The sequence below is a fragment of the Micromonospora sp. DSM 43699 genome, assembly GCF_055517075.1.
Window position 1 is genome coordinate 1 of record NZ_JBTMMT010000051.1, and the last position, 51,442, is coordinate 51,442.

A 51,442-nucleotide genomic window follows, 5' to 3' on the forward strand; every position below is an offset into this window, starting at 1 on the left:
ACGCCAGCGGCGTCGCCACCGCCAACGGGACCAAGCTCATCCTCTGGTCCCGCAACGGTCAGCAGAACCAGCAGTGGAGCGCCCGTAGCCTGACCACCCCGCGACGACCGGTCGACCGGGCCGCCCCCCCAGGGGCCCGGGGGCGGGCCGGGGGGGGGGCCCGGGGGGGCGCGGCCCGGGTGGTGGCGGTCGCGTCAGGGGACGCGACCGCCACCCGGGTGCCGACGACGGTGGTGCGACCGCCGGTCGGTGCCCAGCTGCGGCCGGGGTACGGCCGTCGGGCGGGTCAGTCCTTGTTGTAGATGGTCAGGTCGGCCATGTTGGCGTAGCTGAGCCGGGCGAAGTCGAGCGACTGGGCCGGCGCGGCGGTGCCGCCGGGGGCGGTGTCCATCTCCCAGTTGGCGTGGTGGAAGTCGGACTCGCCGATGGTCTGGAAGAACTGCTGGAAGTTGATGTCACCCTCGCCGAGCGGGATCATCTCGTAGCCGTTGGGCAGCGCGGTGTTGCGGTTGCCGTCCTTGGCGTGGAACAGCGGGAACCGCTTGGTGCGCCGCGCCACGTTCAGGATCGGGTCGAACAGCGAGGTCTTCTCCTGGCCGGCCGAGTTGATGTACTTGGTGTGCTTGTGCCGCGCCACGTACGCCCAGTAGATGTCGCACTCGAAGAAGACGTACTTCGGGTCGGTCTTGGCGAAGAAGTACTCCAGCCGGCGCACGCCGGACGAGCGGGTCGGCTTGCCGTTGGCGTCCAGCGGGCCGCTGTCGAGCAGGAACGAGTACGCCACGTCGTGGTTGTGGGTGTAGAGGCGCATCTTGCGCTCCTTGGCCTGCCGACCCAGCTCGTTCCACAGGTCGGCGGCGGCGTCCCAGTCGGCCTGGTAGGCGCTGTTGGTCGGGTCGCTGCCGGTGCCGATGTTCTTCATGCCGAGTTCCTCGGCGATGTCGAGCTGCTGCTGGAAGGTCGCCGCGTTGATCGACGCGTGGGTGCCGTTGGCGACCAGGCCGTTGTCGTCCAGGATCTTGCGGATCTCGGTCGGGGTGATCTGCCGGCCCAGGATCGAGGTGTGCTGGTTGTAGCCGGCGAACTCGATCTCCTTGTAGCCCATCTCGGCCAGGCTGGCGAGCACCCGCTCGAAGCCGTACGGCACGCCGCTGTCGTCCGGGGCGGCGGAGATCCGGTCCCGGACGCTGTAGAGGATGATGCCACGGTTCTGCACCGGGATGAGCGGGTCGACCTGCCACTTGCCGTCGGCGCGGGCCGGGGCCTTGGTCTGGAGAACCGGCAGGCCGGCCGCGCCGAGCACGGCGGCGGCGCCGGCCGACGCGGCCAGCAGCCGACGACGGGTGACCTGGGCGCGGTACTGGGGGTCGGCGGCCATACGACGCTGTTCCTCGTTCACAATTTCCACCTTTCGAGTGCGGCCCTGGAGGGCCGCGGAGACGTGCGAGTCCTGCTTGGAGGGTCGGAAGGACCTGCGCCGCCGAATACGCGTGGCCCGGTGGATGACTGGTCGATCAAGGGGGGATGTCAGCCGTGTTACGTCCGTGAACCGGACACTAACGGTGGCTGACGGCTAAAGATAGACCTCGAACGGAGAAACTTTTGTTCGCACGAACAAAAGTTCCCGTCGGTCGGAGCCAATGCGCAGACGGTCGCCCGCACCCGGCTCCCCCGTCGATCCCCCGCCCCTCACCAGCACGAACACCGACGGCCACCGGAACCCGGGCACGCGGACGCGACGCGGGGCGCGGCGTCGACCCACGATCGAATCGACACCGCGCCCGACGCGTCGCCCGTGGACCGGCCCGCCAGCGGCGACCGGTCGGCCACGCGAGACCCGGGGCGGTGCTACCCGGAACCGGCCAGCACCAGCTCCCCGAGCCGCTGGTCGAGCGCCGTCGCGTCGAGGCCGCCCGGCCAGCCCCGCAGCAGCGCGCCACCCTTGGCCACCAGCACCACGGCCGGTGGTTCCCGCACCGCGTACGACCGCCAGACGGTCTGCTGCTCGTCGACGACGACGGGGTACTCCACCCGGTGCGTACGCAGGTAGTCCTGCAACTCGTCGGCCTGGTCGGCACCGGCCACCCCGACGAAGACCACCCGGTCGCGGTGCCGGCGGGCCAGCTCGCTCAGTGCGTCCTGCCGGGCCACGCAGGTGGTGCACCAGGAGCTGAAGAAGGTGAACACCACAGGCCGGTCCGCCCAGAGCCGGGCGGCGGTGAGCGGGGTGCCGTCGGTGAGCGCGCCGGTGAACGCCGGGGCGGCCGGCGCGGCGCCGGGTGCCGGGCGCAGCGCCAGGTCGGCGGGGACCGGTCCCGGCATCGTCGAGGCGCCCCCGGCGAGCGCCGGCCCGGGTGCTGCGGCCGGACTGGCGGTGCAGCCGACCAGCACCAGCACGGCCAGCAGCGGCACGAGCAGCAGCCGCCTCATGCCGGCACCACCGCCACCAGCGCCGGCCCCTCGCTGCTGTCCGGGGTCAGGTCGATCGGGGGACGACCGGCCACCTCCAGCCGGTACCCGGCACGCTGCGGCACCTGCACCGGCACCGCGAACTCACAGTAGGTCGGCACCCGCTCCACCGCCAGGTCCTCGGCGAAGGCGGCCACCGCCGTACCCGCCGGCAGCGTGCCGGTGACCAGGGCCGCGCCGTCCGGGTCGAGCAACCGGAAGGACGCCCGGTGGTGGAAGTACAGGTACGGCCCGGTACCGGCGCAGTCCACCCCCTCGGCCCGGATGTTGATGTCCCGGACCAGGACCCGGACCGTGGTCGGGGTGACCGCCTCCGCCCCGGCGTCGCCACCGCATCCGCCCGCCCCGGCCAGCAGCAGGGTCAGCAGCGCGCCGACGCCGCGTCGGGCGCTCGTGGACAACCGCACGTCGTCTCCTCCCACCCGTACGCCGGGTCGGTGGCGACACCTGCCGCCACCGACCCGGCGCGATGATCGATCCCGGTCAGGACTTCTCCACCCGGCACTGCTTCGTCACGGTCTTCGTCGGGTCGCTCTCCGAGGTCGCGGTGAGCTTGACGAAACCGGTGTCCGCCGCGGCGGCGGTGGCTCCCACCGACACCCGGACCGTGGTCGACTTGCCGAACTGGGCGGTGGCGAGCGGGTTGGGCAGCCAGGTCCGCCAGCCCCGACCGGCCACCTCCGCCGAGAGGCGGTAGACGTCCGACTTCAGGTACGCGGTGGCGTCCTCCGGGTGCTGCTGCCCACCGGCCGAGTAGGTGCCCGTGTTGGACAGCTCGAACGAGCAGGTCACGCCCCTGTTCGTCGGCTTGCCGGTGCTCGTCACCTCACCCTTGCCCAGGGCCACGCCGTGGCTGCTCGGCCCCCCGGTGCCGTCCAGCGACTTCACCGCCACCGTGTACGACAGCGAACCGGCGGCGTCCCGCTTGAGGTCGAGGACGTAGAAGTGCAGCCGGTTGGCCTCGTCGACGTACTCGTACTGGCTGCCGGTGTCCGCCCCGGCGTGGAACAGCGCGTCGGAGAGCTGCCGGTAGTCACCCATGGTGATCTTCTGCGGGGTGCCGTCCGGCCGGTAGAAGTCGATCATGTCGATGTCCTGCGGGTTGGCGTCCACCACCCACTGGAACGGCGCGCTGTCGGCGTTCTTGGTCTTGCTCAGCAGCACGCCCCGGTCCGGGGTGAACGAGTCCGCGCCCATCCGGTCGACGACCTCGACCGTGTAGTTGTTGAAGCTGCCGCCGTCGCACAGTGGATTCGTGGCGACCGTGCAGGCCGGCGAGAGGTCCTTGTTCAGGGCGATGTTCACGCCGGTCAGCCCCTTCGGGCCGGCGTCGACCGCGCGGGCGGTCACCTGGGCGACGACCAGCCCGGAGGAGGCCAGCGCCTCCCGGGACAACCGCAGCACGTGCTCCTCACCGAGCAGACCGATCTTGAGCTTGTCCCGCACGGTGTGCAGCGAACCCATCGAGCCGCCGTTGGTGGGCGGGATCTGCCAGCGGGTGTGCGGGCCGCCGGGTCCGTTGAACGAGCCGCGCGACATCATGCTCCAGATCCCGGTGTACGCCCTGCGTAACGGCTCGCCGTACGGGTTGTTGTAGTTGTCGCCGATGCCGAGCAGGTGGGTCAGCTCGTGGGCGTACACCCCCATGCCGGAGCTCTCCCCCTGGGTGGACGAGCCGGAGCCTGCGTTCGGCCAGAGCGTCGCCGCCGCCTTCCACGACGTCCACTCCACATAGCGGGTCTTGGCCCAGTTCGGCAGGTTGGGGTCCGGCGGTCCCCAAGCGTCCGGCACGTCCTCCTTGTTCTGGAAGATCATCTGCCCGAACTCCTGCCAGGTGGACGACTCGTCCTGCCCGGCGCTGAGGATGAAGACCAGCTCGTACTGGTTGGCGACCGCGTCACCGACCGCCGCCCGCCAGGCGCCCAGCCCGTCGGTGCGGATGTTCTTGTTGCAGGTGTCCCCGCTCGGGCAGGCCCCGGGGTTGAAGCTGTTGTCCAACCCGTACTGGTACGACTTCGCCGGCAGCTGGTACGGCCCGAACCCGGCCAGGTCCACGCCGTAGCGCCCGTTGGAGTCCTGCATCCAGTACTCGTGCAGGGTGTGCCCCTTGTTCAGGGTGTTCGGGGTGTTCAGGAAGTCCTGGTAGAACTTCGGCACGTCGGCGCGGGGGATGTTGGCCGCGACCGACTGGGGGTTGCCGAAGACCGTCGAGCGCGCCCGCTGGGAGACCGCGAACGTCTGGTCCGGATAGTCGAGCGCGACCAGGGCGATCTTGAAGTTGCGGATCGCGCCCCGCACGCTCGGGTCGGCCCAGTTCTTCCCGGGCACCGCCTGGTAGTCGTCCCAGGTCATGGTGTCCGGGTTCTGCCAGGCCTGCGGGTCGAGGACCTGGAACGGCGCGGTGCCGCCGGCCGGGTTGGCCGGGGCCGCGGCGGCCTGCGCCGCGCCGGTCACCACGAGCGTGCCGGCCAGGATCGAGGCCAGCAGGGCACGCCTCAGTCGGGGTCTGTCGGGGATAGCACGGTGCACGGGTTCGCCTCTCGTCGGGAGGGACGCGGCGTCCGGTGTCCGGTGTCCCGAGGGGTGGCTGCCGAGGCACCCGCCACCGGGCCGCGCAGCGAATCTAGGAGCACGGGCCAGGGCCGGTCACCGTGCAGATGTCGGCAGGTGGACCGGCGGCTTCCGACACCTGAAGGACCGGCGGCGGATCGACGCAGGCCGGCCACCCCGGCCCGGACAGCCCCGGCACGGACCTGGACAGGACCGGCGCGGACGATCGGTGGCCCGGATCGGGGTGGCTCAGCGGGGACGACCGCCGGTTACCGGGTCGACGGTGACCGCCAACGCCCGGAGCAGGTCCCGGCGCAGCCGGGCGGCGGCCGGCCCGGCCAGCGGCCCACGCGGCGGGCGGCACCGGCCGCCGAACCGCCCGGCGCAGTCCATCGCCAGCTTGATGGCCTGCACGGACTCCGGACGGGAACCCCAGCCGAAGGCCGGGTGCAGCTCGGCATAGAGCGGCAGCGCCCGGACCAGGTCCCCGGCGGCACAGCGGTCGTAGAGTCGCAGAGCCTGCCGGGGCAAGGCGTTGGCCAGCCCGGCGACCCAGCCCCGGGCCCCGCACAGCACCAGTTCGAGCAGCACGTCGTCCGCCCCGGCCAGCACGTCGACGTGCGGGCAGAGGTCCCGGATCCGGTGCACCCGCCGCACGTCACCGGAGAACTCCTCGACCGCGACGATCCCGTCGGTCTCGGCGACCCGGGCGAGCAGCTCCGGCGTGAGGTCCACCCTGGTGTCGTACGGATCGTTGTGGGCGACCACCGGCAGGCCGACGGCGGTCACCTCCCGGTAGTGGGCGACCACCTCGGCGTCGCCGGCCGGGTAGCCGTCCGGCGGCGGGGCGAGCACCGCGGCGGCACCGGCGGCGGCGGCCTGCTCCGCCCAGCGGCGGGACTGCCGGCTGCCGTAACCGCCGACCCCGGGCAGCACCGCGCAGCCAGGCGGCGCGGCCTGCACCGTCGCCCGCACCACGTCGGCCCGCTCGTCGTCGGACAGCGCCCGGTACTCCCCCACCGAGGCGCACGGGGTCACCCCGTGGCAGCCCGCATCGGCCAGCCAGCGCACGTGTTCCTGGAGCCGGTCGAAGTCGACGCCGAGGTCGTCGCGGAACGGCGTGGTGATCGCGACCAGCACCCCCCGCCAGGGCCTACCAGCAGTCACTCGGGCGTTCCCTCCTGCGCGCCGGCGGCCCGCTGCCCACCGCAGCAGGAACCCTACGATCGTCGATCGTCGCGGCTCTTCGGACAATTGCCGGAACAGTCGTCGTCGGGGCCGTCCTTTTGTCGGTAGATCTCCGGTGGACCTTGCGCGCAGGCCCACCGGCCGCCCAGGGTAGGGCACCGGCTGCCGTACCCCTGTCGCGCAGCCAACCAGGGGAGATCCATGCATGGTGAGCTTCAGCGCATAGTCGACGCCGTCGCCGCCCGGGTGGGGCGTCCTGCCCTCATCGAGGACCGGCGGCAACGGGTGGTCGTCTACAGCGAACACGACGGACCGATGGACGAGGTACGCCGGATGTCGATCCTGCGCCGGCAGACCACCCCGGAGGTGATCGCCTGGTTCCGCCGGATGGGCGTGCTGACCGCCCGCGAGCCGGTGCGTACCCCCGCCGACGTCGACCTCGACCTGCTCCCCCGGGTCTGCGTGCCGATCTGGCACGACGACCTGCTGCTCGGGTTCGTCTGGTTCATCGACGACGACGGGTCGATGACCGACGCCGACATCGCCACCGCGACCGGTGCCTTCACCGACCTGTCGCTGGCCCTCTACCGGGAGAACCTGCTCGGTGAGCTGGCCTCCCAGCGGGAGGCCGAGGCCACCCGGACCCTGCTGGTGGAGAGCCCGCAGGCCCGCGCGCACGCCGTCCGGGCGCTGCTGGAGGAGGGTACGGTCGCCGGTGACGGCACCACCACCGCGGTGGTGGCCCAGCTCGCCCCGGCCGCCGGGCGACACCCCGACGAGGTGGCCCGGATCGCCCTGGAGCAGGCGCTGGTGGCGACCCGCCGGTGGCTCGGTGTCCGGGAGTCGCTGCACATGGTCTGGCCCGACCACGGGGTGCTGCTGATCTGTGGTGACCGGATCGCCGGTCGCCCCAGCGCGCAGGCCGCCGCCGACCATCTGGACGAGGCGCTACGCAATGCGACCCGGGGGCTGTCCTCGGTGGACCGGACGGTGACCGGCATCGGTCAGCCGCGGCCGGGGCTGGCCGACGCGGTGCAGTCGTACCGGGAGGCGGTGCAGGCGGCCCGGGTGGGTGTCCAACTGCCGGCGCTCGGCCGGGTGGTCTCCTGGGCCGGGCTGGGCATCTACCGGGTGCTGTCCCAGTTGGACGGTCGGCACCTGGACGTCGCCGGGGTGCACCCCGGGTTGGAGCGGCTGCTGCGCGACGACGCCCACCAGGTGCTGCTGGAGACCCTGGAGGCCTACCTCGACCTGGCCGGCAACGCCCACGCCACCGCCGAGAAGCTGCGGCTGCACCGGACCACCCTCTACTACCGGCTGCAACGGGTCGAGCAGCTCGCCGACACCGATCTCAAGGACGGCAACGAGCGGTTGTGCCTGCACCTGGCGATGAAGCTGGGCCGGCTGACCGGCCACTACCGGACCCCGTCCTGACCGACCCGACCGTCCGCAGCGGACGACCGGACCGCACCGCTGTGACAGCCCGTGTCCGCCCGGACAGATCATTGACAGATCCGAGCGGGTACGGCCAGGATGGGCGCACCGATCGGCAATGCCCCCACGACCGACCGTAACCAGGTACGTCCCTCGCCCGTCACGCGGACCGGATCGGCGCCGGTCGGCCACCTCCGGCGCGTCCGGGAGACCCTCGGGTCCCCGTTCTCCGGCAGGTCGACGTCATGATCGGCCGCCGACCGTCGCCCGACTGTCGGCGTCCGTACTCCCCGTTTCGCACGCCGCCCGACGGCGGGCGCCGCCGCGCGCCGTCGGCCCGTCTCGCACCCCCAGGAAAGGTGGCCCGAGATGTCCCGTTCCGCACTCCCCCGCCGTTGGCGGCGGTTACCCGCCGCGACCGCCGCCGGTGTGGCACTGCTGTTGCTCGCCGGGCCGGCGACCGCCGGCACCGCCGCCCCGCCCGACCGGGAGCCCGACGCCCCGATCGTGCTCGAACGCTCCGCCGACGAGCAGGCCGACGTGGTGGAGGTGGTGGTCGACGGTGCCGCCCGGTTGGACGAGCTGGTCGCCACCGGGGTCGACCTCGACCACCACGTCACCCAGACCGCGCAGGGCATCGTGGTGCACGCAGTGGTCACCCCCACCGAGGTCGCCGCGCTCAAGCGGATGGGCTACCGGGTCGGTGCGGTGCTGCACGACTCCGCCGACTCCGCGCAGCGGGTCAGCGAGCGGGATGCGACGATCGCCGCCCACCGGGCCGAGAACCGGGCGTACACGGCGACCCTGGAGCGCAGCGCCGCCACCTCGGACGTGAAGATCATCCGGGCTGACTTCTACACCTCCGGCACCAACCAGGTGCTCTCGGTCGAGGCGAAGTGGGCCCAGGGGCAGACCTCCACCAGCGCGCTGACCGTGGCCCGGGACAGCGGGCCGGGCACCGAGATCGGCTCCGGCGGCACCCAGAGCATCACCCGGTTCGTCGACGCCGGGGTCTACCTCTACCACCGGGGCGCCGCCGCCGTCACCGCCCGACCGCAGCGCATCCAGATCACCAGCCCCACCGGGGACGTGGCGGTCGCCGAGGTGAAGGAATGGCTGCCGATCCCGGCCGACAGCCCGGAGGGGCCCGGCTACCAGAAGGACTTCGTCACCAGCTACCTCACCCCGACCGAACTGTACGACCGGATCAAGCGACTGGCCGACGCCTACCCGCAGCTGGCCGAGGTGGTGAAGCTGCCGTACCAGACCAACGGATACCGGCGTAAGGCGCAGGTGGTGCTCGGCGGCACCAACGCCACCCGGGTCGCGGTGGACTCGCTCGCCTGGGGTCACGAGGGCGGCAACGACATCAGCGTCGAGCTGGTGAACCCGGGCGCGGCCGACCGGCCGCTGGCGGTCACGGTGACCGGCAAGGCCATCCGGGTCAGCCTGGCCACCGACGCCGCCGGGGCGGTGACCAGCACCGCCGCCCAGGTCGCCGCGGCGCTGACCGCCGAGGCGGGCACGCTGGTCAAGGCGTACACCTATCGGGGTGACGCCGGGGCGGGGGTGGTCGCGCCGGTCGCGCCGACGCCGCTGTCGGACAACCTGAAGGCCCCGGCCGGGGTGTCCCGCGACCCGCATCCGGTGTACGCCATCCGGATCGGCAAGTACCGGGACGGCTCCCGCACCGGGGTGCTGGCGTACGCGCAGGAACACGCCCGGGAGTGGGTGCCGCCGTTGGTGACCATCGAGACCGCCGAGCGGCTGCTGCGCAACCACGCCACCGACGAGAACACCAAGCAGTTGCTGCGCACCCTGGACATCTGGATCGTCCCGTCGATCAACCCGGACGGCGGGCACTACTCGTTCTACGACTACGCCTCGCAGCGCCGCAACATGACCAACCACTGCGCGCCGGGCGGTGCCACCGACGCGCTGGCCCGCAACTCGTGGGGGGTGGACAACAACCGCAACTACACCGAGTACAGCCTCTTCGACGGTTACTCGGGGGCGTCGGCGAGCTGCACCGGTGACACCTATGCCGGGCCGAGCGAGCTGTCCGAGCCGGAGAACCGCAACGTCGACTGGCTGGCCCAGCGGCCCAACATGAAGTTCTCGATGAACCTGCACTCCTCCGGCAACTACTTCATGTGGTCGCCGGGCGCGTACGCCACCCCGGGGCGGGTCTCCGCGCCCCGGCCGTCGCTCGCCGACGAGTCGTTCTTCTGGGGCGCGTCGTCGCGGATCCTCACCGCGATCAAGCGGCACCGCAACATGGCCGTCACCCCGGCCCGGACCGGCCCGATCTCCGACGTGCTGTACTCGGCGGCCGGCAACTCCGGCGACATGCTCTGGTACAAGTACGGCATCTACGCCTGGAACTTCGAGGTCGGCACCAGCTTCCAGCCCACCTGGGACGAGGCGCACCAGGAGACCATGGAGTTCAGCAACGGCCTGGTCGAGCTGCTGCGGGTGGCCCGGGACTTCGACAAGGACAAGAAGCGCCCGACCAGCACCCTCGCGGTCGAGCCGAGCCCGACCGAGGGCATGGTCGGCGTCCGGTTCGACGTCAGCGAGCCGGCGGCAGTGTTCTACACCCTCGACGGCTCCCGACCGACCTTCGACTCCACCCTGTACGCCTCGGCGGGCATCCGGGAGGGGGCCGAGACGCTGACCGTCCCGGTCGGCACCAAGGTGCACTGGTTCTCGGTGGACGCGGCCGGCAACATCGAACGCAACTACCGGCCGGACGACGACAGCTTGACCTTCAACCGGGGCTGGGCGACCCTGCCCACCGGCTGAGGTCCGGTAGGGCACCAGCGGGGGTCCGCGCCGCCGGACCCCCGCTGGTCGACCAGCTCAGTCCTCGGCCCGCCACCTGTAGAACTCCGTCGCCACCGCGTCCACCGGGCTGCCCCAGGTCTCCGGGTCGAAGGGACTGATGTACGGGCTGAGGTCGTCCATGATCTGGGCGAAGGCCGGCTGGTCGTGGCGCTCCGCGACGGCGCCGTCGAACGATTCGCCGGTGCGCTCCAGCACGTGCAGGTAGACGTCGTCGATCGAGTAGAGCCACCGCCCGGTGACCCCCATCATGGTGGGCAGCGGGCCGGCGTCGGACTCGGCGAAGATCTGCCCGACGGTCGGTTCCGCGCCGGGCTTGATCCGGGCGACGATGACCGTCCGGGTCGGCTCGCCCGACGGCTCCCCCGCATCGGCCGGCGGCTCGGTCGGTGCCCACCTGTAGAACTCCTTCGCCACCGAGTCCGACGGGTTCCTCCAGTCCCTCGGGTAGGGCGTCACGTACGGGCCGATCTTCTCGGCGATCTGCTGGAAGGCGGGCAGACCCCGGGTCTGCCCGGTCACCTTCGGGTCCGCGTTCCGTTCGATCAGGTGGATGTAGAGGCCGTGGAAGGACAGCAGGGTCCGCGCGACCACGCCCAGGTCCTGCGGTCGGGTGGTGCGGTCGTAGTACCCGAACACGTCGGCGACGGTCTGCTCGCTGCCCGGCACCATGCGGCAGACGATCACGTTACGGAAGGTCATCGAAGCTCCTCGGAGATCAGACGGTACGGGTCGACTCGGTGGGACGGGGGCGACTGGCCGGCGGGTACGCCCCCGGCGGGGCGGAGGCGGTGAACCGGACGGGCAACTCCAGCAGACCCCGGAACGGTGACGCCGCCGGCAACCGACGCAGCTCGGCGGGCGGCACCGCGAGGCGCAACCCGGGCAACCGGCGCAGCAGCGCCGACAGACCGATCTGTGCCTCCATCCGGGCCAGCGAGACGCCGAGGCAGTAGTGCACGCCGTGACCGAAGCCCAGGTGCGGCCCGCGGACCCGGCGCAGGTCCAACCGGTCCGGGTCGACGAAGTGCGCCGGGTCGTGGTTCGCCGCGTTGAGCACCACGCCGACGATCGACCCGGCGGGGATGCGTACCCCCTGGTATTCGACGTCCTCGGTGGCGACCCGGGGGCTGGCCACCGGCAGCGGGCCGTCGAAGCGCAGCAGCTCCTCGATCGCCGAGGGCAGCAGCTCCGGGCTCTCACGCAGCAGGTCGAGCTGGTCGGGGTGGGTCAGCAGGGCCACCGTCGCGTTGCCCAGGAAGTCCGCGGTGGTCTGGTGCCCGGCGAACAGCAGCAGGAACGTGGTGGTCACCAACTCCGCCTCGGACAGTCCGCCGTCCTGGTCACAGGTGTCGATCAACGCGCTGATCATGTCGTCGGCCGGGATGGTCCGCTTGGCGGCCACCAGGTCCGCCAGGTATTGGTGCAGCCGTACCTGCGCCTCGCCGACGGCCGCCCGTTCCTCGGCCGGTGGTCGCCGCGTCGACCCGGAGGTCCGGATCACCTGGGTCCAGTCGAGCACCCGGTCCTGGTCGGCCCGGGGCACCCCGAGCAGTTCGCAGATCACCACCATCGGCAGCGGGATCGCGAAGTCGTTCATCAGTTCGGCCCGTCCCTGCGCGACGAAACCGTCGACCAGGTCGTCGACGATCTGCCGCACCCGGGGTCGCAGCGCCTCGATCCGACGCGGTGCGAACGCCTGCGACACCAACCGGCGCAGCCGGGTGTGCTCCGGCGGGTCGGAGTTGAGCATGTTCCGGTTCAGCGCCTCGGAGTTCGGGCCGAAGAGCTGGAGGTAGTGCTGGCCGGGGCCGTAGAGGTCCTTGGACAGCCGGGGGTCGGTCAGCGCCGCCCGCGCGTCGTCGAACCGGGTGAGCAGGTACGAGTCGAACCGCGGCGAGCTGACCGGGCAGACCGGCGCGTCCGCGCGCAACCGGGCGAAGGACGGGTAGGGATCGGCGGCGAACTGCTCGGTGTAGAGCTGCGCCGCGGGCACCGGCTCGGTCATCTCGCCCCCTCCCGCGCGCTGGGCATGCTGTGCAGCACCTGGTAGGTGTGCCGTTCGGCGGATTCCCGCAGCTCACGCACCACCCGCAGCAGCCGGTCCCGGTGTTCGCTGCGACCGAAGGCGTCCAACCGTTGCCGGTCCGCCCAGTCGCTGATGATCAGATAGCTGCGGGGGTCGTCGGCGTCGCGGACCAGGTCCTGCCGCAGGCACCCGTCGAGCAGCCGGATCTGCTCCGCCGCCGAGAGCCACTCCGCCTCGAACCGTTCGGCGCACCCCTCCCGGGTACGCATGGCGAGCACGGTGCGCACCGCCGTCATCGCGCGCCGCCGAAGACCAGGTGCAGGTTCTTGCGCAGCGCGTCGGCGTCGATCGGCTGGCTGCGGAAGCCGACGTGCCCGTCCGGACGGATCAGGTACAGGGCGGTGCCGGCCACCCCGTACCGGGACCGGAACTCACCCCCGGCGTCGCGTACCACAGGCGGCGCGAGCAGTCCCGGTTCCTCGGCGTCCGGACTGAGCAGCAGGTAGACGTCGACCTCACCCCGGGTCAGGGCGCGGACGTCGGCGCAGAGCCCCGCCACGGCGGCCACCGCCGCCGGCTCGGCCGACGCGTCGGCGTAGACAAGCAGGGTGTGCCGGGTGCCCCCGGTCAGGTCGCGCAGCCGCAGTGGATGCCCGACCCCCTGCCGCTCCAGCCCACCCAGGTCGGGGGCGCGGTCACCGGGGTGGGGGCCGGCGCGCAGCGCGTCGGGGTCGGTCACACACTCCCCGACCAGCGGGCTGTCGGCGTAGCTGAGCAGCAGGGACATCTCCTGGAGGAACTGCCGTTCCAGGTCGGCGCGGTCCAGTTCGTCGGTGAACGCCATCCGCACCGCCCGACCGACGATCTCCTCCCCCTCCGGGCGGCGTTCGGCCTCGTAGCTGTCCAGCAGCCCGGGGGCGGCGATCCCCCGTACCGCAAGCGCCACCTTCCAGGACAGGTTCCAGGCGTCCTGGATGCCGGTGTTCATCCCCTGCCCACCGGCGGGTGGGTGCAGGTGCGCCGCGTCACCGACCACGAAGACCCGGCCGTGGCCGTACCTGTCGACGATGCCGTGGCTGATCCGGAACACCGACGACCAGCGCAGGTTCGTCGCCCGGGTGCCCGGCGGGGCGAGCCGGTCCAGGGCGGCCTGCACGTCGTCGAGGGTCGGCTCGGCCAACTCCTCGCTGAACCCGGGCGGGGCGTCCCGGCCGCCGGTCTGGGCGAAGAACCGGGGCGGCGCGAGGGTCGCGATCCGGTACCGGCCCTGCCCGCGCAGAGGTACGCAGACCAGCATCCCGTCCATCCGACCGTCGGTCTCGTGCAGGAACCGCAGCAGGTGCCCGTCGGGCATGTCCCAGTTCACGTCGACATCGGCGAGCATGAACAGCTGCGGGAACCGGCCCAGCCCACCCGAGAACGTCAACCCGAGCAGGTCCCGGACCCGGCTGTGCGCGCCGTCGGCACCGATGAGGTACTTCGCCCGTACCGTCTGGGCGCCGCCGCCGGCGAGGGCGAGCGTGGCCAGCACGCCGTCCGCGCCCTGGGTGAACCCGGTCAGCTCCGTGCCACGCTGCGGCCGTACGCCGAGGGTGGCCAGCCGGTCGGTGAGGATCCGCTCGGTCTCGTACTGGGGCAGGCCGAGGTGCGCGTACGGCAGTCCGGGCAGCTCCCAGCTCATCCGGTGGGTCTGCGTGCCGTTGACGAAGACCACGTTGCCGGTGAGCCACACCCCGGCGTCCATCGCCTCCCGCACGATGCCCTGCTCCGCCCAGATCTCCATGGTGCGGCAGTGCACCCCGATCGCCTTGTCGGCCTGGCCGGGCGGCACGGCCAGCTTCTCGACCACCCGGCAGTCGATGCCGCGCCGGGCCAGCTCGACGGCGGCGGTCAGCCCGGTCGGCCCCGCCCCGACGATCAGTACGTCCGTTGTCGTGTGCACGTCGGTCTCCCTACCGGTACTGGCTGCCCGGTCGGTGCCGGGGTGAGCCGCGAGGTGGAACAGGCGGCGGCGGAAGTCGAGCAGGAACGGCGCGATCGGCCCGGCCTCCTCCCGCGCGTGGGCCGGGTTGGCGACCCAGCGGTGGAACTCCGCCTCGGTACGCCACTCGGCGAAGATGTGGTGCACGTCCGTGCAGGGCTCGCGCAGCAGGTCCTCGCGCAGGTAGCCGGGGACCCCGGCCATCCGGGCGGTCACCTCGGCGTGGCCCCGGTGAAACTCGGCGAGCCGGGCGGCCGGCACGGTGACCTGGACGTCCACCAGGATCGTCGGATGCCCACCCGGCTCGTCGCGCATCACCCGGTGGTCGTCGGCGGTGGTCGGTTCGCAGCCGGTGCGCAGGGCGTCGGCGAGGCGGGCGGCCACCGGGCCGTTCTCGTAGGCGAGCAGGGCGGCGTCATCGGCCCACTCGGTGGCGACGACGAAGGTGTGCGGGTCGTGCGCGTCCAGGAACAGGTCCCGCCGCAGGTTGCCGGGGAGCGCACCGATCTGCTCCGCGGTCGCCTGCCAGGCCGAGCGGACGGCCTGTCCGGCACCGGGGCGCGCGCGGATCCGGAGCATTGTCCTGATCATGGGGTCTCCCTTGACGGCCTGCCCGTGACGGGGGTCCCGACCGCCGGCACCTGCACCGGCACGTCGTCGTTCGACCCTGTCGCAGGTCCCGTCACCCCATCGTCACCGAGGGGCCGCCCCGGGTCGCCACCCGTTGACGCCGCCGCGACGGCGCACCCGGACCTGTCGGTTCCGCCGCCGGCTCGGCAGCGGCGGACGCCGACGGAACGCCCGGCTCAGGGGCGGCGGTTGCCGCTGCTCGCGCGGACGACGAGGACCGGTTCGACCTGGGGTCGGGGGGTGCTCGCGCCGGTGCCGTCGAGGAGTTCCAGCAGGGCGGCCACGCACCGGCGGCCGACCTCGTCGAAGTCCTGCCGCACGGTGGTCAGCGGCGGGGAGAGGTATTCGGCCTCGGGAATGTCGTCGAAGCCGACCACACTGACGTCCTCGGGAATCCGGGCACCCCGCTGGTGCAGGGCGCGCAGCAGGCCGAGCGCCTGGTGGTCGTTGGCGCAGAACACCGCCGTCACGTCGGGGCGTGCGGCAAGCGCCTGGCCCAGTTCGTAGCCGGCCCGGGGGCTCCAGTCGCCGACGATGACCGGGGGCACGCGGCGGCCCGCCTGCTCCAGGGTCTGCCGCCACCCGTCGACCCGGTCCCGGGCCTCCAGCCAGTCCCGGGGACCGGCGATGTGCCACACCGTCTCGTGCCCGAGGTCGAGCAGGTGCCGCACCGCCAGCCGGGCGCCGGCCACCTGGTCGACGGAGATGCTCGGCAGTTCACCGCGCTCGCCGCTGGCCTCGACCACCACCGCCGGCACGCCGGTCGGCAGGCCGTGCACGGCGACCGACGCCGTCATCATCGGGGTGATGACGACGACGCCGGCCACCGACTGCTCGGTCAGCGCGTCGATGGCGGACCGCGTCCCGCTGCGGTCCAGCCGTTCCAGGGTGACGATGCTGATGCCGTACCCGGCGGCGCGGGCGGCCCGCTCGATGCCCAGCAGGGTGGCCGCCGGCCCGAACAGGATGGTGTCGAAGCTGACCACACCGATCACCCGGGAGCGCCGGCCGGCCAACCCCCGGGCCAGGGCGTTGGGCCGGTAGTTGAGCTGGTGCACGGCACGCAGCACCCGCTCCCGGGTCTCCGGCCGCACGCTCGGGTGGTTGTTGAGCACCCGGGACACGGTCTGGTGCGACACCCCGGCGAGTTGCGCGACGTCGCTCATCACCGCGGCGCGTTCGCGCCGCTGCTGGCCCATGGCAGCTCAGAAACCCCGGGCCAGGCGGTAGTAGGCCTGGTTCCAACGGAGCTCGTCGGCAAGCCGCCGGGGGGTGGTGTCGGCGTCGATGACGACCAGCTCGGTGCTGACCATCTCGGCGAGGTCGTGCAGCTCCTCGACCCCGACGGCCTGGGACAGCACCGTGTGGTGCGGGGCGCCGGCGGTGAGCCAGGCCTCCGCCGAGGCGGCCAGGTCCGGCCGGGGCCGCCACACCGCCCGTGCCACCGGCAGCTTCGGCAGCGGGTACGGCGGGGCGACCACGTCGATCTCGTTGGCCACCAGCCGGAACCGCTCCCCCATGTCGGCCAGGCCGAGCACCACCGCCGGGCCGGGCTGGGCGTCGAAGACCATCCGGACCGGGTCCTCCCGGCCGCCGATGCCCAGCGGGTGGATCTCGACGTTCGGGGTGGCCGCCGCGATGGTCGGACAGACCTCCAGCATGTGCGCCCCGAGCACCAACTCCCGGCCGGGGGTGAGGTCGTAGGTGTAGTCCTCCATGAACGAGGTGCCGCCGGTGGTGCCGACGGACATCGACTTGAGCGTGCGCACCAGCACCGAGGTCTTCCAGTCGCCCTCGCCGCCGAAGCCGTACCCGTCGGCCATCAGCCGCTGCACCGCCAGGCCGGGCAGTTGCCGCAGCCCGCCCAGGTCCTCGAAGTTGGTGGTGAAGGCGCGGAACCCACCGGCGTCGAGGAAGTCGCGCAGGCCGGCCTCGATCCGGGCGGCGTAGCGCAGCGAGTCGTGCCGGTCGCCGCCGGAGCGCAGCTCGGCGACCAGGCGGTAGCTGTCGTCGTACTCCTTGACCAGCTCGTCGATGCGGGCGTCGGCGACGGCGTCCACGGCGTCGACCAGGTCGTTGACGCCGTAGGTGTTCACCGAGACGCCGAAGCGCAGCTCGGCCTCGACCTTGTCCCCCTCGGTCACCGCCACGTCGCGCATGTTGTCGCCGAACCGGGCCAGCCGCAGCGACCGCATCTCGGCGTGCCCGATCGCGGCCCGGGTCCAGGCGCCGATCCGGGCGGCGACCCGGGGGTCGCTGACGTGCCCGGCGACGGTCTTGCGGGCGACGCCGAGCCGGGTCTGGACGTACCCGAACTCCCGGTCGCCGTGGGCGGCCTGGTTGAGGTTCATGAAGTCCATGTCGATCTCGGACCAGGGCAGTTCCACGTTGGCCTGGGTGTGCAGGTGCAGCAGCGGGGTACGCAGCGCGTCCAGCCCGGAGATCCACATCTTGGCCGGGGAGAAGGTGTGCATCCAGGCGATCACCCCGACCGCACCCTGCACGGCGGCGTCGCGGCAGACGGCCAGGATCTCGGCGCTGGAGGTCAGCACCGGCTTCCAGACCACCCGGGCCGGGACGGCCGGGTCGGCGTCGAGCCGTTCGGCGATCCGCTGGGACTGCTCGGCCACCTGGCGCAGGGTCTCCGGGCCGTACAGGCCCTGACTGCCGGTGAGGAACCAGACCTCGGCGACCGGGGATGGGTTGGTCATGGGCGTTGCCTTCCGGTGGGACTGGCGAGGGTCACTTGGTACGGATGCCGACGAGGCGTTGGAGCAGGATGAACACGAACAGCAGGCCACCGATGACGATCTTGGTCCACCACGAGTTCAGCGTGCCGTCGAAGGTGATCAACGTCTGGATGATGCTGAGCACCAGCACCCCGAGCAGGGTGCCGAAGACGTAACCGGACCCCCCGGTGAGCAGGGTGCCGCCGATGACGACCGCCGCGATCACGTCCAGCTCCATGCCCACCGCGATCAGCGGGGCCCCGGACAGGGTGTAGAACGAGAGCAGGATCCCGCCGATCGCCGAGCAGAGCCCGCTGATGGTGTAGACCGCGATCTTCGTACGGCCCACCGGCAGGCCCATCAGCAGCGCGGACTGCTGGTTGCCGCCGATGGCGTACACGTTGCGACCCAGCCGGGTGTACGCCAGCACGGCCGCCCCGATCGCCAGCACCGCGAGGGCGATCAGCACGCTGATCGAGACGAAGTTCTCCCCGAGATGGATCCGGTGCTGGGCGGCGGTGGTCCAGAAGCCGTCGGTGATCGGGATCGAGGTGGTGCTGATCCAGGTGCACATGCCCCGGGCGAAGAACATCCCGGCCAGGGTGACGATGAACGGTTGGATGTCGAAGAAGTGGATCACGCAGCCCATGGCGAAGCCGAGGGCCGGGCCGAGCAGCAGCGCGATCAGCAGCACCAGGGCGGGGTGCAGCCCGTCACCCAACAGCGAGGCCGACACCATCGCGGTCATCGCCACCACCGACCCGACCGACAGGTCGATGCCGCCGGTGAGGATCACGAAGGTCATCCCGACCGCGACGACAAGCAGGAAGCCGTTGTCGATGAAGACGTTGAAGACGACCTGGATGTTGGAGAACGCGCGGTACTGGGAGACGCCGATGGAGTACATCACCAGCAGCAGGGCGAGGGTGGCCAGCACCGGCACGTGCCGGGGTGGCACCCGCCACCAGGCACGTCCCGCACGGGCGGCCAACGGGGTCGTGGTCATGCCGGAACCTGCTCCTTCTCTGTGCCGACCGGCTCCACCGGAGTCACCGGGACGCTGCGCCGACGGCGGAACCGCGCCCGGAAGGCCGGGGCCTGGATGAGACAGACCACGATCACCACGACCGCCTTGAACAGCAGTGACGTCTGCGGGTCGATGTTCATGGCGTACACCGAGGTGGTCAGGGTCTGGATGAGCAACGCGCCGATCACGCTGCCACCGAGGTAGAACCGGCCGCCGGCCAGCGCGGTGCCGCCGATGACCACGGCCAGGATGGCGTCCAGCTCGACCCAGAGCCCGACCGCGTTGCCGTCGGCGCTGGAGACGTTCGCCGTCATCATGAACCCGGCGATCGCCGCGCAGGCGGCGCTCACCACGTACACCAGGAAGGTGATCCGGCGGGAGCGGATGCCGGCCAGCCGGCTCGCCTCGGCGTTCCCGCCGACCGACTCGATGATCATCCCGAGCGCGGTACGCCGGGTCAGCACCGCCACCAGCAGGGTCACCGCGAGCGCGATGACGATCGCGAACGGCAGGGTCAGCAGGTGCCCCACCCCGATCACCTTGTAGGGATCGCTGTTGATGGTGATGATCTGCCCCTCGGCGATCAGCTGGGCCAGGCCCCGGCCGGCCACCATGAGGATCAGCGTGGCGATGATCGGTTGGATGCCGATCCCGGCCACCAGGATGCCGTTCCACGCGCCGAGCAGCAGGGCGACCCCGAAGCCGAGCGCCACCGCGGTGAGCACCACGGCCAGGCTGTTCTGGTCGGGCTGCTTGCTGATGTACAGGCAGGCCACTGCACCACTGACGGCGGCCACCGCGCCCACCGAGAGGTCGATGCCGCCGGTGGCGATCACCAGGGACATCCCCAGGGCGACCAGGATCAGCGGGGCGCTGAGCCGGACGATGTCGACGAGGCTGCCGTAGAGGTGGCCGTCCTTCAACTCGACCGACAGGAAGCTCGGCCGGTAGATGACGTTCGCCACCAGCAGCAGCACCAGCACGACCAGCGGCCAGAAGAGCCGGTGACCGGTGACGCCCGTGAGGCGGGCCCGTGCGGTGCTCATGCCGGCACCGTCCCTTCCTGCGAACTGCCGCTGGCGATGGCCTGCATGATGCGGGCCGCGTCGAGGGTGTCGTCGTTGGTGAGCTCGCTGACCAGCCGCCGGTCGCGCATCACGGCGACCTTGTGGCTGAGCCGGAGCACCTCCTCCAGCTCGGCGGAGATGAACAGCACCGCCATCCCGCCGTCGGAGAGCTGCGCCACCAGGCGCTGGATCTCGGTCTTGGCACCGATGTCGATGCCCCGGGTCGGTTCGTCCAGGATCAGCAGCCGGGGTTCGGTGATCAGCCACCGGGCCAGCAGCACCTTCTGCTGGTTGCCGCCGGAGAGGTTGCGCACCGGCATCTCCGGGTCGGCCGGCCGGATGCTCAACGCCTTGATCCAGTGTTGGACCAGCTCGTCCTGCCGGCGGCGGGGCACCGGCCGCAGCCAGCCCCGGGCCGCCTGCATGGCCAGGATGATGTTCTCCCGCACCGACAGCTCGCCGACCAGGCCCTCGGTGCGGCGGTTCTCGGAGCAGAAGGCGATGCCCCGGTCGATGGCGGCCACCGGGTTGCGGATCGTCACGGGGGTGCCGCCCACGGCGAGCCGGCCGGCGTCGGCGCGGTCCGCGCCGAAGAACAACCGGGCCACCTCGGTACGACCCGACCCGAGCAGCCCGGCCAGGCCGACCACCTCACCCTGGTGGATGGTGAGGCTGAACGGCGCGACGGAACCGGACCGGCCGAGCCCGTCGGCAGCCACCAGCGGGGTGCCCTGTTCGAGTGCCGCCCGGTCCTCGCCGCTGGTCGCCTCGTCGAGGCGTTCCAGGGCGTCGAGCTCCTTGCCGATCATCTTCTCCACCAGCGCGATCTGCGGCAGTTCGCTGGTCAGGTACTCGCCGACGAGCCGGCCGTTGCGCAGCACGGTGATCCGGTCGGCGATGGCGTACACCTGGTCGAGGAAGTGGGTGACGAAGATGATCGCGATGCCGTCGTCGCGCAACTGCCGCATGATCCGCATCAGCTGGGCCACCTCGTCGGCGTCCAGGCTGGAGGTGGGCTCGTCGAGGATCAGCACCCGGGCCTGGATGTCGACCGCGCGGGCGATCGCCACCATCTGCTGCACGGCCAGCGAGTAGCTGCCCAGCAGCTCGGTGACGTCGATGTGCAGGTCGATGCGGGCCAGCAGCTCCTGCGCCCGGCGGCGCATCTCGCGCCAGTTGACCGCACCGAGCCGGCGCGGCTCCCGGCCGATGTAGATGTTCTCCGCCACCGACAGGTTGGGCAGGAGGTTGACCTCCTGGTAGACGGTGCTCACCCCGGCGGCGGTGGCCTGCATCGGGCCGGAGAAGGAGACCTCTGCGCCGTCGAGGGTGATGGTGCCGGAATCGGTGCCGTAGACGCCGGTCAGCACTTTGATGAGGGTGGACTTCCCGGCGCCGTTCTCGCCCATCAGGGCGTGCACCTCACCGGGAAAGAGCCGGAGGTCGACGCCGTCGAGGGCGCGGACCCCGGGGAAGAGCTTGCTGATCGCGGTCATCGTCAGGACCGGATGCCTATCCGACATCCCACCGAACCTTTCCTCGGAAGCGGAGGCCGCCGCGCCGAACGCGGCGGCCTCCGGTCGGATCAGTACTTCCGGTTGGGCAGAGCAGTCTTGGCCTGCTCCTGGGTGAAGGTGGTCTCCTCGGTCTCGACCCGGGCCGGGACCTCCTCGCCAGCCTTGACCTTCTTGGCCAGGTCCATCAGCTGCGGGCCGAGCAGCGGGCTGCACTCGGCGATGAAGTTGAACTTCCCGTCGGCCAGGGCCTGCATGCCGTCCTTGACCGCGTCGACGGTGATGATGGTGATGTCCTTGCCGGGCGTCTTGCCCGCCGCGGTGATCGCCTCCAGCGCGCCCAGGCCCATGTCGTCGTTGTGCGCGAAGAGCACGTCGATCTTCGGGTTGGCCCTGAGGAACTGCTCCATGACCTGCTTGCCGCCGGCCCGGGTGAAGTCACCGCTCTGCGAGGCGACGACCTTCAGGTTGGGGTTGGCGGCGATCGCCTCGGCGAAGCCCTTCTTGCGGTCGTTGGCGGGCGCCGCGCCGGTGGTGCCCTGCAGCTCGACGATGTTCACCGGGCCGGTCGCGGCCGACTTCTCCTTGACCAGCCACTCACCGGCGAGCTTGCCCTCCTTGACGAAGTCCGAGCCGATGAAGGTCTTGTAGAGGCTCTTGTCGGCCGAGTCGACGGCCCGGTCGGTCAGGATCACCGGGATCTTGGCGTCCTTGGCCTCCTTGAGCACGGTGTCCCAACCCGACTCCACCACCGGCGAGAAGGCGATCACGTCGACCTTCTGCTGGATGAAGTTGCGGATCGCCTTGATCTGGTTCTCCTGCTTGCCCTGCGCGTCGTCGAACTTCAGCTCGTAGCCGGCCTCGGTGGCGGCTTCCTTGATCGAGTTGGTGTTCGCCGTGCGCCAGCCGCTCTCCGCGCCGACCTGCGAGAAACCGATGACCAGCTTGCTGTTGCCGCCGGTGCTGCCGCTGTCGCCGTCGGTGTCGGTGTCGCTGTTGCCGCAGCCGGCGAGTCCGCCGGCCAGCAGGCCGACGGCGAGCATCGCGCCGAGGCCGCGCCGGGTGAGGGTGATGCCGGTCTTCGCCATGTGAAGACTCCTTGTACGGGGATGAGGTGGGGGATGGGGTGCTACTACGGGGGAGGACCGGCCGGCACGGCACGCCGGGCAGGCCGGACCTTCCAGGGGTTGGTGCATCGGGTTGCGGTGGATCGACCGGACCCGCGGGGCGGGCCGGTGGCGGGTACGGGCCAGGTCGGGGGTTACGGCCCCGGCTGCCCGTAGACGTTCTGGTAACGGTCGTAGAGTGAGTCGATGTCCGCCCGGGCCATCGGCACGGGCGTGCCGAGCGTCCGGGCCAGGTGGGCGGTACGGGCCACGTCCTCGCACATCACGGCGGCCTTCACCGCCGCGCGGGCGTCCCGGCCGATGGTGAACACGCCGTGATTGCGCATCAGCACCGCCGGTGAGCGATGCCCGGACAGGGTCGCCACGATGCCCTTGCCGATGTCGTCGCCGCCGATGAGCGCGAACGGACCGACCGGGATCTCGCCGCCGAACTCGTCGGCCTGGGCGGTGAGGTGGCACGGGATCGCCTCGCCGCAGGCGGCCCAGGCGGTGGCGTACCCGCTGTGGGTGTGCACCACCCCGCCGACCTCGGGCATCGCCCGGTAGACGTAGGCGTGGGCGGCGGTGTCGCTGGACGGGGAGAGGTCGCCGTCGACCACCACGCCGTCGAGGTCGCAGACGATCATGTTGTCGGCCCGCAGGTCGTCGTAGGACACCCCGCTCGGCTTGATCACCATCAGCTCCCGGCCGGGCACCCGGGCCGAGACGTTGCCGGCCGTCCAGGCCACCAGGTTGTAGCGCACCAGCTCGCCGTGCAGGGTGGCCACCTGCTCGCGCAGCCGGGCCACCTCGGCGTCGAGGTCGAGGGTCATGCCGGCACCTCCAGGGACTCGATGGTCGTCTCGGCCGACGGCGCGACGGCCGCCTGGCGGGCGGCGTTGCGGATGGCCCGCAGCCGCAGCAGCACGTCGTCGCCGCCCCGGCCGAAGTGGTCGTGCAGCCGGCGGTACTCGGCGTAGAGCGCGTCGTAGGCGCGGGCCCGTTCCGGGTCGGGCCGGTACACCTCGCGGTCCACCCGGCCCATCGCCGCCGAGGCGGTCGGCACGTCGGGGTACGCCCCGGCCGCGACCGCCGCGTGGATCGCCGAGCCCAGGGCCGGCCCCTGCGCCGAGCCGATGATGCCCAGCGGACGCCGGGTCACGTCGGCGTAGATCTGCATCAGCAGGCTGTTGCCGGTGAGCCCACCGGCCACGATCAGCTCGTCGACCGGGACTCCCGCCTCGGCGAACGCCTCGATGATCATGCGGGTGCCGTACGCGGTGGACTCCAGCAACGCACGGTAGACGTCCGGCGGGCGGGTGGCCAGGGTGAGCCCGACGAGCACCCCGCTGAGGTCGTGGTTGACGAGCAGCGAGCGGTTGCCGTTCCACCAGTCCAGCGCCACCAGCCCGTGCGCGCCGACCGGCTGCGCGGCGGCGGCCTCGGTCAGCGCCTCGTGGGAGGCGTACCCGGCGGGGGCGGCGTGCTTCACGTACCAGCCGAAGATGTCGCCGACGCCGCTCTGGCCGGCCTCGTAGCCCCAGGAGCCGGCGCTGATCCCGCCGTCGACCACCCCGCACATGCCGGCCACCTCGGCCCGCTCGGTGCCGTTGACCACGTGGCAGGTGGAGGTGCCCATGATGGCGACCAACCGGCCGGGGGCCAGCGCCTGCGCGGCGGCGGCGGTGACGTGGGCGTCGACGTTGCCGACAGCCACCGCGATCCCCTCCGGCAGCCCGGTCCAGGCGGCGGCCTGCGCGGTCAGCCCACCGGCCCGCGCACCCAACTGCGCCAGCGGCCCGTCGATCTTGGCGACGAAGTCGGCGAAGCCGGGGTTCAACGCGGCCAGGTAGGCCGCCGACGGGTAGTGCCCGTCCTGGAGCAGTCCCTTGTAGCCGGCGGTGCAGACGTTGCGGGTCTCGACGCCGCAGAGCTGCCAGACGATCCAGTCGGCGGCCTCGATCCACCGCTCGGCGCGGGCGTAGACCTCCGGGTCCTCCTCCAGCAGTTGCAGGCCCTTGGCGTACTGCCACTCGGCGGAGATCTTGCCGCCGTAGCGGCCGATCCAGGACTCGCCCCGGGCGTGGGCCAGCGCGTTGATCCGGTCGGCCTGCGGCTGGGCGGCGTGGTGCTTCCACAGCTTCACCCAGGCGTGCGGGCGGGTACGCAGGTCGGGCAGCTCGCACAGCGGGGTGCCGTCGGCCAGGGTGGGCAGCACGGTGCAGGCGGTGAAGTCGATGCCGACGGCGACCACCTGGGCGGGGTCGACGCCGCTCTCGGCCAGCGCGGCGGGCACCGCCTGGCGCAGCACCTCGCGGTAGTCGTCCGGGTCCTGCAACGCCCAGTCGGCCGGCAGCGGCCGACCGTCGACGGCGAGCGTGGTGTCCATCACCGCGTGGCGGTACTCGTGCACCGCCGTGCCCAGCTCGGCGCCGTCGCCGACCCGCACCACCAGCGCCCGACCCGACAGCGTGCCGTAGTCGACGCCGACGACGTACCGGTCCTGCGGCTTCGCGCCTGCATCCATGCCGTTCTCCGTTCAATCGTTGGGGGCAAGTGTTAGCGCTCACATGGAATCCGTCAAGGCGCTTCCATGTAACACTGCCGTAACCATCTCTGGCAGCCCCTGCACAGGGTCCACGGCCACCGTCCCGACCAGCCATCGAGCGGTCGACATGCGTCGAGCAGGTGAGCGGTCACATCCGTTCGGCCGGGTGGGCTCTTGACACACCTCCACGGCCGGTTCCAGACTTCGGGGCGATCCGGAGGAGGCCACGTGAGGATCGTCGACGCCCGGGTCATCGTGACCTGTCCGGGCCGCAACTTCGTCACCCTGAAGATCGTCACCGACGAGGGGGTCACCGGCGTCGGTGACGCCACCCTCAACGGCCGGGAGCTGGCCGTCGCGTCGTACCTGCGCGACCACGTGGTGCCGCTGCTGATCGGGCGGGACCCGGCCCGGATCGAGGACACCTGGCAGTACCTCTACCAGGGGGCGTACTGGCGACGCGGACCGGTGACGATGAGCGCGATCGCCGCCGTGGACACCGCGCTGTGGGACATCAAGGGCAAGGTCGCCGGCCTACCGGTCTACCAGCTGCTCGGCGGCCGGTCCCGCGAGGGGGTCACCGTCTACGGGCACGCCAACGGCGAGACAGTCGAGGACGTGCTGGTCGAGGTCGCCCGCTACGTCGACCTCGGCTACCGGGCGGTGCGGGTGCAGTGCGGCGTGCCGGGGCTGCCGAAGACCTACGGGGTCAGCGCCGACAAGCTGTTCTACGAGCCGGCCGACGCCGCCCTGCCCAGCGAGGCGACCTGGTCCACCGCGCGGTACCTGGCCCACGTGCCGACCGTCTTCGCCCGGGTACGCGACGAGTTCGGCCCGACCCTGCGGCTGCTGCACGACGTGCACCACCGGCTCAGCCCGATCGAGGCGGCCCGGCTCGGCAAGAGCCTGGAACCGCACGCGCTGACCTGGATGGAGGACCCGGTCCCCGCCGAACTGCCGGAGGGCTTCCGGCTGATCCGCCAGCACACCACCACCCCGGTCGCCGTCGGCGAGGTGTTCAACACCGTCTGGGACGCCGCCCAGCTCATCCGGGAACAGCTCATCGACTACATCCGTACCACGGTGGTGCACGCTGGCGGGATCACCCACCTGCGGCGCATCTTCGACCTGGCGGCGCTGCACCACGTGCGCAGCGGCTCACACGGGGCGACCGACCTCTCCCCCGTCTGCATGGCCGCCGCCCTCCACCTCGACATCGCCATCCCCAACTTCGGGCTGCAGGAATACATGCGGCACACCGACGCCACCGACGAGGTCTTCCCGCACGGCTACCACTACGCCGACGGCTACCTGCACCCGGCGGAGACCCCCGGCCTCGGGGTGGACATCGACGAGGAGGCGGCGGCCCGCTACCCGTACGCCCCGGCGTACCTGCCGGTGAACCGGTTGGAGGACGGCACCGTCCACCCCTGGTGAGCCGGGCCACCACCGGGCCACCGGACGGTCAGCGCAGCTCCTTGACCCGGATCAGGTTGCCCGCCGGGTCGCGGAAGGCGCAGTCGCGCACCCCGTACGGCTGGTCGATCGGCTCCTGGACGACCTCGGCGGCACCGGCCTGCACCGTCTCGAAGACGCCGTCGAGGTCGGGGGTGGCCAGCATCAGCCAGCCGTAGGTGCCCTTGGCCATCATCTCGGCGATGGTGCGGCGCTCCTCGTCGGTGACGCCCGGGTCGACGGCCGGCGGCGCCAGCAGGATCGACGTGCCGGGCTGGCCGGGCGGGCCGACCGTGATCCAGCGCATCCTGCCCGACCCGACGTCGTTGCGGACCTCGAAACCGAGGATGTCGCGGTAGAAGGCCAGCGAGGCGTCCGGATCGTCGTGCGGCAGGACGCAGGTGTCGATGGTGAGATCCATGCTGATCACGCTAGGTGATGACCGGTGCGGGCGCTTCTCGATTCCTGACCGGCCGGGTCACCTGTTTGGTCAGACACGGCGGCGGCTCCGCCGATCCGGGCGTCGACGACGCCCGGTAGCTGCTCGGCGGGACGCCGACCAGCTCGGTGAAGCGGGTGCTGAAGGTGCCCAGCGAGGCGCAGCCGACCGCGAAGCAGACCTCGGTGACGCTGAGGTCGCCCCGGCGCAGCAGCGCCATCGCCCGCTCGATCCGCCGGGTCATGAGATAGGCGTAGGGTGACTCACCGTAGGCGCGACGGAACTGCCGGCTCAGGTGCCCGGCCGACATGTGCACGCCCCGGGCGAGCGCCTCGACGTCCAGCGGCCGGGCGTACTCCCGGTCGATCCGGTCCCGCACCCGGCGCAGCCGGGCCAGGTCGCGTAGCTGCTGCTCCGGGGCGGATCTGCTGGTCATCCCGTGATCGTGCCACGGCACGCCGGCACGTCGCGCGGCATCCGGTCAGTGGATACGGCGGCCCCGGGCGTCGGGTACCCCGGACTTGCGGAAGAAGTACGTGTTGACCTGGTCGCGCCACTCGGTGGCGCAGCGCAGCTGCTCGTCGAGGCGCTCGGCGACCCGGTCGTGCACCGCCCGGTCGATCATCCCGGCGAGCCGGGCCCACCGCTCCCGCATCGCCACCACCTCCTCCACCCCGGCGAAGTGGGTGTCGTAGATGTGCTGGATGACCGTGGACCCGCTGTGCAGGACGTGGGAGTACGGGACGTGGTGGAAGAAGAGCAGCAGTTCGTCCGGGCAGCGCTCGGGTGACTCGTACACCTGGGACCAGGGGGGCGGGTACTGGCCGGTGAAGCCGGTGCCGGTCGCCCTGGTCCGGTCCACCCCCACGCCGTCGCGGTCGGCGAAGTGGTAGGTGCCCCACCGGCTGTACTCGTAGCCGTCCACGCTGGGCCCGTAGTGGCCGGCCGGGTTCACCATGAAGCCGACCCCCAACGGGGCGGTGTACCGCTCGTAGGTGCGCCACGAGTCGTCCAGCACCGCGTGCAGCGTCGCGCGTACCAGGTCGGGGTCACCGACCGTCGACGCCGGGAAGGTCAGGTCGATCCACTCGTCGAGGATCGCCACCGGATCGAGGCACGGATCCCAGGCCAGTCGGCCGAAGGCGTACAGGTTGGCCTGGGCCAGCGGGTGCCCGCACCAGAACGGGTCGTCCCCCACGTTGGCGACGGCGACCAGGTCACCGCCCCGGCGGGGCTGCGGGCCGGGCACGTCCGCCAGCACGTCGGCGACGGTCCGCTCCGGCGGCCCCCACGGCCGGAAGCCCAGCACCTCGCGCCACCACGGCGCGAGGTAGCAGGCGTGCCACTGCTGGCCGGTGTACTCCTGGGTCACCTGCAACTCCACCGCCAACCGGGTGGCCGGCATCGCCGCGATCACCGGCGACACCGGCTCCCGGGGCTGGAAGTCGACCGGGCCGAACTTCACCTGGAGGACCACGTTGTCGGCGAACCGGCCGTCCAGCGGAGCGAAGTGGTCGTACGCGGCGCGGGCCCGGTCGGTGCGGCGGTCCCGCCAGTCCTGCCGGTGGTCGTAGACGAACGCCCGCCAGTGCACCACTCCCCCGTGCGGGGCGAGCGCGGCGGCGAGCAGGTTCGCGCCGTCGGCGTGGTCCCGCCCGTAGGTGAACGGGCCGGGTTGCCCCTCCGAGTCGGCCTTCACCACGTACCCGCCGAAGTCGGGGATGCGCGCGAAGACCCGTCGGGTGGTGTCGTGCCACCACTGCCGCACCTCGTCGTCAAGGGGGTCGGCGGTGGGCAGGCCACCGAGGACGACGGGGGCGGCGAAGGTCACCGACAGGTGCACCCGGACGCCGTACGGGCGCAGCAGGTCGGCGATCTCGGCCACGTCGTCGAGCCGGTCGGTCAGCAGCCGCGCCTCGGTGACGCCCACGTTGACGTTGTTCACCGAGATCGCGTTGACCCCCGTCGAGGCCAGCAGCCGCCCGTACGCCCGCAGCCGGTCCCGGTCGCCGCGGGGGCCGCCGTCACGCCAGAAGATCGAGCCGCCCGCGTAGCCCCGTTCCACCTGCCCCGATCCCGGATGTACGGCGACGTTGTCCCAGTGGTCGAGCATCCGGCGGCGCAGGGTGGGTCGGTGCGCCCGCGTCGGGCGGTCCCCGGTGAACGCGGCCTCCCCGGCCCGGACCAGGTGGAACAGTCCGTAGAGCAGCCCGGCCGGCGCGTCGGCCAGCACCACCGTGACCCCGTCGACCCGGCTGCACAGGAAGCCCTCGTCGCCGAGCGGCCCGGCGTCGCCGACAGGTGTCGCCGTCGCCCCGGCCGGCACCGCCGACGGCAGCGGATCCGCGCCACGCACGGCGAGCACCAGGTCGACGGGGCAGCCCGCCGACGAGCCGCCCGCCGACGGACCGCCCGCCGACGGACCGTCCGCCGACGAGCCGGAGCCCGCGCCGACGCCGGTCCGGCCGGCCCACCCGCCGTGCCCGGCACAGGCCCGCACGACCTCGTCGAAGACCGTGTCCACGAGCGGACCGGCGCCGTGCACAAGCACCCGGCGTGCCCCCAGGGCCCGGAACGCCTCAGGTGGCAGCCAGGCGGCGTGCGGTACCGGTGCGGTACCGGCCGCTCCGTCTCTCGTCGGGCCGCCCGCAGCGGCATCCCGGGCCGTGACGCTCCCGCTCATCCGGTGAAGTCCTTCCGCACGATGTCGATCATCGGAGTGCCGATCCGCAGGTAGGCCAGGGCGAACAGCCCGGCCAGCAGGACCAGCGATGCCTCGGAGAAGAGCACGGTGAGCGCCCCCGCGGCGGCCAGCAGCAGCAGGGTGCCGAGGGTTACGGCGGGGGTCCGAACCAGGAAGTACAGCGCCAGCCGCAGCACGTCCCGGGTCCGGAAGGTGAACAGCGAGGCGATCACCAGGGCGTTGCCGGCGACCAACGTGGCCCCGACGGCCACGCCGACCAGCGGCACCGCCCAACCGGTCGGGACGGCAGCGGCGGGCAGGTGGGTGAGGTTCACCCCGATGACGGTCAGCCACAGCAGCAGTGGCACCCAGATCCGCAGCACCTGCGGCAGGTTGGCCCGGTAGCCCTGCCGGAACCGCGCGGCGGGCCGCAGGTCGGTCAGGTCGGGGCGCTGGTGGTGCAGGGCGTACAGGGCAGCGGAGACCGCCGGGCCGACGGGCAGCAGGCAGAGCGCGACAAGCGGCAGGTTGCTGGCGTCGCGACCGAGCAGGAGCAGCGGCACCAGGCCGGGCAGGGCGGCGAGCGTCAGCAGCAGCCCGACGACGAGCACCGTGTACACCGACGCGGCGGCCCGGGACAGCGGGCCGTCGCCGAACTCCCGCCAGGTCTGCGCGCTCACGGCCGGTCGTCCCGGTCGGCCGGCGCGGTCCGCTGCCCGGTGCCGCCGAGCAGTCGGGCGTCGTCCCACCACGGCGGGGTCTCGTCGCGCACCGGGGCCAGCTCGACCAGGGTGACCTCGTGCCGGGCCAGGGTGAGGTCGAGGTCGACCCGGCCGGCGGTGACCGGCAGGGCCCGGTGGGAGCGGGCCGGTTCGGCGGCCTCCCGCAGGGTGTCGAGCTGACCGGGTCGGGGGGATCGGGGCCGGCCCATCTCGCACCAGGCCGTCCAGGCGTTGCCGGCCTCCTCGTCGACCGACGAGCGGAGCTGGAAGGCCGACGTGGTACCAGGTGGACCCACCGGCACCGACAGGGTCAGGGGGTGCCGGTCGGGCACCGGCTCGTGGCCTGTCACGTCCACCGGGGCCCAGGCCAGGACGGCGACCCGACCGTCGGGATGCCGGGTGACCAGGTGGTCCGCCCCGCGCGCCAGCACCTCGTCGCCGAGCCGGGCCATGAAGGCGTACAGGTGGTAGGTGGGCTTCTTGAGCTGGCGGTGGGTGAGCAGGCCGAACCCGCCGTGGAACAGCGCGGTCGGCACCCCCGTCTCCTCGAACATGTCGCTGAACGTCCAGTACGCGAAGGAGTCGACCAGGTCGCCGCCCGCCGCCAGCACCGGGGCGAGGTACGCGGCGTGGAACGCCGTGTCGTGGATCGGGTTGTCCGGCCGGTAGGAGGAGTTGAACTCGGTGATGTGCACCGGCAGCTCCGCCAGCGCGGTGCCGGACAGGTGCCGGCGGGGCGCGGCGAACTGCTCCAGCAGCGACGACGCCGGGGCCAGGGTCTGGTGGGTGCCGAAGGGCACGTGCTGGGCGGGGCCGGAGGTGTAGGCGTGCCGGCTGACGAAGTCGACAGGCACGTCGTGCGCGGTGACGAAGTCGGCGAAGGGCTCCAGCCAGTCGTCCGCGCCGGGCGAGATCGCCGGACCGCCGACCTGCAACCCGGCGTCGACCTCCTTGACGGCATGCGCGGTGACCTCGTAGAGCCGGTGGTAGGCGTCCCGGTCCGCGCCCTGCCAGAAGTCGGGCAGGTTCGGCTCGTTCCACACCTCGATCGGCCAGCCCCGTACCTCGTCGAGGCCGTACCGGTCGACCAGGTGGGCCACGGTGGCGCGGACCAGGTCGGCCCACTCCGACCAGCAGCGGGGCGGGGTGACGTTGCCCTGCCACCAGAACACCGTCTGGTCGCCGGAGGCCAGCGCGGTGGGCATGAACCCCAGCTCCACGAAGGGGCGGATGCCCAGCTCGAGGTAGGCGTCGACGACCTGGTCGACGTACGTGAAGGAATGGTGCACCCGACGTTCGCCCCGGTGCTGGTAGGGGCGGTGCACGCCCACGCCGTCGCTGAGCAGGCCGTGGCCGCGGATGTGCCGGAAGCCGATGTCGCGCTGGAGCAGGGCCAGCGACTCCTGGTAGTCGCGGCGCAGGGCCAGTTCGAAGCGCCCGGTGCCGACGCAGTGCCGCCAGGCACCGGTGAGCCGGCCCACGGGCTGGGCGGGAACGGTGATCCGCATCGTCGTCGTCCTCCGGTGGTCGCCGTGCCGGTGCCGGTGACCGGTCCGGCCGGGCCTGTGGCGGGGCCCGGCCGGACCGGGTCGGTCAGCCGTTGTCCTTCTGGAACCGCTCGTGCGCCTTGTTGACCAGGCCGATGTACTGGTCCGAGTTCTTGGCCTTCAGCTCACCGAGGTAGGCGTCCCACTCGGTGAGCGGCCGCTGGCCGAGGATGAACTTCAGCGTGTTCTGGGTGACGTGGTCCTTCAACGGGGTCTCCCACAGCGACACCTGCTCCCGCTCCTCGTCGGTGAGCGGGGCCGGCGGGTCCACCGGCAACGGCGGCCGGGCGTTCATCACCTTCTGGAACTCCAGTTCCTCCGGGGAGAAGAACGACTGCACCAGGTCGAGCTTGCCGCCGTAGGAGAACACCCCGTTGCCGAAGCCGAAGTCCTTCTGCAGGTGCTTGCTGCCCTTGGGGTTGAGCCCGATCATGTCGACGTCGGGGGCCAGGGTGTACTTGCCGGCGGGGTCCTTGGTGAAGGTGGTGCCCTCGACGCCCCACTTGGCGAACTCCTCGCCGGCCTCGGAGTAGTACAGCCAGTCGATGAACTGCATCATCGCCACGAAGTTCTTGCTGTCCCGGGCCTTCTTGGAGATCATGATGCCGTTCTCCAGCCGGCTGGCCGGGTTGATCTCGCCGGCCGGGCCGACCAGCATCGGGATCTTCGTCAGCTTGGCGTTCGGCTGGGTCTTGGCCAGGTCGGGCCGGTACTCGTTGACCAGGCTCTGGGCGTTGCTGCCGATGACGAAGGACTTGCCGTTGGCGAGCTTCTGCCGGGCCTGCTCATCGGTCTGGGTGAAGCTCTCCGGGTCGAGCAGCTTCTCGGCCACCAGCTTGTTGAGGTACACGATCACCTGCTTGTACTGCTCGGTGGCACCGGTGTAGACGAACGTCTTCGCCGCCGGATCCCAGGTGGCGGGGTTCCAGCTCCAGCCGGTCCGGATACCGTGCGCGGCGCCGACGATGCTCAACAGTTCCCCGCCGGGGTTCGGCTTGCTCCACCGGTCCGAGTACGGGTAGGAGTCGGGGTAGCGTGCCTTCATCGCCTTGAGCACGGTGTACAGCTCGTCCCAGGTTTTGGGGATCTGGAGGTTGAGCTGCTGGAGGATGTCGGTGCGCACCGCGATCGAGTACTCCGCCCAGGGCTTCTCGTGCAGGCCGGGGAGGAGGTAGAACTTGCCGTCGGACTGCCGCAGCGTGTCGAACTCCGGCTGGAGGTTCCACTTGGCGATCTTGTCCTTGAGGTGGGGCATCAGGTCCAGGTAGTCGCTCACCGGGAGGATCGCGCCGGAGGAGACGAAGGCGTTCTCCTGCGGGTGGTAGGTCTTCGGCATGATCAGCGGGGCGTCGCCGGCGCCGATCAGCAGGCTGCGCTTCTGCTCGTAGTCGCTCAGCGGCACGGCCACCGGTTCGAGCTTGACGTTGGTCCGCTTGGTCAGCTCCGACCAGAACAGCCAGTCGTCCTTGAGCGGATAGTTCGGGTGGTTGTTGTAGAGGATGGAGAAGGAGAGCGGCTCGGTCGCCTTGAACTGCGTGTCGAGTCCGTAGTCGGCCATCGCGCCGGCCCGGTTTCCGGACAGGTCCTTGGCCTCCGGAGCGTCCTCGGAGCAGGCCCCGACGAGGGTGAGGGTGAGCAGCCCGGCAGCGGCTATCGCCACGCGGCGCCACGTCCTGTGGAACATGGCTCGTCCTTTCGATCAGGTGGTGGGGGGTGGGGCGGGGTGGAGCCGTCGGCCGGGCTACCCCTTGACCGCGCCGAGCATCACGCCGGACACGAAGAACCGTTGGATGAAGGGGTAGACCGCGAGGATCGGCAGGGTGGTGAGCACGATGGTCACGGCCTGGATGGTGGCGGCGGCCTGGACCGCGTCGGACTGGGCGACGCCTCCGGCGGACTGCGCTCCGGTCGCCCCGGCGATGAGGTTGCGCAGGTAGACCGTGACCGGGAGCAGGTCCTGTTGGTCGAGGTAGAGGAACGCGGTGAACCAGGAGTTCCAGAAGGACACCGCGTAGAACAGCACCATGGTGGCGATGATCGCCTTGGACAGCGGCAGCACGATCCGCAGCAGGGTGCCGTACGTGCTCAGCCCGTCGACGGCGGCGGCCTCCTCCAACTCGACAGGCAGGCTCTCGAAGAACGCCTTCATCACCAGCAGGTTGAACACGTTCACCGCGTTGGGCAGCACCACCGCCCAGATGCTGTTCTTCAGCCCCAGGCTGGTGATCAGCACGTAGTTGGGGATCAGCCCGCCGGAGAAGAACATGGTGAACACGGCGATCCCGACGAGCACCCCGCGCCCCTTGAGCTGGTGCTTCGACAACACGTACGCGTAGCAGGTGGTCAGCACGATCGAGATGGCGGTGGCCACGACGGTGTAGACCACGGTGTTGCGGTAGTTCGTCCAGAACATCGGGTCGGACATCACCAGCCGGTAGGCGGTGAGGTTGAAGCCCTGCGGGACGAGGTTGACCTTCCCCGCGATGATCGGTGCCTCGTCGCTGAGCGACCGGGCCACGATGTTGACGAACGGGTAGAGCGTCACGATCACCACGAGGGTCAGCACGACGGCGTTGACCGCCTGGAACACCCGGTAGCCCCGGGTCGGGCGGATCCCGCGCCGGCGGCGGGCCCGCGGGGCGTCAGCCGTCTTCGGGCCGGCCGTGCCGGGGGCCACGGTCACCACAGGCTCGTCCCCACCGTGCGCCGGGAGATGGTGTTCGCCCCGAGGACCAGGATCAGCCCGATCACCGCCTCGAACAGGCCGATGGCGGCGGCGTAGCTGAAGTTGCTGGACTCGAAGCCCAACCGGAACAGGTACGTGGAGATCACGTCGGCGGTCGGGTACGTCAACGGGTTGTACAGCAGCAGGATCTTCTCGAACCCGACCGCCATGAAGGTGCCGATGTTGAGGATCAGCAGGGTCACCATCGTCGGCCGGATCCCGGGCAGCGTGACGTGCCAGGTCTGCCGCCAGCGGTTCGCCCCGTCGATCCGGGCCGCCTCGTACAGGTTCTCGTCGATGGTGGTGAGCGCCGCCAGGTAGAGGATCGTTCCCCAGCCGACTGTCTGCCAGACCTCCGAGGAGACGTAGATGGCCCGGAACCAGCCCGGCTGCTGCAGGAACGGCACGGCCTCCCCGCCGATCCCCCGGACCACCTGGTTGACCGAGCCGTCCATCGACAGCAGCTGCATCACCATCGCCGCCACGATCACGATGGACAGGAAGTGCGGCAGGTAGGACACCGACTGGACGAACCGCTTGAGCCGGCGGGCCCGGACCTCGTTGAGCAGCAGCGCCAGCACGATCGGCAGCGGGAAGCAGAACAGCAGGGTCAGCGTGCCCAGCACCAGGGTGTTGGTGAACACCTGCCAGAAGGTCGGGTCGGCGAGGAACAACCGGAAGTACCGCAGGCCCACCCAGTACTCGCCGAAGACGCTGCCGCCGGGGCTGAACCGGCGGAACGCGATCACGTTGCCGATCATCGGCAGATACCGGAAGACCAGGAAGAACAGCAGCGGCAGGACGGCCAGCGAATACAGCTGCCAGTCCCGGCGCAGCGCCCGTCGCCAGGGTTGGCGGCGACGCCGTCGGGGGCCCGGGGTGGCGGGTGCCGGGGCCGGCGGCGGTGGCCGCAGCGTCTCGGCGGTCATCCCCGGGCCTCCTGTCCGGCGTGCGGGTCGGTCGCGGCGGGCTCGACCCGTACCGACGTGAGCAGTTGCCGTCGGACACCGACCTGCCGTTCGACGCCGGTCAGCCGCAACGGCACGGTCGCCACGACCTCGCCGCTGGACCGGCCGAACCGCAGCTCGACGTCACCGGGTTCGACGACACGCCGGCCGTCGCGCCCGGTGAACGAGGCGAGGTCGGCCGGTACGGTGAAGCTGACGTGTGCCGCCGCGCCGGGGTCCAGCGGCACCCGGGCGTAGCCGACCAGCCGGACCACGGGTCGGGTGGTCTGCGCGACCGGGTCGTGCAGATAGAGCTGGACCACCTCGGTGCCGGCCCGCTGCCCGGTGTTGCGCACGGTGATCCGTACCGTCGTCTCGCCGTCGACCGGCCAGGCCGGCGGCCCGTCGGGATCGGTGCCGGCCACCGCCACCGGATCGGTCCAATCGAAGGTGGTGTAGCTCAGCCCGTGGCCGAACGGGTACGCCGGGGTGGGGTCGATCGAGGACACCTCGGAGCGTCGACCCAGCGGCGGCGTCAGGTAGGTGCCCGGCAGGCCACCGGCGTCGCGGGGGACGCTGACCGGCAGCCGCCCGGACGGGTTCACCGCGCCGGTGAGCACCTCGGCGAGCGCCTGCCCGCCACGTTGGCCGAGGAAGAACGCCTGGACGACGGCGGCGGCGCGGTCGTACTCCGGACCGAGCGCGTAGGGCCGGCCGGTCATCAGCACCAGGACCACCGGGGTGCCGGTGTCGAGCACGGCCCGGACCAGCTCCGCCTGGACGCCGGGCAGCCGCAGGTCGGGCGCGTCGCAACCCTCGCCGGAGGTGCCCCGGCCGAACATGCCGGCCCGGTCGCCGACGGCGAGCACGCAGACGTCGGCCCCGGCGGCGGCGGTGACCGCCGCCCCGATGCCCGAGGTGTCCCCGCCGGTGATGGCGCAGCCCGGCTCGTGCAGGAGCTGCGGAACCCGCCTGGCGAGTTCGTCGCGCAGCGAGGGCAGTTCGAGGCCGAGCCCGTGGTCGGGGTGCCGGACGCCGACGTGGTTGGGGAAGGAGTAGCAGCCGAGCAGGGCCATCGGGTCGTCGGCGACCGGTCCGACCAGGGCGACCCGCAGGTCGGTGGCGAGCGGCAGCACGCCGTCGTTGCGCAGCAGCACCACCGACTCGCGGGCCAGCCGGACGGCGACGTCCCGGCTGGTCTCGTCGTCGAGCCGCAGCTCCGCCACGTCCTCGGGCAACTCCTGCCAGCCCTCGTCGAGCAGCCCCAGTTCGATCTTCTGGACCAGCACCCGGCGCAGGGCGCGGTCGATCAGCGTCTCGTCGATCTCGCCGGCCCGGACCGCCGCCACCAGGGGTTCGCCGAAGGCGTCCACGGTGGGCAACTCCACGTCGATTCCGGCCCGCAGGGCGAGCCGGGCGGCGTCGGCGGCGTCGGCGGCCACGCCGTGCAGGGTCTGCAGGAAGCGCACCGCGAAGTAGTCGGCGACGACGGTGCCGGTGAAGCCCCACTCGTCACGCAGCAGCCCGGTCAGCAGCTCCTCGTCGGCGGCGGCGGGCACGCCGTCGATCTCGGCGTACGAGTTCATCACCGAGCGGGCCCCGCCGAGGCGCAGCGCCATCTCGAACGGCGGGAGGATGACGTCGGCCAACTCCCGGCGGCCCATCGACACCGGGGCGAGGTTCCGACCGCCCCGGGAGGCGGAGTAGCCGGCGAAGTGCTTGAGGGTGGCGACGATGCCGGCCCGTTCCAGGCCCCGTACGTACGCCGCGCCGGTCGTGCCGACCAGGTACGGGTCCTCGCCGATGGTCTCCTCGGTACGCCCCCAGCGGTAGTCCCGGGTGACGTCGAGCACCGGGGCCAGTCCCTGGTGGACGCCGGCGGCCCGCATCGACCGGCCGATCCGGCCGGCCATCTCCTCGACCAGGGCGGGGTCGAAGGACGCGCCCCAGCCCAGCGGGGTCGGATAGACAGTCGCCCGCCAGGCGGCGAAGCCGGTGAGGCACTCCTCGTGCACCTGGGCCGGGATGCCGAACCGGCTCGCCGCGGCGATCTGCGCCTGGGAGGCGGCCAGCGAGCGCGCCCCGACGACGGGGTCGACCGGCGCGGTGCCGAACGGGCGGGTCAGCTGGCCGAGCCCGTGCCGGATCAGGGTGCCCCACGGCGGACCGTGGTCGATCATGTCGGCCTGGTGCGGGGCGACCCCCTCGCCGGAGGCTTCCGCGCCGACCCAGACCCCGACGAGCTGGGCGATCTTCTCCTCCAGCGACATCAGCGGGACCAGGGCGTCGGCCCGTTCCGCGGGTGAGCGCCGGGGATCTCGCCAGGGCAGGGTGTCGCGCGGTGCCGGACCGTCGTCGACGGGCACCTGACTTCTCATGCCACACCCCTCACCTTCGACCGCTCCCCCGTCCCGCGTCGCACCGACCGAAGCGGGGAATCGGAGGGGGTCCGAAAATTTCGTAAACAGCTCGTTGCCTTTTTCGGGCAACTTAGGAGGCGTCGATGGCGCATGTCAAGGGCCTCAGATCGGATATATACGAGCGCTCTTCCCGGAACGGGCATTCACCTTCATCAAAATCTTTCATCGACGCCGGTCCCAAGTTTCGGCGTGGGCGTGCTAGAGTCCTCCGAAACTTTCGGAAGCGCCTGGTAAGGCTTCGATGACCGCGTCCCGTCCGCTCACCCCGCAGGCCCCGGCCACCATCGCCACCATCGCCGAGGAGGTCGGCGTCTCCGTGGCGACCGTCTCGAAGGTCCTCAACGGGCGCGCGGACGTCGCCGCCGAGACCCGGGCCCGGGTCGAGGAGAGCCTCGAACGGCACCGGTACCGCCGCCGGATCCGCCGGCAGTCGCTCGGTATCGACCAGATCGACCTGGTCTTCCACGAGTTCAACTCCGGCTGGGCGATGGAGATCGTGAGCGGGGTGGAGGCGGTGGCCTCGGCCGCCGGGCTCGGGATCGCCATCTCCCAGCTCGACGGGGCGCACCGACCCGCGCCGCGCCGGCTGGACGCCCTGGTCGCCCGTCGCCCGCTGGGCCTGCTCTTCGTGCTCTGCCACCCGACCCCACCGCAGCAGCTCCTGCTGGCCGAGCACCGCATCCCCTTCGTGGTCGTCGACACCGACAGCGCGACCTCGGCCCCGGTGCCGACCGTCGGCTCCAACAACTGGAACGGCGGCCTGCTGGCCACCCGGCACCTGATGGAGCTGGGGCACCGGCGGATCGCCGTCATCTCCGGCCCCCGGGACGTGCTGTGCAGCCAGGCCCGCGCCGCCGGCTTCCGCTCCGCCCACGACGAGGTCGGGCTGACCGTGGACACCGCCCTCATGCGCTACGGCAGCTTCTACGTCGACGGCGGGCACGCCCACGGGCTGGAGCTGCTGGCCGCACCCGACCGACCCACCGCGATCTTCGCCGGCTCGGACCTGCAGGCCATCGGCGTGCTCCGGGCCGCCCGTCAGCTCGGCCTGCGGGTGCCCGCCGACCTCTCGGTGATCGGGTACGACGACCTGCCGGTCGCCGGCTGGACCGACCCGCCGCTGACCACCGTGCACCAGCCGCTGCGGGACATGGCCGGCACCGCCACCCAGATGCTGCTGGAACTGGCCCGGGGCGGGGTGGTGGCGACCAGCCGGATCGACCTGGTGACCGAGCTGGTCGTCCGGGAGAGCACCGCACCACCCGCCACCACCCGCCACTGACCCGACGAGGAAACCATGACCCCCCACGACGAACTGCGACGGTACGCCCCGACGGTCGTCGAACCCGTCGACTTCGACGCGTTCTGGCGTACCACCCTCGACGAGGCGCGCACCCGGCCGGTGCTCGTCGACGTCCGCCCGCACCGGACCGAGCTGCGCCTGGTCGACACCTGGGACGTCACCTTCGCCGGGTTCGCCGGTGACCCGGTGCGGGCCTGGTACACCCGCCCGGCCGGGGTCGACGCCCCGCTGCCCACAGTGGTCGAGTACGCCGGCTACGGGCGCGGCCGGGGGCTGCCGCACGAGCGGCTGACCTGGCCGGTGGCCGGGTACGCGCACCTGCTGATGGACAACCGGGGCCAGTCCGGCCTGTACGGCGCGGGCGACACCCCGGACCCGCACGGGGCGCCCGGCGGCCCGTGGCCCGCCACCTGGGGCATCCTCGACCCGCACGACTACCACTACCGCCGGTTGATCACCGACGCGGTGCGGGCGGTCGAGGCCGTCCGCGCGCTGCCCGGGGTGGACCCCGCCCGGGTCGTGGCGGCCGGCAACAGCCAGGGCGGCGGTCTCGCCCTGGCTGTCGCCGGCCTGCGCGACGACCTCGCGGCGGTGCTGACCACCGCGCCGTTCCTCTGCGACGTCCAGCGCGGGATCGAACTCACCGACGCCTCCCCCTACGGCGAGATCGCCCGCTATCTGGCGGTGCACCGGCAGGCGGAGGAGGCCGTCCGGCACACGCTGTCCTACGTCGACGGGGTGACCTTCGCCCGGCGGGCCACCGCCCCGGCGCACTTCGGCATCGGGCTGCGGGACGACGTCTGCCCGCCGCGCACCGGCTTCGCGGCCTACAACCAGTACGGCGCGGCGAACGGCCACGCCGAGGCGCCCTCCCGGCACCTCCACACCTACCCGTTCAACGGCCACGAGGGCGGCGAGGCGTGGCAGGTCGAGCGGCAACTGCGTTGGCTCGAGGCGCTGCTCCGACCGGCCACCGACCACGCGCCCGAGGGGTGGGTCGTCCGTCCGGCAGGTCACCCGGGCATCGTCGCTCACCGATGTTGCTGATGTTAGCGATAACACGATATGGTGCATCCCGGCGGGAGCGCAGGGCACGCTCCGGCTGTGGATCACCGGTTCGTCCACGTCGCGGTCGGTGACCACCGGCACCACACGGCGTCCACGACCAGTGACGAGTCCGGGTTCCTGGTCGTTGCGCGTGGCGCACCGTCCGCCCATCACCTCAGGGAAATCCGCCGGTAAGCGGTGGTCGGTCGCCCGCGAGCCGACGTCCGGGTGGCGTGCCGACGCACCCCCTCGTCCACCCGCCGGACGAGACGGCGACCTCCCGGGACGGTCGCCGCGCCGCACCGGTCCGCACCGCCACCCCAGGGAGTTTCCATGAGCGGCACGAGCTGCCCGAACGCCGGGCCACCCCGGTCCGACCACCCCCACCTCGTCGACACCGCCCCCGCCGGCCGACGGCTGCCCACCATGCGCCGGGGCCTGCGCCTGCTGGGCCTGGCCACCGCCGCCCTGGTGGCCGTGGTCGCCACCGGTTCGGTGGTGACCGCACCCGCGAGCGCCGAGTCCAACGGCGGGGTACGGGTGATGCCCCTCGGCGACTCGATCACCGACGGCTTCAACGTCCCCGGCGGCTACCGGATCGAACTGTGGCAGCGGCTGGTCGCCGACGGCTACCGGGTCGACTTCGTCGGCTCGATGTTCAACGGCCCGTCCAACCTGGGCGACCACGACCACGAGGGCCACTCAGGGTGGACCATCGCCCAGATCGACGCCAACGTGGTGAACTGGCTGCGGGCGACGACCCCCCGCACGGTCCTGCTGCACATCGGCACCAACGACATGTACAACGCCTCCGGCGCACCGGCCCGGCTCTCCACCCTGATCGACAAGATCACCAGCACCGCGCCGAACGCGGACGTCTTCGTCGCCACCATCATCCCGCGCAACGGCACCGAGTCGGCGGTCCGCACGTTCAACGCGGCGATCCCCGGGATCGTGCAGAGCAAGGTCAGCGCCGGCAAGCGGGTGCACCTGGTGGACATGTTCAGCGCGGTGGGCACGGCCGACCTCGCCGACGGCATCCACCCCAACGCCACCGGCTACCGCAAGATGGCCACCACCTGGTACAACGCCCTGCGCGCGGTGCCCGGGAGCCTCGGTGGCAACACCCCGACCACCCCGCCGACGACCGCACCGCCCACCACCGCACCGCCGACCACCGCACCGCCGACCACGGCACCGCCCACCACCGCACCGCCCACCACGCCGCCGGCCTCGGCGGGTTGCCGGGTCGCGTACACGGTGAACGCCTGGAACTCCGGTCTCACCGCCTCGATCAGCGTCACCAACACCAGCAGCACGACGGTCAACGGGTGGGCGCTGGCGTTCACCCTGCCCGGTGGGCAGACCATCACCAGCGGCTGGAACGCCACCTACGCGCCGACGAGCGGGGCGGTGACCGCCCGCAACGTCTCCTACAACGGCACGATCGCGCCGAACACCTCGGTCGACGTCGGCTTCCAGGCCGAGCACACCGGCAACGCCGGCCGACCGTCCGCGTTCACGCTCAACGGCACCGCCTGCACGGTCGCCTGACCGGCCGTCCGGCACCGGTGTGCGTGCGCACACCGGTGCCGGACGTCTCCTCGACCACCGGCTCCCACCACCCCCAGTAGGAGTACCGCATGCCACTGTCCAGAAAGTTGCCGGCGCGGATGTTGCTCGCCACCGGCCTGATCGCCGCCGGAACGGCTGTCGCGCTGCCCGCCGAGGCGGCGGCGGCCGGCTGTTCCGTCGACTACACCGTCTCGTCCGAGTGGGGCGGCGGCTTCGGCGCGAACGTCGCCATCACCAACCTCGGCGACCCGATCAGCAGCTGGACCCTGACCTGGTCGTACGGGGCCGGGCAGCAGGTCACCCAGGCGTGGAACGCCACAGTCACCCAGTCCGGCGCCCAGGTGACCGCGCGCAACGTCAGCTACAACGGCACCATCGCCACCGGTGCCAACGTGTCGTTCGGCTTCAACGGCTCGTGGAACGGCAGCAACCCCAAGCCGACGAGCTTCACCCTCAACGGCACGGTCTGCACCGGCGGCACGTCGACCCCGCCGCCCACCACGGCCCCGCCGACCACCGCCCCGCCGACCACGCCCCCGCCGACCACGCCACCGCCCACCACGCCGCCGCCGACGACCCCGCCGGGCCAGTGGCCGCCGTCGTCCACCTTCACCAACCCGGTGATCTGGCAGGACTTCGCGGACATCGACATCCTGCGGGTGGACGACGCCTACTACTACTCGGCGTCGACCATGCACTACTCCCCCGGCGCGCCGGTGCTGCGCTCCTACGACCTGGTCAACTGGGAGTTCGCCGGCCACTCGGTGCCCAAGCTGGACTTCGGCCAGAAGTACGACATGACCGCCGGACGCGGTTACGTCCGGGGCATCTGGGCGTCGTTCCTGGGCTACCGCAAGAGCAACAAGACGTTCTACTGGGGCGGCTGCATCGACTTCGACAAGACCTACATCTACACCGCGCCGTCGGCCGAGGGGCCGTGGACCCGGCACACCACCATCAACAGCTGCTACTACGACGCGGGCCTGCTGGTCGACGACAACGACACCATGTACGTCGCGTACGGCAACTCGAACATCAGCGTCGCCCAGCTCTCCGCCGACGGGAAGACCCAGGTCCGGTCGCAGCAGGTGTTCACCACCCCGTCGAACGTGGGCACCCTGGAGGGGGCCCGGTTCTACAAGCGCAACGGCAGCTACTACATCTTCCTCACCCGGCCCGCCAACGGGCAGTACATCCTGAAGGCGTCCAGCCCGTTCGGGCCGTACACCATGCAACAGGTGCTGCTGAACCTGCCCGGACCCATCTCCGGCGGTGGGGTGCCGCACCAGGGCGGTCTGGTGCAGACGCAGAACGGTGACTGGTACTACATGGGCTTCCAGGACGCCTACCCCGGCGGCCGGGTGCCGGTGCTCGCCCCGGTCACCTGGAACTCCAGCGGCTGGCCCGTCCTCCAGCTGGTCAACAACACCTGGGGCGGCTCGTACCCGTACCCGAACGTGCCGCGGCCACCGCGTCAGGTGAAACCGATGATCGGCACCGACACCTTCGCCGGCACCACCCTCGGCCCGCAGTACGAGTGGAACCACAACCCGGACAACACGAAGTGGTCGGTCAACGACGGTCTACGGCTACAGACCGCGACCGTGACCAACGACCTCTACTCCGCGCGCAACACCCTGACCCACCGGATCCAGGGCCCCCGGTCCACCGCCACCATCGAGCTCGACTACTCCACGATGCGCGACGGTGACCGCTCCGGCCTGGCGATGCTGCGCGACCAGTCGGCCTGGATCGGGGTCCGCCGCGACAACGGCGCGACCCGGGTCGCCGTGGTCAACAACCTGACCATGGACAGCAACTGGAACACCACGAACACCGGCACCGAGGTCGCCGGGGCCGGCATCTCCGGCGGGAAGATCTGGCTGCGGATCAACGCGGACATCAGCCCCGGCTCCGGTCGGCAGGCCCGCTTCTCGTACAGCACCGACGGGGTGAACTTCACCTCGCTCGGCCCCGCCTTCACCCTCAACAACGCCTGGCAGTTCTTCATGGGCTACCGGTTCGCCATGTTCAACTACGCCACCAGTTCGCTCGGTGGCGCGGTGACCGTCCGGAAGTTCGACCTGGCCAAGTCGTAACAGCCCCGTCCCGACCCGCCGGCCGATCACCGTCAGGTGGTCGGCCGGCGGTCGCATCCCCCACCCCGACAGGAGCCGCTGCCGTGCCCGCCACCCACCCCCGATGGTCGGCTGTCCCGCCGTACCCGTCCCCCTCCCCCACCACTGCCCACCCCGGGGCGGCTACCGACGCCGCCCGCCGTCCCGGGCCGGCCCCCACCGAAGCACGCCGTCCCGGGCCGGCGGTCGACGTCCCGCCGTCGTCCCCGGCCCGGCACCGGCCCGGCCGCACCCGGACGGCGGTGCTTGTCGTCCTGGCGATGCTGGCCACCGTGCTGGTCGCCGCGGCACCGGCCGGGGCGACCCCCGCCGTCCGGGTCACCAACCCGCTGGCCGCACAGCGCGCCGACCCGCACATCTTCCGGCACACCGACGGCTACTACTACCTCACCGCCACGGTCCCCGAGTACGACCGGATCGTGCTGCGCCGGGCCACCACCCTGCAGGGCCTGTCCACCGCCCCGGAGACCGTCATCTGGCGGCGGCACACCAGCGGGATCATGGGCGCGCACATCTGGGCGCCCGAGATCCACTTCATCGACGGCAGGTGGTACGTCTACTTCGCCGCCGGCGCGACCGACAACGTCTGGGCGATCCGGATGTACGTCCTGGAGGGCACCGGGGCGAACCCGCTGACCGCGAGCTGGGCGGAGAAGGGGCAGATCCGTACCCCCTGGGAGACCTTCGCCCTGGACGCGTCGACCTTCGTCACCAACGGCGTGCGGTACCTGATCTGGGCGCAGGCCGAACCGGGCATCGCCACCAACTCCAACCTCTACATCGCCCGGATGGCGAACCCGTGGACGCTCGGCGGCGCACCGACCCGGATCGCCGTGCCCACCCTGGAGTGGGAGATGCGCGGCGGGGTGAAGGTCAACGAGGGGCCGACGGTGCTGCAACGCAACGGCCGGATCTTCCTCACCTACTCGGCAAGCGCCACCGACGCCAACTACTGCCTCGGTCTGCTCACCGCGTCGGCCGGCAGTGACCTGCTCAACCCGTCGTCCTGGGTGAAGTCGCCGCAGCCGGTCTTCACCAGCAACTCCGCCACCGGCCAGTGGGGGCCGGGGCACAACTCGTTCACCGTCTCCGAGGACGGTCTCAGTGACATCCTCGTCTACCACGACCGCAGCTACCGGGACATCAGCGGTGACCCGCTGCGCGACCCCAACCGGCGGACCCGGATCCAGAAGGTCTACTGGAACGCCGACGGCACCCCGAACTTCGGCATCCCGGTGCCGGACGGGGCCACCCCGGTCCGGCTGCGGTCGGACAACCTGCCCGACCGGTTCGTCAGGCACTGGGAGTACCGGGCCCGGCTGGAGGCGAACGTGACCAACCTGGCCGACTCCCAGTTCCGGATCGTGCCCGGCCTGGCGGGTGGCAACACGGTCTCCCTGGAGTCCACCAACTTCCCCGGCTACCACCTGCGGCACCGCAACTGGGAGGTATGGGTCGAGCGGGACGACGCCTCGTCGACGTACCGCGCCGATGCCAGCTTCGTGCAGCGACCCGGCCTGTCGAACTCCGCAGGGGTGTCGTTCGAGGCGGTCAACTACCCCGGCCAGTACCTGCGGCACAGCGGCGGCCTGCTCTATCTGCGGACCGTCACCGACGCCACAGGCAACGCCGAGGCCACCTTCGTCCTGGAGTGAGCCGCTACTCGTCGGGCCGGGTCCGCCACTCGCCCCCGGCCCGACGAGCCGGCGGTCCCGGCCGCCCGAGGGGATCCGCCGCGTACCGTCCGGCCCGACCGGGTGGGCTACCGGACCCGGCGCATCCAGCCGTACGGGTCGGCGGCCCGACCGGACTGGATGTCGAGCAACCGTTGCCGGAACTGCCGGGTGTGCCGGCCCGGCGTCCCGTCCCCGATGGTGAAGGCGAATTCGTCGCTCTTCAGCCCGACGATCGGGGTGATCACGGCGGCCGTGCCGGCCGCGAAGGCCTCGGTCAGCGACCCGTCGGCGAAGCCGGCCCGCAACTCGTCCAGGTCGATCGCGCGCTGCTCCGGCTCCAACCCGTGCTCGGTGGCCAGGGTGAGCACGCTGTCCCGGGTCACCCCGTCGAGGATGGTGCCCAGCCCGGGGGTGAGCAGCCGGTGGTCGCGGGTCACGAAGAAGACGTTCATGGTGCCCGACTCGTCGATGCTGCGCCGGCCCTCGCCGCCCAGGTAGAGCACCTGTTCGCAGCCATGGTCCAGGGCTTCCCGCTGCGGGGCCAGACTCGCCGCGTAGTTGCCGCCGCACTTGGCCGCGCCGGTGCCGCCGATCGACGCCCGACTATAGGTGGTGCTGACCCAGAGCGTGACGCCGGTGACCCCGTTCGGGAAGTACGACCCGGCCGGGCTGGCCAGCACGCAGTAGGTGACGTGCCGGGCCGGTCGCACCCCGAGGAACGCCTCCGAGGCGAACATGAACGGGCGCAGGTACAGGCTCTGCTCACCCCCGTACGGCGGCACCCATGCCTCGTCGGCGCGGACCAGCGCGACCACGCTCTCGACGAAGGTCTCCTCGTCCAGCTCGGGGAGGACCAGCCGGCGGGCCGAGGCGGCGAACCGGCGGGCGTTGAGCTCCGGGCGGAACAGCCAGACGCTGCCGTCGGCGTGCCGGAAGGCCTTGAGTCCCTCGAGGATCTCCTGCGCGTAGTGCAGGACCGCCGCGCCGGGGTGCATGGTGAACGGCTCCAGCGCGCCCACCCGGTGGTCGTGCCAGCCGGCGTCCGGTGACCACACCGCCGTCGCCATGTGGTCGGTGAAGTGCCGGCCGAACCCGGGATCGGCGAGGATCTCCTCCCGGGTGTGCCGCGGGGACGGGTGGTCGGTGGGGATCCACCGGAACTGCGCGACCATCCGAGCTCTCCTCGGGACAGGGTGCCGGCGCACCCGACGAGACGGTGCTGCCCGTCGGGGCCGAAGATGTCGGGGCCGTCCGCCCGGTATGTCCCGGGGGTGGTGGGTACAGGCGAACGTCGCACAGAACACTATCAGTCACCACCGGTGCCCGGCGTCCCTGTACCGCAGCGGCGCCGATGCGCCCCGCCCGGCCGGGAACGTCCGGCCGGGCGGGGCGTCGCCGGTCGTCAGCGCACGGCGGGAACCCTCAGGACGGCCACCTCGCCGACGTTGCCGGCGACGTCGACCGCGCGGTAGCGCACCCCGTGTGCCTGGTCGTCCAGCGGCACCGGCCCGGTCCAGGTGGTCCACTCCCCACCGTCGAGCCGGTACTCGACCCGGGCGACCCCGGAGCCGGCGTCCCGGCCGGTGACCACCAGGGCGCGGTGGGCGAGCGTCGCCTCGGCGGTCGGCGCGACCCGGTCCACCTGCACCGACGTCGACCAGGGCGCGCTCCAGAACAGGTTGACCCCCTGCGCCCGGTACTCCACCGTGTGCCGGCCCGCCGGCAGGGCCACCGGCTCCCGGTACGGGAACCAGCCTCCCCCGTCGATCTGGTACTCGACCAGCCGGATCAGCTCCCCGTGGGTCAGGGTGAGCGCCGCGTTGGCGCCGTACCAGCCGTCCGCGCCGGGATCGGTGATCCGCAGCCGGGGCTGCCCGCCCCGGTAGCGCAACGGCTCGACACCGCTCAGCGTGGGCACCACCGGCTTGATGGTGCCGTCGTCCGCGAAGTACAGCCGGTCGACGGTGGTCTCCCGGTGGGTGCCGTCGCCGCCCGGGATGGCGAACCTGTGGTACGCCACGTACCAGTCGTCGGTGCCCGGCACCTGGACGACCGAGTGGTGACCGGTGCCGAGGATGCCCTGGGCCGGGTCCTTGGTGAGGATCTCACCCTTGCTGGTGAACGGCCCGAGCGGGCTGCTGCCGATGCCGTAGCCGACCCGGTAGTTCTCACTGCCGGTGTCGTCGATCGACCAGGACAGGTAGTAGACGCCCTGTCGCTTGTGCAGGAACAGGCCCTCGCGGAAGCCGGTGAGCCCGGTCAGCCGGACCCGCCTGCCGACGTCGTACGAGATCATGTCGGCGTTCAGCGGGACCACGTACGGGGTGCCGTTGCCCCAGTAGAGGTAGCTCTGCCCGTCGTCGTCGGTGAAGACCGCCGGGTCGATCTGCTGGGCGTTGCCGTAGTCGGCCTTGCTCACCAGGGGTTTGCCGAGCGGGTCGACGAACGGCCCGAGCGGCGAGTCGGCCACCGCGACACCGATGTTCTGCTGCGCCGAGAAGTAGAGGTAGTACTTCCCGTTCTTCTCGATCGCCGCCGGCGCCCAGGCGTTGGTGTCCGCCCAGCTGATGTCCGGCCCGAGGTCGAGGATGGTGTCGTGGGCGGTCCAGTCGACCAGGTTCCGGCTGGACCAGACGGTGAACGTCGAGCTGCCCCAGCCGGGGAAGCCGTCGGTGGTGGCGTAGATGTAGTAGGTGTCGCCGAACCGGACGATGTTCGGGTCGGCGTTGAAGCCGGGAAGCACCGGGGTGTTCATCGGCACCGCCCGGACCGTCCAGGCCCGGCTGGCCCCGGCGGCGCTGGTGACGGTGACCGTCACCGGCCGGGTGTAGTTGCGCGGCCCGGTGGGCTTGACCGTGGAGGTCGGCGCGACCAGGTAGCGCGGGGCGAGGGTGGTCAGGTCGGTGCCCGGCCGGACCGGCAGGGTGATGGTGCCGGTGGCGGCGTCCACGATGGCCGGCACCTTGAGGCTGTCGAGTTCGACGGAGACCACGCTGGTGCCGTTGCTGCCCAGCGCGGCGACCTCGGCGTCGGTGAGCGCCCGGTTGTAGAGGGAGAAGTCGCGTACCCGGCCCTTGAGGTAACGGTCGCTGGCGTACTGGGAGCGGCCGAGGTAGTTGGCCGTGGTCCGGCCGCCGCCGATGTCGCCGGGCGCGACGGTCAGCCCGGTCTTCTCGGCGACGCGCACCCCGTCCAGGTAGATCCGCGCCGTGCCGGCCCGGTTCAGGGTGTACGTCAGGGTCCGCCACGAGCCCCGGGGCACCGCCCGGCCACCGGTGACGGTCTGCTCGCCGGTCCAGTTGCCCAGGGTGATCGAGGTGCGGTAGTCGTTGCCGGTGGTGAACAGGTAACCGTTGCCGACGCCTGCGGAGTCGGTGTTGCCGAGCCCCCAGAGGAAGTACGGGGTGGCCTGGTCGGCGGCGATGTTGACGTCCACCGACACGGTGATCTCGTCCAGCCCGGCCATGATGTTGTCGGGCAGGTCGACGTGGCCGTTGGCGCCGCCGAGGGTGAGGCTGCCGTCGTCCCAGCGGGCGTCGCCGGCCAGCGTGGCGTGGTGGCCGTTGCCGGAGTCGTCGGTGACCGTGCTGCCGCCTGCCTGGTCGAGCCGGTAGTGGGCGACCACACCGTCGGCGTTGGCGCTCACCGGTGGCGGCGCGTCGGTGAGCGCGTCGAGTTCGGCGCGGGTGACCGGGATGACTGTGCCGTGGCGGGGGCTGGCCGGCAGCCGGTAGGAGGCGGGCACCTTCCAGTCGGGCTTCGCCAGGTCGTCGGTGCCCAGCGGGATGTAGCCCCGGCCGCCGTACTCGTCGACGAAGAGGTAGTACCGCGAGCCGGAGGTGTCGCCGGGGTTGGCCTTGAAGACGGTGGGGCCCTCGACGGCGGAGGTTCCGGCGTCGCGGCCGATGCACGAGTCGAGCATCGTCCAGGCGGGCCGGCCTGGCAGGTCGACGGCGGTCAGCGAGGTCGATCGCTCCTGGATGATGTCGGAGCAGCCGGTGCCGCCGCCGCCCTCGTCCTTGGTGAACCGGTAGTAGGTGTCGCCCTCGCGGATCATCGTGGAGTCGATCCGCGACTCGCCCCGGTCCTGCCAGACCGTCGCCGGGCTGAACGTGACGAAGTCGCGGGTGGTCGCGGCGAGCATCCGGTTGTAGGTGTTGCCGGTGTGGTCGGGGTCGTTCTCGGCGAACAGCTTCGAGGCCCAGAACACCAGGTACTCACCGCGCGCCGCGTCCCAGTACGCCTCCGGCGCCCAGGTGTTGCCGGCGGTGGGTGGGGACACCTCGACGTGCCGCTGCGCGGACCAGTTGACCAGGTCGGTGGACTCCCACACCTCGAGGTAGCGGCTGCCCCGGCGCTGGGCGGCGTCCCAGTCGCCGTTGCGCCCGATCGACAGGTCGGTGGCGATCAGGAAGAACCGGTCCCCCTCCGGGCTGCGGATCAGGAACGGGTCGCGCAGGCCCAGCGTGCCGTGGGTCGACTCCAGCTTCGGCTGGCCGCCGTTGACCTCGGTCCACTGCAGGGCGTTGTTGCCCCGGCTGGCGGCGAAGTAGATCTTCTCCCCGGCGATCGAGTTGCCGGTGAAGTAGCTGAACGCATAACCGGCGTACGGCGCGGGGGCCGGCAGCTCACGGACGGTCAGCGTGATGGTCCGCTCGGCGGTGGCGCTGCCGACGGTGACGGTGGCGGTCAGCGGGACCGTCGCGTCGCCCGCGCCGTGCGCCGGGCGACGCACCACGCCGTCGGCGGCGACCACCTCGGGCCGGGCCGAGTGCCAGGTGACTGTCGCGCCGTGCCGGCCGGTGGCGGGCATGGTCAGGTTGCCGCGTACGTCGTCGGCGTGCACCAGGGACAGCGCGGCGGCGGCCGTCTCGGCCCGGGTCTGGTCGGACTCCCCGGGTTGCGCGACCACCGCGACCTCGGCGGCGCTGAGGGCCCGGTCGTAGATCCTGAAGTTCGCCACCCGTCCCTTGAGGAACCGGTCGGTGCCGTAGTTCGACCGGCCGAGGTGGTTGGCGGTGGTGACGCCGTTGCCGACGGCGCTGGGCGGCACGGTGACGGCGGTGTTCCGGGCCACCTGCACGCCGTCGGCGTAGAGGGTGCCGGTGGTGCCGGTCTGGGTGTAGACGACCGACTTCCACACCCCCCGGGCCAGGTTGCCGCCGGTGCCGGTGACCTTCTCGCCGGACCAGTTGGTGGTGGTGATGCCGGCGCGGAACGCGTCGCCGCTGGCGAACAGGTAACCGGTGCCGGCGGCGGAGGTGGCCGGGTTGCCCAGTCCCCAGAGGAAGTACGGGGTCTGCTGTGTCGGGTCGACGAGGACGTCGACCGCGACGGTGACCGACGACAGGCCGGCCAGGATGTTGTTCGGCAGCTTGACGTGGTCGTCGACACCGTCGAGCAGCAGCCCGTCCGGGCCGGTCCAGGTGCCGCCGCCGACCAGGGTGCCGTCGTTGCCGTGCCCGGAGGTGTCGGTGATCGTGGTGCCGGTGCGCTGGTCGAGGTCGTAGCGCAGCAACAGCCCGTCGGTGACGTCGGCGGCAGCCGCGTCGGCCCTTGTCGCCACGGCGGGGGTCAGTGCGGCGAGCAGGGTGAGCAGCGTGGCGGCGGCGAACGCCCGGGTGCGGGTGGTGCGGCGGGGGGTGGGGG

36 protein-coding genes and 1 pseudogene are annotated in these 51,442 nt (G+C 71.7%); 9 read left to right on the forward strand and 28 right to left on the reverse strand.

Annotation, left to right across the window (positions count from 1 at the left end; all coding sequences use genetic code 11):
- Nucleotides 1-302: pseudogene (locus AC0AIB_RS22170) on the forward strand (hypothetical protein); the annotation flags it as partial.
- On the opposite strand, the gene AC0AIB_RS22175 reads toward AC0AIB_RS22170, so the two are convergent.
- The 5 genes from AC0AIB_RS22175 to AC0AIB_RS22195 all read right to left on the reverse strand — a co-directional run bounded on the left by AC0AIB_RS22175 (nt 287) and on the right by AC0AIB_RS22195 (nt 6,186).
- Complete coding sequence (locus tag AC0AIB_RS22175; protein ID WP_328347741.1) at nt 287-1,399, reverse strand: sugar phosphate isomerase/epimerase family protein; 1,113 nt, start codon at nt 1,397-1,399, stop codon at nt 287-289. The pseudogene AC0AIB_RS22170 and the gene AC0AIB_RS22175 overlap by 16 nt on opposite strands.
- Nucleotides 1,400-1,848: 449 nt before the next feature.
- Nucleotides 1,849-2,430 carry a TlpA family protein disulfide reductase gene (locus tag AC0AIB_RS22180; protein ID WP_328347743.1) on the reverse strand — a complete coding sequence of 194 codons (582 nt, stop codon included), beginning with the start codon at nt 2,428-2,430 and terminating at the stop codon, nt 1,849-1,851.
- Nucleotides 2,427-2,876, reverse strand: a complete 450-nt coding sequence (locus AC0AIB_RS22185) for a hypothetical protein (RefSeq protein ID WP_328347745.1) — start codon at nt 2,874-2,876, stop codon at nt 2,427-2,429. Before AC0AIB_RS22185 ends, AC0AIB_RS22180 begins: the two co-directional genes overlap by 4 nt.
- A 76-nt stretch (nt 2,877-2,952) precedes the next feature.
- Nucleotides 2,953-4,998 carry a M6 family metalloprotease domain-containing protein gene (locus AC0AIB_RS22190; protein ID WP_465097409.1) on the reverse strand — a complete coding sequence of 682 codons (2,046 nt, stop codon included), beginning with the start codon at nt 4,996-4,998 and terminating at the stop codon, nt 2,953-2,955.
- A 270-nt stretch (nt 4,999-5,268) separates the two neighbouring features.
- The gene (locus AC0AIB_RS22195) at nt 5,269-6,186 is read right to left on the reverse strand and encodes a dihydrodipicolinate synthase family protein (protein WP_328347749.1); all 918 of its coding nucleotides are present in this window, start codon (nt 6,184-6,186) and stop codon (nt 5,269-5,271) included.
- A 222-nt stretch (nt 6,187-6,408) separates the two neighbouring features.
- Between AC0AIB_RS22195 and AC0AIB_RS22200 the strand changes: the two genes are divergently transcribed.
- Nucleotides 6,409-7,641, forward strand: coding sequence for a PucR family transcriptional regulator (locus AC0AIB_RS22200; protein ID WP_328347751.1), 1,233 nt, complete (start codon nt 6,409-6,411; stop codon nt 7,639-7,641).
- A 369-nt stretch (nt 7,642-8,010) separates the two neighbouring features.
- A complete protein-coding gene (locus tag AC0AIB_RS22205) occupies nt 8,011-10,446 on the forward strand; it encodes a M14 family metallopeptidase (RefSeq protein ID WP_465097410.1) in 2,436 nt (811 codons plus the stop codon).
- A 57-nt stretch (nt 10,447-10,503) separates the two neighbouring features.
- Here the strand turns inward: AC0AIB_RS22205 and AC0AIB_RS22210 are convergent, their stop codons facing one another.
- From AC0AIB_RS22210 to araB, 12 genes are all read right to left on the reverse strand, one after another.
- A complete protein-coding gene (locus AC0AIB_RS22210; RefSeq protein WP_465097411.1) occupies nt 10,504-11,187 on the reverse strand; it encodes a TcmI family type II polyketide cyclase in 684 nt (227 codons plus the stop codon).
- A gap of 16 nt (nt 11,188-11,203) precedes the next feature.
- Nucleotides 11,204-12,493, reverse strand: a complete 1,290-nt coding sequence (locus tag AC0AIB_RS22215; protein ID WP_465097412.1) for a cytochrome P450 family protein — start codon at nt 12,491-12,493, stop codon at nt 11,204-11,206.
- Nucleotides 12,490-12,810: a putative quinol monooxygenase gene (locus AC0AIB_RS22220; protein WP_328347759.1), complete on the reverse strand. Its 321-nt coding sequence runs from the start codon at nt 12,808-12,810 to the stop codon at nt 12,490-12,492. Before AC0AIB_RS22220 ends, AC0AIB_RS22215 begins: the two co-directional genes overlap by 4 nt.
- Nucleotides 12,807-15,086 carry an FAD-dependent monooxygenase gene (locus AC0AIB_RS22225; protein ID WP_328347761.1) on the reverse strand — a complete coding sequence of 760 codons (2,280 nt, stop codon included), beginning with the start codon at nt 15,084-15,086 and terminating at the stop codon, nt 12,807-12,809. Before AC0AIB_RS22225 ends, AC0AIB_RS22220 begins: the two co-directional genes overlap by 4 nt.
- A gap of 215 nt (nt 15,087-15,301) precedes the next feature.
- Entirely contained in the window at nt 15,302-16,324 is a 1,023-nt protein-coding gene (locus AC0AIB_RS22230) for a LacI family DNA-binding transcriptional regulator (RefSeq protein ID WP_328347762.1), read from the reverse strand.
- 6 nt (nt 16,325-16,330) lie between these two features.
- Nucleotides 16,331-17,836, reverse strand: coding sequence for an L-arabinose isomerase (araA, locus tag AC0AIB_RS22235; RefSeq protein WP_328347764.1), 1,506 nt, complete (start codon nt 17,834-17,836; stop codon nt 16,331-16,333).
- A 31-nt stretch (nt 17,837-17,867) separates the two neighbouring features.
- A complete protein-coding gene (gene yjfF / locus AC0AIB_RS22240) occupies nt 17,868-18,860 on the reverse strand; it encodes a galactofuranose ABC transporter, permease protein YjfF (RefSeq protein WP_328347766.1) in 993 nt (330 codons plus the stop codon).
- A complete protein-coding gene (locus AC0AIB_RS22245) occupies nt 18,857-19,927 on the reverse strand; it encodes an ABC transporter permease (protein ID WP_328347768.1) in 1,071 nt (356 codons plus the stop codon). Before AC0AIB_RS22245 ends, yjfF begins: the two co-directional genes overlap by 4 nt.
- Nucleotides 19,924-21,471, reverse strand: a complete 1,548-nt coding sequence (locus AC0AIB_RS22250) for a sugar ABC transporter ATP-binding protein (protein WP_465097413.1) — start codon at nt 21,469-21,471, stop codon at nt 19,924-19,926. Before AC0AIB_RS22250 ends, AC0AIB_RS22245 begins: the two co-directional genes overlap by 4 nt.
- 62 nt (nt 21,472-21,533) lie before the next feature.
- Nucleotides 21,534-22,550: an ABC transporter substrate-binding protein gene (locus AC0AIB_RS22255; RefSeq protein WP_328347772.1), complete on the reverse strand. Its 1,017-nt coding sequence runs from the start codon at nt 22,548-22,550 to the stop codon at nt 21,534-21,536.
- 173 nt (nt 22,551-22,723) lie between these two features.
- Entirely contained in the window at nt 22,724-23,401 is a 678-nt protein-coding gene (locus AC0AIB_RS22260; RefSeq protein WP_328347774.1) for an L-ribulose-5-phosphate 4-epimerase, read from the reverse strand.
- Nucleotides 23,398-25,095 (reverse strand): ribulokinase, encoded by a 1,698-nt coding sequence (araB, locus tag AC0AIB_RS22265; protein WP_465097414.1) that lies wholly within the window; start codon nt 25,093-25,095, stop codon nt 23,398-23,400. The genes AC0AIB_RS22260 and araB overlap by 4 nt, the downstream gene beginning before the upstream one ends.
- 249 nt (nt 25,096-25,344) lie before the next feature.
- Here araB and manD point away from each other — a divergent pair, with 249 nt between their 5' ends.
- Nucleotides 25,345-26,553, forward strand: coding sequence for a D-mannonate dehydratase ManD (manD, locus tag AC0AIB_RS22270; RefSeq protein ID WP_328347777.1), 1,209 nt, complete (start codon nt 25,345-25,347; stop codon nt 26,551-26,553).
- Nucleotides 26,554-26,581: 28 nt separating this feature from the next.
- Here the strand turns inward: manD and AC0AIB_RS22275 are convergent, their stop codons facing one another.
- The 9 genes from AC0AIB_RS22275 to AC0AIB_RS22315 form a co-directional block, all read right to left on the reverse strand.
- The gene (locus AC0AIB_RS22275; protein ID WP_328347779.1) at nt 26,582-26,992 is read right to left on the reverse strand and encodes a VOC family protein; all 411 of its coding nucleotides are present in this window, start codon (nt 26,990-26,992) and stop codon (nt 26,582-26,584) included.
- A gap of 10 nt (nt 26,993-27,002) precedes the next feature.
- A complete protein-coding gene (locus AC0AIB_RS22280) occupies nt 27,003-27,446 on the reverse strand; it encodes a helix-turn-helix transcriptional regulator (RefSeq protein ID WP_328347781.1) in 444 nt (147 codons plus the stop codon).
- Between the two features lie 45 nt (nt 27,447-27,491).
- Nucleotides 27,492-29,693: an alpha-glucuronidase gene (locus AC0AIB_RS22285; protein WP_465097415.1), complete on the reverse strand. Its 2,202-nt coding sequence runs from the start codon at nt 29,691-29,693 to the stop codon at nt 27,492-27,494.
- The gene (locus AC0AIB_RS22290; RefSeq protein ID WP_328347785.1) at nt 29,690-30,373 is read right to left on the reverse strand and encodes a hypothetical protein; all 684 of its coding nucleotides are present in this window, start codon (nt 30,371-30,373) and stop codon (nt 29,690-29,692) included. The genes AC0AIB_RS22285 and AC0AIB_RS22290 overlap by 4 nt, the downstream gene beginning before the upstream one ends.
- Nucleotides 30,370-31,923 (reverse strand): GH39 family glycosyl hydrolase, encoded by a 1,554-nt coding sequence (locus AC0AIB_RS22295; RefSeq protein WP_328347786.1) that lies wholly within the window; start codon nt 31,921-31,923, stop codon nt 30,370-30,372. The genes AC0AIB_RS22290 and AC0AIB_RS22295 overlap by 4 nt, the downstream gene beginning before the upstream one ends.
- 85 nt (nt 31,924-32,008) lie before the next feature.
- Nucleotides 32,009-33,646: an ABC transporter substrate-binding protein gene (locus AC0AIB_RS22300; protein WP_328347788.1), complete on the reverse strand. Its 1,638-nt coding sequence runs from the start codon at nt 33,644-33,646 to the stop codon at nt 32,009-32,011.
- A 57-nt stretch (nt 33,647-33,703) separates the two neighbouring features.
- Complete coding sequence (locus AC0AIB_RS22305; protein WP_465097416.1) at nt 33,704-34,645, reverse strand: carbohydrate ABC transporter permease; 942 nt, start codon at nt 34,643-34,645, stop codon at nt 33,704-33,706.
- Nucleotides 34,642-35,616, reverse strand: coding sequence for an ABC transporter permease (locus AC0AIB_RS22310; protein ID WP_328347792.1), 975 nt, complete (start codon nt 35,614-35,616; stop codon nt 34,642-34,644). Before AC0AIB_RS22310 ends, AC0AIB_RS22305 begins: the two co-directional genes overlap by 4 nt.
- Entirely contained in the window at nt 35,613-38,012 is a 2,400-nt protein-coding gene (locus AC0AIB_RS22315) for a beta-xylosidase/alpha-l-arabinosidase (RefSeq protein ID WP_465097417.1), read from the reverse strand. The genes AC0AIB_RS22310 and AC0AIB_RS22315 overlap by 4 nt, the downstream gene beginning before the upstream one ends.
- Nucleotides 38,013-38,295: 283 nt before the next feature.
- Between AC0AIB_RS22315 and AC0AIB_RS22320 the strand changes: the two genes are divergently transcribed.
- The 5 genes from AC0AIB_RS22320 (at nt 38,296) to AC0AIB_RS22340 (ending at nt 45,772) form a co-directional block, all read left to right on the forward strand.
- Nucleotides 38,296-39,336, forward strand: coding sequence for a LacI family DNA-binding transcriptional regulator (locus tag AC0AIB_RS22320; protein ID WP_328347795.1), 1,041 nt, complete (start codon nt 38,296-38,298; stop codon nt 39,334-39,336).
- 15 nt (nt 39,337-39,351) lie between these two features.
- Nucleotides 39,352-40,404, forward strand: coding sequence for an acetylxylan esterase (locus AC0AIB_RS22325; protein WP_465097418.1), 1,053 nt, complete (start codon nt 39,352-39,354; stop codon nt 40,402-40,404).
- Between the two features lie 426 nt (nt 40,405-40,830).
- Nucleotides 40,831-41,958 (forward strand): cellulose binding domain-containing protein, encoded by a 1,128-nt coding sequence (locus AC0AIB_RS22330; protein WP_328348822.1) that lies wholly within the window; start codon nt 40,831-40,833, stop codon nt 41,956-41,958.
- 89 nt (nt 41,959-42,047) lie between these two features.
- Nucleotides 42,048-44,078, forward strand: a complete 2,031-nt coding sequence (locus AC0AIB_RS22335) for a family 43 glycosylhydrolase (RefSeq protein ID WP_465097419.1) — start codon at nt 42,048-42,050, stop codon at nt 44,076-44,078.
- 83 nt (nt 44,079-44,161) lie between these two features.
- Complete coding sequence (locus AC0AIB_RS22340) at nt 44,162-45,772, forward strand: family 43 glycosylhydrolase (protein WP_328347800.1); 1,611 nt, start codon at nt 44,162-44,164, stop codon at nt 45,770-45,772.
- A 107-nt stretch (nt 45,773-45,879) separates the two neighbouring features.
- Here the strand turns inward: AC0AIB_RS22340 and AC0AIB_RS22345 are convergent, their stop codons facing one another.
- The gene (locus AC0AIB_RS22345; RefSeq protein ID WP_328347802.1) at nt 45,880-46,965 is read right to left on the reverse strand and encodes a branched-chain amino acid aminotransferase; all 1,086 of its coding nucleotides are present in this window, start codon (nt 46,963-46,965) and stop codon (nt 45,880-45,882) included.
- A 230-nt stretch (nt 46,966-47,195) separates the two neighbouring features.
- Nucleotides 47,196-51,442 (reverse strand): family 43 glycosylhydrolase (locus AC0AIB_RS22350; RefSeq protein ID WP_465097420.1); only part of this gene is annotated, 4,247 nt, incomplete at its 5' end.

Coding starts and splice junctions, on each gene's coding strand:
- AC0AIB_RS22180 (WP_328347743.1), bottom strand. CDS start 2,430: ATGAGGCGGCTGCTGCTCGTGCCGCTGCTGGCCGTGCTGGTGCTGGTC.
- AC0AIB_RS22200 (WP_328347751.1), top strand. CDS start 6,409: ATGCATGGTGAGCTTCAGCGCATAGTCGACGCCGTCGCCGCCCGGGTG.
- AC0AIB_RS22205 (WP_465097410.1), top strand. CDS start 8,011: ATGTCCCGTTCCGCACTCCCCCGCCGTTGGCGGCGGTTACCCGCCGCG.
- AC0AIB_RS22210 (WP_465097411.1), bottom strand. CDS start 11,187: ATGACCTTCCGTAACGTGATCGTCTGCCGCATGGTGCCGGGCAGCGAG.
- AC0AIB_RS22215 (WP_465097412.1), bottom strand. CDS start 12,493: ATGACCGAGCCGGTGCCCGCGGCGCAGCTCTACACCGAGCAGTTCGCC.
- AC0AIB_RS22220 (WP_328347759.1), bottom strand. CDS start 12,810: ATGACGGCGGTGCGCACCGTGCTCGCCATGCGTACCCGGGAGGGGTGC.
- AC0AIB_RS22225 (WP_328347761.1), bottom strand. CDS start 15,086: ATGATCAGGACAATGCTCCGGATCCGCGCGCGCCCCGGTGCCGGACAG.
- AC0AIB_RS22230 (WP_328347762.1), bottom strand. CDS start 16,324: ATGGGCCAGCAGCGGCGCGAACGCGCCGCGGTGATGAGCGACGTCGCG.
- araA (WP_328347764.1), bottom strand. CDS start 17,836: ATGACCAACCCATCCCCGGTCGCCGAGGTCTGGTTCCTCACCGGCAGT.
- yjfF (WP_328347766.1), bottom strand. CDS start 18,860: ATGACCACGACCCCGTTGGCCGCCCGTGCGGGACGTGCCTGGTGGCGG.
- AC0AIB_RS22245 (WP_328347768.1), bottom strand. CDS start 19,927: ATGAGCACCGCACGGGCCCGCCTCACGGGCGTCACCGGTCACCGGCTC.
- AC0AIB_RS22250 (WP_465097413.1), bottom strand. CDS start 21,471: ATGTCGGATAGGCATCCGGTCCTGACGATGACCGCGATCAGCAAGCTC.
- AC0AIB_RS22255 (WP_328347772.1), bottom strand. CDS start 22,550: ATGGCGAAGACCGGCATCACCCTCACCCGGCGCGGCCTCGGCGCGATG.
- AC0AIB_RS22260 (WP_328347774.1), bottom strand. CDS start 23,401: ATGACCCTCGACCTCGACGCCGAGGTGGCCCGGCTGCGCGAGCAGGTG.
- araB (WP_465097414.1), bottom strand. CDS start 25,095: ATGGATGCAGGCGCGAAGCCGCAGGACCGGTACGTCGTCGGCGTCGAC.
- AC0AIB_RS22275 (WP_328347779.1), bottom strand. CDS start 26,992: ATGGATCTCACCATCGACACCTGCGTCCTGCCGCACGACGATCCGGAC.
- AC0AIB_RS22280 (WP_328347781.1), bottom strand. CDS start 27,446: ATGACCAGCAGATCCGCCCCGGAGCAGCAGCTACGCGACCTGGCCCGG.
- AC0AIB_RS22285 (WP_465097415.1), bottom strand. CDS start 29,693: ATGAGCGGGAGCGTCACGGCCCGGGATGCCGCTGCGGGCGGCCCGACG.
- AC0AIB_RS22295 (WP_328347786.1), bottom strand. CDS start 31,923: ATGCGGATCACCGTTCCCGCCCAGCCCGTGGGCCGGCTCACCGGTGCC.
- AC0AIB_RS22300 (WP_328347788.1), bottom strand. CDS start 33,646: ATGTTCCACAGGACGTGGCGCCGCGTGGCGATAGCCGCTGCCGGGCTG.
- AC0AIB_RS22310 (WP_328347792.1), bottom strand. CDS start 35,616: ATGACCGCCGAGACGCTGCGGCCACCGCCGCCGGCCCCGGCACCCGCC.
- AC0AIB_RS22315 (WP_465097417.1), bottom strand. CDS start 38,012: ATGAGAAGTCAGGTGCCCGTCGACGACGGTCCGGCACCGCGCGACACC.
- AC0AIB_RS22320 (WP_328347795.1), top strand. CDS start 38,296: ATGACCGCGTCCCGTCCGCTCACCCCGCAGGCCCCGGCCACCATCGCC.
- AC0AIB_RS22325 (WP_465097418.1), top strand. CDS start 39,352: ATGACCCCCCACGACGAACTGCGACGGTACGCCCCGACGGTCGTCGAA.
- AC0AIB_RS22330 (WP_328348822.1), top strand. CDS start 40,831: ATGCGCCGGGGCCTGCGCCTGCTGGGCCTGGCCACCGCCGCCCTGGTG.
- AC0AIB_RS22335 (WP_465097419.1), top strand. CDS start 42,048: ATGCCACTGTCCAGAAAGTTGCCGGCGCGGATGTTGCTCGCCACCGGC.
- AC0AIB_RS22345 (WP_328347802.1), bottom strand. CDS start 46,965: ATGGTCGCGCAGTTCCGGTGGATCCCCACCGACCACCCGTCCCCGCGG.